The 57671-nt window shown below is 57.0% G+C and carries 48 protein-coding genes and 1 pseudogene (1 of these 49 running past the window's edge); 26 read left to right on the top strand and 23 right to left on the bottom strand.

The genetic code is table 11. The features are described 5' to 3' along the window. The 4 genes in view from Q0915_RS27565 to Q0915_RS27550 are tightly spaced (at most 49 nt apart) and all read left to right on the top strand, a layout consistent with a single transcriptional unit that may run on beyond the window. Positions 1–781, top strand: partial view of an MFS transporter gene (locus Q0915_RS27565; protein ID WP_299483296.1) — the 3' portion only. It extends 560 nt beyond the left edge of the window; only the last 781 of its 1341 coding nucleotides appear in the window; its start codon lies off the left edge, out of view; its stop codon occupies positions 779–781. A 49-nt stretch (positions 782–830) separates the two neighbouring features. Beyond that, positions 831–1184, top strand: coding sequence for a metalloregulator ArsR/SmtB family transcription factor (locus Q0915_RS27560; RefSeq protein ID WP_299483299.1), 354 nt, complete (start codon positions 831–833; stop codon positions 1182–1184). 29 nt (positions 1185–1213) lie between these two features. Beyond that, on the top strand, positions 1214–1702 hold the full coding sequence (locus tag Q0915_RS27555; RefSeq protein WP_299483302.1) for an arsenate reductase ArsC: 489 nt from the start codon (positions 1214–1216) through the stop codon (positions 1700–1702). A 14-nt stretch (positions 1703–1716) separates the two neighbouring features. Further along, entirely contained in the window at positions 1717–2391 is a 675-nt protein-coding gene (locus tag Q0915_RS27550) for an MIP/aquaporin family protein (RefSeq protein ID WP_299483304.1), read from the top strand. Between the two features lie 18 nt (positions 2392–2409). Here the strand turns inward: Q0915_RS27550 and Q0915_RS27545 are convergent, their stop codons facing one another. After that, the gene (locus Q0915_RS27545) at positions 2410–2847 is read right to left on the bottom strand and encodes a GNAT family N-acetyltransferase (RefSeq protein WP_299483307.1); all 438 of its coding nucleotides are present in this window, start codon (positions 2845–2847) and stop codon (positions 2410–2412) included. 761 nt (positions 2848–3608) lie between these two features. Then, positions 3609–4295: a DUF2270 domain-containing protein gene (locus Q0915_RS27540; RefSeq protein WP_299483310.1), complete on the bottom strand. Its 687-nt coding sequence runs from the start codon at positions 4293–4295 to the stop codon at positions 3609–3611. 259 nt (positions 4296–4554) lie between these two features. On the opposite strand from Q0915_RS27540, the gene Q0915_RS27535 reads away from it, so the two are divergent. The 3 genes from Q0915_RS27535 to Q0915_RS27525 all read left to right on the top strand — a co-directional run bounded on the left by Q0915_RS27535 (position 4555) and on the right by Q0915_RS27525 (position 7011). Then, entirely contained in the window at positions 4555–5217 is a 663-nt protein-coding gene (locus Q0915_RS27535; RefSeq protein ID WP_299483313.1) for a hypothetical protein, read from the top strand. A gap of 99 nt (positions 5218–5316) precedes the next feature. Continuing rightward, positions 5317–6084: a hypothetical protein gene (locus tag Q0915_RS27530; protein ID WP_299483316.1), complete on the top strand. Its 768-nt coding sequence runs from the start codon at positions 5317–5319 to the stop codon at positions 6082–6084. A gap of 165 nt (positions 6085–6249) precedes the next feature. Continuing rightward, complete coding sequence (locus tag Q0915_RS27525; protein WP_299483319.1) at positions 6250–7011, top strand: hypothetical protein; 762 nt, start codon at positions 6250–6252, stop codon at positions 7009–7011. Positions 7012–7015: 4 nt separating this feature from the next. On the opposite strand, the gene Q0915_RS27520 is transcribed toward Q0915_RS27525, so the two are convergent. Beyond that, a complete protein-coding gene (locus Q0915_RS27520; RefSeq protein ID WP_299483322.1) occupies positions 7016–9475 on the bottom strand; it encodes a Tex family protein in 2460 nt (819 codons plus the stop codon). Between the two features lie 567 nt (positions 9476–10042). Here Q0915_RS27520 and Q0915_RS27515 point away from each other — a divergent pair. After that, entirely contained in the window at positions 10043–10693 is a 651-nt protein-coding gene (locus Q0915_RS27515) for a TetR/AcrR family transcriptional regulator (RefSeq protein WP_299483325.1), read from the top strand. Here the strand turns inward: Q0915_RS27515 and Q0915_RS27510 are convergent. Beyond that, positions 10677–11798, bottom strand: a complete 1122-nt coding sequence (locus Q0915_RS27510) for an ATP-dependent RecD-like DNA helicase (protein ID WP_299483327.1) — start codon at positions 11796–11798, stop codon at positions 10677–10679. The genes Q0915_RS27515 and Q0915_RS27510 overlap by 17 nt on opposite strands. Before the next feature lie 361 nt (positions 11799–12159). After that, the gene (locus tag Q0915_RS27505; protein ID WP_299483330.1) at positions 12160–13491 is read right to left on the bottom strand and encodes an FAD-dependent oxidoreductase; all 1332 of its coding nucleotides are present in this window, start codon (positions 13489–13491) and stop codon (positions 12160–12162) included. A 379-nt stretch (positions 13492–13870) separates the two neighbouring features. Here Q0915_RS27505 and Q0915_RS27500 point away from each other — a divergent pair, with 379 nt between their 5' ends. Both Q0915_RS27500 and Q0915_RS27495 read left to right on the top strand, forming a co-directional pair. Beyond that, a complete protein-coding gene (locus Q0915_RS27500; protein ID WP_299483333.1) occupies positions 13871–14788 on the top strand; it encodes a fatty acid desaturase in 918 nt (305 codons plus the stop codon). Further along, positions 14785–15612 (top strand): PhnD/SsuA/transferrin family substrate-binding protein, encoded by an 828-nt coding sequence (locus Q0915_RS27495; RefSeq protein ID WP_299483335.1) that lies wholly within the window; start codon positions 14785–14787, stop codon positions 15610–15612. The genes Q0915_RS27500 and Q0915_RS27495 overlap by 4 nt, the downstream gene beginning before the upstream one ends. A 14-nt stretch (positions 15613–15626) precedes the next feature. On the opposite strand, the gene Q0915_RS27490 is transcribed toward Q0915_RS27495, so the two are convergent. Next, complete coding sequence (locus tag Q0915_RS27490) at positions 15627–16508, bottom strand: LysR family transcriptional regulator (protein WP_299483338.1); 882 nt, start codon at positions 16506–16508, stop codon at positions 15627–15629. 150 nt (positions 16509–16658) lie between these two features. Here Q0915_RS27490 and Q0915_RS27485 point away from each other — a divergent pair, with 150 nt between their 5' ends. From Q0915_RS27485 to Q0915_RS27475, 3 genes are all read left to right on the top strand, one after another. Continuing rightward, positions 16659–17696: a haloalkane dehalogenase gene (locus tag Q0915_RS27485; RefSeq protein WP_299483341.1), complete on the top strand. Its 1038-nt coding sequence runs from the start codon at positions 16659–16661 to the stop codon at positions 17694–17696. A gap of 25 nt (positions 17697–17721) precedes the next feature. Then, a complete protein-coding gene (locus tag Q0915_RS27480; RefSeq protein WP_299483343.1) occupies positions 17722–18198 on the top strand; it encodes an SRPBCC family protein in 477 nt (158 codons plus the stop codon). Between the two features lie 147 nt (positions 18199–18345). Continuing rightward, positions 18346–18651 (top strand): hypothetical protein, encoded by a 306-nt coding sequence (locus Q0915_RS27475; protein ID WP_299483346.1) that lies wholly within the window; start codon positions 18346–18348, stop codon positions 18649–18651. A 19-nt stretch (positions 18652–18670) separates the two neighbouring features. Here Q0915_RS27475 and Q0915_RS27470 read toward each other — a convergent pair whose 3' ends face one another. From Q0915_RS27470 to Q0915_RS27460, 3 genes are read right to left on the bottom strand one after another with little or no spacing between them, the layout of a single operon-like run. Continuing rightward, the gene (locus Q0915_RS27470) at positions 18671–20047 is read right to left on the bottom strand and encodes a Xaa-Pro peptidase family protein (RefSeq protein ID WP_299483349.1); all 1377 of its coding nucleotides are present in this window, start codon (positions 20045–20047) and stop codon (positions 18671–18673) included. 46 nt (positions 20048–20093) lie between these two features. After that, the gene (locus tag Q0915_RS27465) at positions 20094–22529 is read right to left on the bottom strand and encodes an FAD-dependent oxidoreductase (protein WP_299483352.1); all 2436 of its coding nucleotides are present in this window, start codon (positions 22527–22529) and stop codon (positions 20094–20096) included. A 51-nt stretch (positions 22530–22580) separates the two neighbouring features. Beyond that, positions 22581–24161: a trimethylamine methyltransferase family protein gene (locus Q0915_RS27460; RefSeq protein WP_299483355.1), complete on the bottom strand. Its 1581-nt coding sequence runs from the start codon at positions 24159–24161 to the stop codon at positions 22581–22583. A gap of 260 nt (positions 24162–24421) precedes the next feature. On the opposite strand from Q0915_RS27460, the gene Q0915_RS27455 reads away from it, so the two are divergent. After that, entirely contained in the window at positions 24422–25339 is a 918-nt protein-coding gene (locus tag Q0915_RS27455) for a phosphotransferase (protein WP_299483358.1), read from the top strand. Positions 25340–25396: 57 nt separating this feature from the next. Further along, positions 25397–26443 (top strand): ABC transporter ATP-binding protein, encoded by a 1047-nt coding sequence (locus Q0915_RS27450; RefSeq protein ID WP_299483361.1) that lies wholly within the window; start codon positions 25397–25399, stop codon positions 26441–26443. A gap of 46 nt (positions 26444–26489) precedes the next feature. Here the strand turns inward: Q0915_RS27450 and Q0915_RS27445 are convergent, their stop codons facing one another. Both Q0915_RS27445 and Q0915_RS27440 read right to left on the bottom strand, forming a co-directional pair. Then, entirely contained in the window at positions 26490–28190 is a 1701-nt protein-coding gene (locus tag Q0915_RS27445) for an iron ABC transporter permease (RefSeq protein ID WP_299483363.1), read from the bottom strand. Between the two features lie 78 nt (positions 28191–28268). Beyond that, entirely contained in the window at positions 28269–29249 is a 981-nt protein-coding gene (locus tag Q0915_RS27440; RefSeq protein ID WP_299483365.1) for an ABC transporter substrate-binding protein, read from the bottom strand. A gap of 259 nt (positions 29250–29508) precedes the next feature. On the opposite strand from Q0915_RS27440, the gene gndA reads away from it, so the two are divergent. Beyond that, a complete protein-coding gene (gene gndA / locus Q0915_RS27435) occupies positions 29509–30933 on the top strand; it encodes an NADP-dependent phosphogluconate dehydrogenase (RefSeq protein ID WP_299483367.1) in 1425 nt (474 codons plus the stop codon). 61 nt (positions 30934–30994) lie between these two features. Here the strand turns inward: gndA and Q0915_RS27430 are convergent, their stop codons facing one another. From Q0915_RS27430 to Q0915_RS27410, 5 genes are all read right to left on the bottom strand, one after another. Then, positions 30995–31417: a thioredoxin family protein gene (locus tag Q0915_RS27430; RefSeq protein ID WP_299483368.1), complete on the bottom strand. Its 423-nt coding sequence runs from the start codon at positions 31415–31417 to the stop codon at positions 30995–30997. A gap of 21 nt (positions 31418–31438) precedes the next feature. After that, positions 31439–32155, bottom strand: a complete 717-nt coding sequence (locus Q0915_RS27425) for a cytochrome c biogenesis CcdA family protein (protein ID WP_299483369.1) — start codon at positions 32153–32155, stop codon at positions 31439–31441. A 148-nt stretch (positions 32156–32303) separates the two neighbouring features. Then, positions 32304–33122 (bottom strand): TIM barrel protein, encoded by an 819-nt coding sequence (locus Q0915_RS27420; RefSeq protein ID WP_299483371.1) that lies wholly within the window; start codon positions 33120–33122, stop codon positions 32304–32306. A gap of 82 nt (positions 33123–33204) precedes the next feature. Beyond that, positions 33205–34152, bottom strand: coding sequence for a glyoxylate/hydroxypyruvate reductase A (locus Q0915_RS27415; protein ID WP_299483372.1), 948 nt, complete (start codon positions 34150–34152; stop codon positions 33205–33207). Between the two features lie 120 nt (positions 34153–34272). Further along, entirely contained in the window at positions 34273–35877 is a 1605-nt protein-coding gene (locus Q0915_RS27410; protein ID WP_299483374.1) for a TolC family outer membrane protein, read from the bottom strand. A gap of 767 nt (positions 35878–36644) precedes the next feature. Here Q0915_RS27410 and Q0915_RS27405 point away from each other — a divergent pair. Further along, positions 36645–37316, top strand: a complete 672-nt coding sequence (locus Q0915_RS27405; protein ID WP_299483376.1) for a GntR family transcriptional regulator — start codon at positions 36645–36647, stop codon at positions 37314–37316. Positions 37317–37364: 48 nt separating this feature from the next. Here the strand turns inward: Q0915_RS27405 and Q0915_RS27400 are convergent, their stop codons facing one another. Beyond that, positions 37365–38402 (bottom strand): substrate-binding domain-containing protein, encoded by a 1038-nt coding sequence (locus Q0915_RS27400; RefSeq protein WP_299483378.1) that lies wholly within the window; start codon positions 38400–38402, stop codon positions 37365–37367. 249 nt (positions 38403–38651) lie between these two features. Here Q0915_RS27400 and Q0915_RS27395 point away from each other — a divergent pair, with 249 nt between their 5' ends. The 6 genes from Q0915_RS27395 (at position 38652) to Q0915_RS27370 (ending at position 46145) form a co-directional block, all read left to right on the top strand. Beyond that, positions 38652–40019 (top strand): ABC transporter substrate-binding protein, encoded by a 1368-nt coding sequence (locus tag Q0915_RS27395; RefSeq protein WP_299483380.1) that lies wholly within the window; start codon positions 38652–38654, stop codon positions 40017–40019. 141 nt (positions 40020–40160) lie between these two features. Beyond that, positions 40161–41402, top strand: coding sequence for a sugar ABC transporter permease (locus tag Q0915_RS27390; protein ID WP_299483382.1), 1242 nt, complete (start codon positions 40161–40163; stop codon positions 41400–41402). Further along, on the top strand, positions 41402–42550 hold the full coding sequence (locus Q0915_RS27385; RefSeq protein WP_299483384.1) for a carbohydrate ABC transporter permease: 1149 nt from the start codon (positions 41402–41404) through the stop codon (positions 42548–42550). The genes Q0915_RS27390 and Q0915_RS27385 overlap by 1 nt, the downstream gene beginning before the upstream one ends. Positions 42551–42583: 33 nt before the next feature. Beyond that, entirely contained in the window at positions 42584–43675 is a 1092-nt protein-coding gene (gene ugpC / locus Q0915_RS27380) for a sn-glycerol-3-phosphate ABC transporter ATP-binding protein UgpC (protein ID WP_299483386.1), read from the top strand. Between the two features lie 492 nt (positions 43676–44167). Continuing rightward, positions 44168–44956, top strand: a complete 789-nt coding sequence (locus tag Q0915_RS27375) for a DeoR/GlpR family DNA-binding transcription regulator (protein WP_299483387.1) — start codon at positions 44168–44170, stop codon at positions 44954–44956. Between the two features lie 280 nt (positions 44957–45236). Then, positions 45237–46145, top strand: coding sequence for a sugar kinase (locus Q0915_RS27370; protein WP_299483388.1), 909 nt, complete (start codon positions 45237–45239; stop codon positions 46143–46145). Between the two features lie 7 nt (positions 46146–46152). Here the strand turns inward: Q0915_RS27370 and Q0915_RS27365 are convergent, their stop codons facing one another. Then, complete coding sequence (locus Q0915_RS27365; RefSeq protein WP_299483389.1) at positions 46153–46644, bottom strand: Lrp/AsnC family transcriptional regulator; 492 nt, start codon at positions 46642–46644, stop codon at positions 46153–46155. 140 nt (positions 46645–46784) lie between these two features. Between Q0915_RS27365 and Q0915_RS27360 the strand changes: the two genes are divergently transcribed. From Q0915_RS27360 to Q0915_RS27350, 3 genes are all read left to right on the top strand, one after another. Beyond that, entirely contained in the window at positions 46785–47219 is a 435-nt protein-coding gene (locus tag Q0915_RS27360) for a universal stress protein (protein WP_299483391.1), read from the top strand. 20 nt (positions 47220–47239) lie between these two features. After that, positions 47240–48781: an alanine/glycine:cation symporter family protein gene (locus Q0915_RS27355; protein WP_299483393.1), complete on the top strand. Its 1542-nt coding sequence runs from the start codon at positions 47240–47242 to the stop codon at positions 48779–48781. 713 nt (positions 48782–49494) lie between these two features. Continuing rightward, on the top strand, positions 49495–51684 hold the full coding sequence (locus Q0915_RS27350; protein WP_299483395.1) for a methyl-accepting chemotaxis protein: 2190 nt from the start codon (positions 49495–49497) through the stop codon (positions 51682–51684). 111 nt (positions 51685–51795) lie between these two features. On the opposite strand, the gene iolB is transcribed toward Q0915_RS27350, so the two are convergent. The 5 genes and pseudogenes from iolB to Q0915_RS27325 form a co-directional block, all read right to left on the bottom strand. Beyond that, positions 51796–52614 carry a 5-deoxy-glucuronate isomerase gene (gene iolB / locus Q0915_RS27345; protein WP_299483397.1) on the bottom strand — a complete coding sequence of 273 codons (819 nt, stop codon included), beginning with the start codon at positions 52612–52614 and terminating at the stop codon, positions 51796–51798. Then, positions 52611–53507 carry a myo-inosose-2 dehydratase gene (gene iolE, locus Q0915_RS27340; RefSeq protein ID WP_299483399.1) on the bottom strand — a complete coding sequence of 299 codons (897 nt, stop codon included), beginning with the start codon at positions 53505–53507 and terminating at the stop codon, positions 52611–52613. The genes iolB and iolE overlap by 4 nt, the downstream gene beginning before the upstream one ends. Positions 53508–53702: 195 nt before the next feature. Next, a complete protein-coding gene (gene iolD / locus Q0915_RS27335) occupies positions 53703–55544 on the bottom strand; it encodes a 3D-(3,5/4)-trihydroxycyclohexane-1,2-dione acylhydrolase (decyclizing) (protein ID WP_299483401.1) in 1842 nt (613 codons plus the stop codon). Next, entirely contained in the window at positions 55541–57487 is a 1947-nt protein-coding gene (iolC, locus tag Q0915_RS27330) for a 5-dehydro-2-deoxygluconokinase (RefSeq protein ID WP_299483404.1), read from the bottom strand. Before iolC ends, iolD begins: the two co-directional genes overlap by 4 nt. A gap of 28 nt (positions 57488–57515) precedes the next feature. Next, a pseudogene (locus tag Q0915_RS27325) lies at positions 57516–57671 on the bottom strand (sugar ABC transporter ATP-binding protein); the annotation flags it as partial.

Below are 57671 nucleotides of genomic sequence, written 5' to 3'. Positions count from 1 at the left end.
GCGCGACGTGAAACGGCCGCCGGCCGGCAGGATCGACTGGCTCGGTCTGGTGCTTCTTGCGGCCGGCATGTTCAGTGCGATTTTCGCGCTGATGGAAGCCGACAGTCTGGGTTGGAGCAGTCTGTTGATCTGGGCACTGATTGCGGTCGGATTGCTCTTGCTCGCGCTGTTCAGCTGGTTCGAAACAACAGTCGAGACGCCGCTCATTGAAGTCGATCTATTCAAGGAACCGGTTTTTGCCGGCAGCGCTTTGACGATATTCCTGGCCCAATATGCAAAGATGCCGGTATTCGTTTTTGTTGCGCTCTACGCTCAGACCGACCTGAAACTGAGCGCGTTTCTGGCCGGGCTGGTCGTCATGATCGGACCTGCCGTGCAGCCCGCTACGGCAGCATTGTGCGGGCGCCTTGCTGACAAGACGCCAAAACGGCAAATGGTCCTGTTCGGCCTGGCGAGCATCTTCATCGGATATGTCTGGCTCGTGCTGACGGCGCCCCTGAACAGCGTCGTCTGGATCGCGCCCGGGCTGCTCTTTGTGGGTTTGTCCTTTCCATTCCTGTTTACACCCACACGAGCGGCCATATCGGAAGCCCTGCCGGAGCACAAACACGGTCAGGGAGGCGGCATTGCCATGTCGTCGCAAATGATCGGGGGTACATTGGGTCTGGCGGCGTCCAGCGCCGCCTTTGCGGTCGGTGGCTATGAACTGGTATTCGGCGTCACGGCCCTGATCATCGCGCTGGTTTTTGTTCACGCGTTTTTCGCGTTTCGCGGCAAATAGCGGGTCGGCTCAGCCTTGCATTATTCGTTAATTCGAGTATTCTCGAATTATGGAAAAAGAAGACGCCTTGAACGCTTTGGCAGCCTTGGGTCAGGAAACACGCCTCGACGTCTTTCGCTTGCTGGTGAAAGCGGGAAAAGAAGGTATGAGTGCCGGTGCCATCGCAGATGCTCTCAATGTGCGCCCGAACACCCTGTCGACCCACTTGGGCGCTCTGTCGCGGTCCGGACTTGTGCAGGCCGAACGTGACGGGCGCTCCATTCATTACCGTGCGGATCTGACGACGATGCAATATCTGGTCACCTACCTTCTGCAGGACTGTTGTGGGGGTAACCCGGAGCTTTGCGCACCGATCGCCAGTCTCGCCGTTTCAAACACCTGCTCAGAGCCCGAGAAGCTCTGATCACACCATCTAGGTGGGGCAATCCGATAATGCGTAACGCTTTGATTTTATGCACCGCAAACTCCGCGCGCTCGGTTCTGGGTGAAGCATTGCTTCGTCATCTGGGACAGGGCAAATTCTCCACCTTTTCCGCCGGGTCGACACCCCGGGGAACCGTCAATCCGGACGCGCTGACGTGTCTGGAACGCCACGGGCTGCCGTCCGACGGTTTCCGGTCCAAGAGCTGGGAAGAGTTTGCAGGCTCTGACGCCCCGAAAATGGATCTCATCATCACAGTTTGCGACAACGCCGCCGGCGAGGCCTGCCCCGTCTGGCCCGGGCACCCGATGGTCGTGCACTGGGGCATACCGGACCCTGCTTCCGTCGAAGGTGACGAAGCGGCACGCGGTGCGGCCTTTGATCTGGCCTACAAGCGGCTGGAGAGGCGGATCAACGACATGCTCGCACTCGGTGACGATGTATTCGGTGCCGAAAACGGAAGAACACGGCTGGCGGCCATTGGCGCTAGCGCCGACTAATCAGGAAAATTTTCATGTCAGAATTCAGCCTGTCGAGGCGCTTGACCGCCGAAGCGCTTGGAACCGCCATGCTTGTGGGAACCGTCGTTGGTTCCGGTATCATGGCCGATAAACTTTCGGATGATGTCGCCGTTTCATTGCTCGGAAACACGATCCCCACCGGCGCGATCCTGGTGGTTCTGATCACCATCCTTGGACCAATCTCGGGCGCACATTTCAATCCGGCGGTGACGTTCGTGTTCTGGATGAAACGGCAGTTGAGCGTATCCGAGGGGATCAGCTACATCGTCGCTCAGATCCTTGGAGGCATTTGCGGCTCCCTGATCGCCCACGTCATGTTCGAATTGCCGATCCTGCAGGCCTCGACAACCGTGCGCACCGGCGGCGGTCAATGGGTGGCTGAAGTGGTTGCGACGTTCGGACTGCTTGCAAGCATCCTGGCCGGTATCCGCTTTCGCGAAGCAGCGGTTCCCTGGCTGGTCGGGCTCTATATCACCGCCGCCTACTGGTTTACCGCGTCGACATCCTTCGCTAATCCGGCGGTTGCGATTTCGCGCGCCTTTACGGACACGTTTGCCGGCATCCGGCCGATTGATCTTCCTGGCTTTATCTTCGCCGAGTTCATCGGCGCTGCCTTGGCACTCGCCCTCTTTTCCTGGCTGCTAACATCTGAAAAATCGACAGATTGAGGGGGTACTGCCGTCTGGTCACAGATCCTTTTTCATGAACCAGCGCCGGTGGGAAGACAGGCGCCGGTTCGGCGGGTTGGCCAAAACACCGAAGTCTTCGTAGCCAAGGCCAAGATAGAACCTGTGCGCCGCTTCGTTGGAGGTATCCAGCCAGGCGGCGTTGCACCCGAGCCGCTGTGCTTCGTGCTCGGCGAGTTGAACCAGCCTGCGCCCCAGGCCCGCGCCACGTACCTTGTCGTCCACCCACAAGAGTTTGATCAAGAGCCAGTCATAGGACGTGCTTGCGCTCAACCCGCCGAGAATTTTACCCGTCTCGTCAGTCGCCTTCAGCACGAAGCTTTCATTGTTCGACTGCTCGTTTTCTTCCGCAAGCGCGTGAAGCAGACGGTCCTCGATGGTTGCGGTGACAGCCTTGGCGTCCGCCTCTTCGACAAACGAGATTTCAACGTAAGCCATCTCTGTTCCGCATGCTAACCGGGTTGCTGCAGCATCAACCCGTCGGCAAAGCCGCGTCAAGACCATTGCGGGAACGCTTGTTACCTCGGACCGCTCAAGAGCGCCGTCGCCTGTCTGCGCTGATTTCGGTCTTTTCAATCTCTTTGCATAAGCACCAGAGCGACGAGCTTCCAGTACACCATAGAATGCATCTTGTGAGTGTAGTCTAATTGCATTAGAGCTGGTCGCATTCAATTTTGTGTTGTGGGGAAAATCTTGAAAACTCGCGCTTTGGGTGTGCTTGCCGCAATCTGTCTTGGTTCCTGTCAAACATCGAGTGAACCGCTTTCCTTTGCCGGTCAAACAGTCGCCTACTTTGGCGGTGGCCACGGCATCCAGGTTGAGTATTACGCTCGCAGCGGCCGTTCTCATCTTTGGTATCCAGGAAATTCCCGGTCCGTTCCAGGGCGATGGAAAACAGAAAAGGATGGAGCCGAGATTTGCTTCAAGTACGCTTCCAACGTCTACAATCCTGTTGCAAACAGGTACCTGGGTGAATGGGATTGCAAGTCGGCAAACAGGAACAGTCTCGGCGTCCAGTTCACTTGTGCAGGTGATCCATTCAAGCTTGCGGGGGGGAATGTCCCGTTTGTGCTTGATAAGGGTCGGGGACAGCTCAGCCAACTAAAGCAAAGCTGCAGCTGATTTGGATTTCGGTTTGGCGATTGAAAGCAGACTTCGCGTACTTTTGTCGCGACAAGAGACCATCAAAAATCAAACGCTCAAATCGCCTGCATCGGTGACTTGCGTTTCTTGCGGTAGCTTTTGTCGAGGCGCAGCGTGACGACAGCGAAGACAATCCAGCTGGTGTGAAAAACAACACCGGCCAGAAATACAAGGTACCCCGGCACCGGTCCGATGGCAGCGCGCTCGAACGCTTCTGAGAGCTCCGTGAGCGGAACAGGGTGAATGGCCAACTTGCCGAAATAGGCAACCGCCTGGATTGCCAGGATCCAGGAGTAGTTGCTGCGCAGCCTGCGCCCGGCGGCCCGGACGAGGCTGATGTGATAGTGCGGCGTTTCGTAGTCGTCTGCGAGCATCTTGGCCCATCTGCCGTCCCACGGAACCTTTTTTCCGTAGAGGATCGGCGCGTAGAAATCAGACTCCATCAACCGCGCCCGGGCCCGGAACATGTTGTAGTAGCGATAGCGCCTTGCCTCGAAAATCAGGAACACCGTGACCAGCAGGCCGACAAGCACCATCGGCAGGGGAGAAGCTTCCGTGTTGGCGAATGTCGCGGAAAGAGCAATGCCCGTCGTCACGACCGCCCAGTTGGTCGTGTTGTCGAGCCGGGTGCGCCAATGGGTGCTGCGGAAGACTTCGGCCCGGTAAAGGTGAGCGAGCGCGCCAATGGTGCCGGACTCAATGTCCTGCTTCGGCCACTCCTCGTCGGACTTTTCCTCCGCCATTTACCAGACCTCGCGTCACTCAAGACCAGCTTAGGGCGAAAAGGTTACGCGGTCGAGTTTGCGTTTCCTTACAGTCCGGCCTTGCAGAAGAGAGATAGAGCCGGGCCAGTTCCGAAGAAGCGGGAACGGAAAACGCAGCGAGGATCATGTCTTGCCTCGCACGGCTCGCCAAACTTGCTCTTTTGCAGCAGGCAACTGCGTTTTTACAGGTACTGCCCTGCTTGCGCTTCTAAGGCTGCCTCTCTACTTGAATGCTATTATGCGTTTTTCGAATTTCTTCTGGTTAGCAGCCTTGTTGTCAGCCATCTGGAATGGCTGGATGTTTTTCAATTACAGCCTGAATGCCGCCTATTTCCCAATGGTTGCAAAAGGCGATGCGCTGCGTCTGGTCAAGGAGGCCGCGCTCCTCGCGCCGATCCCGATCGCGCTGGTGATGTTTCTATTTTGGCTGTGGCGCAGGCCGCTCAACAACAGGCCGTATATCGTTGGTCTTGTTCTGATCGGTTTCGCAACGCTTCTGCCGTTGCTTCCGCGTATTGAGGGCAATTATCGGGAGACTTATTGGCTGGCTGAAACGCAGCATGAAATCCCCTGGCAATACGCACCTTACAGCGGCAGTCCTGAGCCCGGCGGCAAGTATTTCTGGGTGAGCGTTTCGTTTCCGGGTCTTGAGCCGCGGCACAAAACCCGAGACCGCTTGATCACAGTTGGCAAGGCCGTGGATTTCAACAGCGGCAAGGGTGGTGCCGCGCCCAAAGAGATTTGTACGGAGCACCAGACCTACACCACGTGCGAATGGAAACGCGGCGAGTTCGTCTACATGGTGAGCACGATCCCGGAGCGCTTTCCGTCCGACATTTCGGCTTTCATGGTCGAGGTCGCGGATCTGCTGGACGGATTTGAGGTGACAAAGACCGACTGACCTTGAACTGCCGGGCCTTGTTTCAACGTGCATCGTCGCTGGCTTGTTTCAGATTTCAATTCCAGTGAACTTTTCAACTAAGTGTAAAGACGACGGTGCGTGACGATGGACGAGATTCAGAAAAGAGATTTTTTCTCAGAAACCTACGAAACGTTGTTTTCGCTGCTTTGGCTCGTGCTGGCGTTTCTTGTGATGGATTACGCCCTTTCGATTTTGGATATGAGGTTTGAAGACACCTGGTATTTTATGTTGTTGTTCGCGCCCGGCGGCATGGTTTTCTGGTATTTTTTCTATTTCAAACTGTTGGAAGCGCATAAGCCGCATAGAGGATTAATAGAGTTTGCATGGTTCGCATTCTGGGTATTTTTGTTGATCCATCTGATCCCAGTCGGCGGGTCGGAGCTTGTTGCGATCCTCTTTGAGACGGCGTCTTCCGAAACGCAGGATCAAAGTTATTGGTGGATCGGTTACGACATGTCCGCGATGTTCGTATTCTATTTTCCCTATTATTTATTTGCCACGCTGTTTCCGGCAAAGCTTTTAGGTAGATCCGATAGTCTTCGAAGGACATTGCAGAGAGTGTTTCGGCAAACCCGATATCTGCTGCCCAGATTTTTTGGAGTTTTTTTGCCCATATCGTTTTTGAGCACTTCCTTGTATACGGACGCGCAAATATCTGGATCTTACATCCCGCAGATCACTTATTCCGGGGAGCCTGACTCATTCAGTATGTTGCTGATGGTGACTTCCGGCGCTTTGTATGTTTTGGGCGAAGCGGTTTTCATGGTCATTTCAAAAAACGCTTACCTGCGGGACCTACAGGAATATGGAGACCATCCAGAACACGATGCCGAAGTATTTGCGTAACTCGCTTTGACCAATGCGTCTGCTGACTGCGGGCAGCGTTGTGCTGCAACAGGTTGTGCCGAACCAACCTTCGAGCTTGCTGAATTGTGCCTATCCCGCGCCAGTGTTGAAAGTAAGCGCGATCTGTGGCTAACACAGTTTCGTCTTGCAATTTAGAGGTGTGTCTTGAATTCTGAGCTGAACATTTTCTCACAAGCTTTCGCGGCAATTGTTGCGTGCTGGAAGTATTTTTTCGGAATGATTGCTGCGATCTACGTTCTTGAAGCTGCCAGCGTTGTTTACGATCTCGGAAGCGGATTGACGGTTGCACGTGCTTTTGTGGAGTCCGCAATCGTCTTTTACATTTGCGCGACCTTGCTGGGCCTGGATCTTAAATCGAAAGACACGGGCAAGAAATACACCGGCTTCATGCTGCGGTATATCCTGCTTCTTTACCTGCCGGTCTTTATCGTCGCGATGGTCGTCGTATTCGGAGCCATGTCTGCAGTCCCGAACAGTTCGCAAAGTCAGGACATATTCCTTGGCGTGACACTGCTCTCCAGTGGCGTCGTCGCATTTGTCGCCATGTTCCTGTTCGGGACCGCTTTTCCCGCACACCTGATCGGGGTCAGCACCGGTATCGGTGCAGCGGTCAGCAGATCGTTCCGGCAGGCAGGGTACCTACTCCCCCGGATCCTGCTCGGCGCCGGTTCCTTCGCCGCGCTGGCGTTTGTGCTGCTGATCCTTTTCGAAAACACCGGTATCGGATCCGATCCGATCACACCTCAGGGAACGCCCAACATAGCCGGCGGAATTGTCCTGCTGATCGTCAAGCTGGTGGCCGGCTACAGCTTTGCGGTGTTTTCAGTTGTCGTTTGCCGCGCTTATCTCAAAGATCTGGAAGAGCGCGGCGAACTGCCTGTCGCCGAGGCGGACGTCTTCGCCTAGGCGTTTATTTGCGTTTCTTGTTCATGGCGGCGGCCAGGGCCGCTGCCATGGCATTGTTGCCACCGCCACCGCCACCGCCACCATCACCTGACCCTTTCGGTGCGCCGCCTTTCCCACCTCCGCGCGGAGCATTGCCGCCGGGTCCACGACCACCCGGGCCACGCTGGCCCTGGTTCCTGCCACTAGGTCCAGAGCGGTCTTTGTCTGACCTTTCGCGCTGACCCTGATAGTCGGCCTGGGACTTCATGGTCATGGAGATGCGTTTGCGCGGCACGTCAACGTCCAGAATGGTGACTTTGACGATGTCGCCCGCTTTCACCACCTGGTGCGGGTCGTCGACGAAACGGTCAGCGAGCTGGGAGACGTGGACGAGACCGTCCTGGTGCACACCGACATCGACGAAGGCACCAAAGTTGGTGACGTTGGTCACCGTGCCTTCCAGCTTCATGCCGGGTTTCAGGTCCGAAATTTCTTCGACACCGTCCTGAAGCGAAGCGGTCTTGAACTCCGGACGCGGATCGCGGCCGGGTTTTTCGAGTTCCGACAAGATATCCCTGACCGTCGGCAGCCCGAATTTCTCGTCGGTGAATTCGGCCGGGTCGAGGGCCTTCAGAACCGATCCGTCGCCCATCAGCTGACGCACATCGCGGCCACAGGCTTTCACGATGCGCTTGGCAAGCGGGTAAGCTTCCGGGTGGACGGAGGAGGCATCCAATGGCTCCTTGCCGTCATTGATACGCAGGAAACCGGCACAAAGTTCGAACGCCTTTGCCCCCAGTCTTGGTACGTCCTTCAACTGGGTTCGTTTCTCGAAACGGCCGATCGAATCGCGGTGTTCGACAACGGCCTTCGCCAGACTGTCGGACAGGCCTGAGATCCTGGAAAGGAGGGCAGGGGACGCGGTGTTGAGATCGACGCCAACGGCGTTCACGGCATCTTCCACGACGGCGTCAAGCGCACGCGCGAGCCGGGTCTGGTTGACGTCGTGCTGATACTGGCCGACGCCGATGGATTTCGGTTCGATCTTGACGAGTTCGGCCAGCGGGTCCTGCAGGCGGCGCGCGATGGAAGCAGCGCCGCGCAGGGAAACATCCACGTCCGGCATTTCCTTCGCAGCCAGCTCCGAGGCGGAGTAGACCGAAGCGCCGGCTTCGTTGACGATCACCTTGACCGGGCGTTGTGATGAGGGAATGTCGGAAAGCACGTCACCGGCCAGCTTGTCCGTTTCGCGGCTTGCTGTGCCGTTGCCGATGGCGATCAGGCCGACCTTGTGTTTTGCGATCAGTGCCAAAAGGGCCGCGCGGCTGCCGGAGATATCGTTGCGCGGCTGAAAGGGATAGATGGTCGCGGTGTCAACCAGTTTGCCGGTATCGTCGACCACGGCGACCTTCACGCCGGTGCGAATGCCGGGATCAAGACCAAGCGTCGATCTCGCACCGGCAGGAGCCGCCAGCAACAGGTCCTTCAGGTTTTTCGCAAAGACCTGGATCGCCTCTTCTTCCGCCTTTTCCCGCAAGACCCCCATCAGGTCGAGCTCCAGATGCAGCGCCAGTTTCACCTTCCAGGCAAAGCGCGCCACATCCATCAGCCACTTGTCCGCGGGGCGGCCCTGATCGGCGATGGCATACGTATCTGCCACCATTTTGACTGCAGGCAAAACGGGAGAAACGTCGTCTGCGTCAACAGTCAGATCGACGGAAAGCACACCTTCATTCCGGCCCCGGAAAAGGGCCAGCGCGCGGTGGCTCGGGATCTTGGACCACTTTTCAAAATAGTCGAAATAGTCGGCGAACTTCGCGCCTTTCTCAGCCATGCCGTCGATCAGCTTCGATTGCACAACGCCGCGCTCTTCGACATGGCGCCGCAGCCGGCCGACAAGTTGGGCATTTTCAGCAAACCGCTCCATCAGAATCTGCCGTGCACCATCAAGTGCCGCCTTGGTGTCGGCGATGCCCTTGCCTTCGTCCACGAATGCGGCCGCCTCCGTTTCCGGTGTCTTGGCCGGGTCGTTCAGAAGGAGATCTGCAAGTGGTTCCAGGCCCGCCTCGCGCGCAATCTGTGCCTTCGTCCGCCGTTTTTTCTTGAACGGAAGGTAGATGTCTTCCAGCTGCGATTTGGTTTCGGCAGCCTGTATGCCGGCGCTCAACTGCTCGGTGAGCTTGCCCTGTTCCTCGATGGACTTTGTGATCGTAGCGCGGCGGTCTTCCAGTTCGCGCAGGTAGATCAGACGTTCCTCCAGCTTGCGCAGCTGGCCGTCATCCAGGCCACCGGTGGCTTCCTTCCGGTAGCGGGCGATAAACGGGACTGTCGATCCTTCATCGAGCATTTGGACGGTGGCATTCACCTGACCTGCCTTGCAGCCGATTTCATCTGCGATCCTGTTCGCAATCCGTAACGCGATTTCCCCTGACGGGGCGGCCTTGGGCGTCGAACTCGTCATGTCTGGAGCGGAAGGGCTGGTCATAAGAAATTGAACTCTCGGGGTTAAAAGGGCCGGCTACCGGTGACGTTTATCAGTTGTGGCGTCAGTCATCACTTGCCGAATGTCCGTTGTGCGACCTTCATCTGCTAATTCGGTGCGATTATCCGGTCAAGTTGAACTCAGCATGATCCCACGAATTCGCGCGAGCGGTTTCATCCCGAAACGATTTCATATCTCATTGACAGTGTACCTGGTGGCGATATGAAAGCGGTATTGATTGAGTGGACTTAAATGGTTGCCATTGATAGCATTCGCAGGGGTTAAGTCACCGATGGGCAAGTAGCTATGCGGGCAATTCTGTTTCGTTTGCGAAATGATGTAGAAAAAGCGGCAATCATTATACACTTCATGATTGATATTTGGTCATATCTTGAACGGACTGCAAAGTTTTACGTATTCTATATTAGATCGTTGACGCTATCCTTTTGCCAAATTGTCATGATCGAGTTGCGTGGAACGCGACGTATAAGCGTGCAATGGATGCAGGACGCGGTATGGAAGTGCTGTGATGACGGCCTGCGCCGGGCTTGTTAAAGGGAGAGCGCACCGATGGCACGCGGACGGCCAAGGAAAGTGGAAGCTAAAGACGCACTGCAGTCTGTCATGGTCGCGTTTTGGCAAAACGGATATTCCGGCACGTCGATGAACGATCTTTCCGAGGCATCCGGCATGGCAAAGCCGGGTCTCTATGCCGCGTTCGGCGACAAAGAAGCGCTATTTGAGAAGGCCTTGCTGCATTATTTCGAAACCTATGGCGGGCCCGTGTTTTCCAGGCTGCAGGAAGCCCAGAAACATTTCATAGTGGACTTCCGGGATTTCCTGGGTGCCGTAGCCGACCTGACGCTCGACCAAAACACGCCGTCGGGTTGTTTTCTCGTCAATGCGATCGTTGACTGTACCTATGGCGCCGAGCGTCATCAGGAAGTGGTGGCCGGACTACGCGAATCCCGGTACGCCGCGATCAAGGAAAGACTGATCAAAGCCGCTGCTGCAGGCGAGATGCCGGACGACGCGGATATCGGCAGCGCGGCCACATTCCTGGATGGCCAGTTTTCCGCCATCGCCATGCTTGGCCGCAGCGGTATCAGCGAACCTGATTTGAAGACATTTATTGAAACCGGTCTTCGGGCCCTGCCGGTCAGCGACCGCGACAGTTTCTTTGAAAGCAATGTCGTGAGAACGCCTACTTTACGACAGTGATGCGTTCCGCTGCGCGTGTGACAGCGGTGTATAGCCAGCGGCTCTTGTGCTCCCGGAAAGCCCAGCTTTCGTCGAAGAGAATGACGTCATCCCATTGCGAGCCCTGTGCCTTGTGCACAGTCAGGGCGTAACCGTAGTCGAATTCATCGGCCTTGCGCCGGATTGCGTAAGGGATGCTCTCCGCTCCGTCCTCGAACATCGCCGGCAACACCTTCACCTTCACCGTGGTTCGCGCGATGTCCTCTTCCGATACCACATCGAAACGGAGAGTATTGCCGCGTGGTCGACGAAGGCGCTTCACGGTCCAAAGACCGCCGTTCAAGAGGCCTTTGGTCTTGTCGTTGCGCAGACAGACCAGCTTGTCGCCGACGGCCGGCATCGGTGTCGAAAAATCCTTGAGTTCACGAATGCGCCCATTGTAGAGACGCCGCGTCTTGTTGGTGCCGACGAGCACCTGATCGGTCGACAGGATCTGCTCCTTGTCGATTTCGCGGCGCCGGATCACCTTGCTTTCGCCGAATATTCCGTGTTCCAACTGCCCGCCGTCCCGGATCGTCATGGACATGCGCACGATCGGATTGTCCTGTGCCTGACGATGCACCTCTGTCAGCATCACATCCGGCTCGGATTCGGTGAAGTAACCACCGCCCTTGACGGGGGGAAGTTGAGCCGGGTCGCCGAGGACCAGCACCGGCGTACCGAAAGAAAGAAGATCCTTTCCCAACTCCTCGTCCACCATGGAGCATTCGTCAATGACGATCAGCTTTGCCGTTGCAGCTGCACTGTCCCGTTTGATCGCGAATTGAGGACCCGTGTCCTCTTCGTCGTCATCAAGGTCCTCTTCTTCCTTGGCCGATCGCGGCCGGTAAATCAGGGAGTGGATTGTGCCTGCGTCTTCGCACCCTTTCTGGCGCAGCACATGGGCGGCCTTGCCCGTAAACGCGCCAAAACACACATCGCCGTCGATATCTTCTGCAAGGTGACGCGCCAGCGTGGTCTTTCCTGTGCCGGCATATCCGAACAGACGGAAAACCTGCCGGTCGCCGCGTTTGAGCCAGGCGGCAGCCTCCTTCAAGGCGTCATCTTGTTGTGGAGACCAGGCCACCGGATAGCTCCCGAGAGTTGAGGGGACCCGGTTGCTTACCCTGATTTGCCTGATTCCGCCAAGGGCGAATTCTGCAGGCCCCTGGTGCGACCACGTCTTATACCAAGCTTAAGAAATAAGAACCGATCTGACCGGGTTTGAAGGCTGTTCGGCAAGAAGCAGGTTGCAGGGCGATATGGTTTATCGTCCAAAACCTGCGACGCGGCAGAACAGCCTTCAAAATTGGCCTTTGGTGGCCTGTTCCGGCTCTCCGGACGGCGTTGCCTTGTTTGAACGGCCAACCAGGCCGTCCTGCACAAAGCGCCTTGCCGGCAAACCCGAACAGCGCCATCAGATGGGTCCTTATTTCTTAAGCTTGGTATTAGCCGAGCACCGAGAAGGAACTTTCCTGCGTCAGATCCCGCTTTCGGGAAAAGGTTGCCGTATTGAGCGTGTGGTCAACATGGTTCAGATTGAATTGCAGTGGCTCGTTGTCATGATCCTTGCCGCTCTCGCAATATTCGATCAGCTGGCACATCAGGCGTCCTGCGACAGGCGCATTCTTGAACTGATTTCCGCTGGTGCCGATGGCGAGATAATAACCATCGACATCGCTGCGATCATAGATCGGCAGCCAGTCGTCTGTTGCATCGTAAAGATCGGCGATGCCGACGGGATGCTGTGAAACACCCAGTTCCGGCAAACGCTGGGAATAACGGTATGCATAGGCAAGAGACCTGTCGGTCAGGTCGCGGTGAAATGTATCGGGATCTTCTTCGATATGCTTGTCGCAAGCCGGGTTCAGACTGCCGATCATTAGCTGCCCACCGCTTCCTGGCTTGACATAGACACCCACATCGTTGTCGGCAACAAGCAGTCCCTTGCGCGAATATCCTAGCGTTTCCGGTGGTTTAACCTGCACGACTTCCTGACGCAGCGGACGATGGCGGATCCGGACGCCCGCATCCCTTTCCAGGAGAGCGTTGACCTTGCCCGAATGAGGACCGGCAGCGTTGAGAACGACATTCGACTGAATGATGCTTCCGTCATCGCAGGTCACGCCTGTTACCCGATTTTTCTCGACCGGTATCGATACGACCTTGGTGTTGAATCGGAATTCGGCTCCAAGTCGACTTGCTGCATCCTTCAGGTTTCTCGCCGCAATCTGGGGATCGTCGACATATCCGCCCGCATGAAAATATATTCCACCGTCCAGATGTCCTCCGGTCGGCGTACCGAAAGCGTCGTCATCCATCGTCTTGACAGGGGCGAAACATTCAAGATTGTACCCCGGCAATCGCTCCATGATTTGCTCTGCGGACCAGTGTTCATAAACAATGCCCAACGTGTCGGAATGTTCCTGAACCCGTTCAAGTGTGTCGGTGGCGGTCTTCATCACAAGCGTGCCGGTTTCGATAAATTGCGCAAGCCCGTCGTCCGTTTCTGCGCCCAGGGTTTCCGGCCAGTTCTTCCAGTCGTGATAACCTTCATAGGCCATGGCGGTGCCGTCCAGCGTGGAATAATAGGTTCGGATCACAGCTGCGGAACTGGAAGTCGATCCATACCCGGCCGCCGGCAAGGCATCGACATTGAGTGTTTTCAACCCGTTTTTGGCAAGATTATAGGCAATCGCGCAGCCGATGACGCCTGCGCCGATGATGATCACGTCGTAGTCGGTTGGAGCGCCTTTCTGATGCGATGGCGTGGTGTTCATGTCGATTCTTCCTTTGAAGCCTTTCGGGTCGGGAATGCGAGCGTCTTCCCACAGTCTGTATGATCAGCTTCCCAAAAGCCGGCCGTTTCCGTCCGGATACCAGATCCTAGCGAGTGTTCTGTCCAGATCAGGCGAGCGGACTCAAATTGTACAGAAATAAATCCGCCATCCTGTGTCCTGAAACGGCCAAGAGTGGTGAGAAAATCCAGCTTTTTTATGATAAAATGAAACAAAGTTCTTAAAAATCAACAATATGATGATTTTGCTAAATTTTGCTGATTTTGTCCTATACTCTCAAATTGAAATCTTGGCGATCTGAATGCATCCTGATTTTGGGGTTGCCGGATTTCCCGGTTCTTTCAACAATTTGGAGTAAAGTGTGACGCGCATTGATTTACGCGAATGGCCGACGCTTGCCTTGATAATGGCTGCAGCGGCAATCTGGATGCTTTTGGTCGGAAATTATGCCTCGCTTGGAGGATGGCTGGTCTGCCCGCTTGCTGTTGTTGTCGTCACTTTGCAATCCTCCCTTCAACATGAAGTCCTGCACGGACACCCGACCCGGCATCCCGGCGTCAACGAGGCACTGGTCTATTGCTCGCTTGGTCTGTTCGTTCCGTATCGGCGGTTCAAGTCCCTCCACCTGCGCCACCATAACAACGACCGTCTGACGGATCCCTATGACGATCCGGAAACATTCTATCTTGCTTGGGCGGACTGGCAGAAGCTGCCCAAATTCCTGCAGTTTGTTCTGACGATCAACAACACGCTCTTCGGCAGATTGCTGATTGGCCCGCTCGTTTCGATGATCGGCTTTCTCGGTTCTGAAATCAGAATGGTCCTGGCCGGGGACATGGCTGTCCTGCGCGCATGGATGCATCATTTTGCCGGTGCCGCTCCCGTCGTCCTTTTCATAACTCTCGTAGGCGGCATGCCCTTGTGGCTATATGCACTGTGTGTTTCTTATCCTGCCATGAGCTTGCTGATGTTGCGCACTTATGCCGAACACCGCGCACATGAAAGCGCTGAAGCCCGGTCGATCATCGTCGAGTTCTGTCCGATTTTCTCGCTGCTTTTCCTGAACAACAACCTTCATGTCGTGCACCACGCTCATCCGAGGGCAGCATGGTACGAGCTGCCGGCAATGTACCAAGCCGCAAAAAGCGACTGGCAGCGCAGGAACGCCGGTTACGTTTTCAAAAGCTATGTGCACCTTGCCAGAAGCTATCTCTTCAGGGTGAAAGAGCCGGTTGCGCATCCGATCAGGCGCCGTTCGCACGATGGACGCGCCTCTTGATCGGTCGTCTCTGTCATCCTGTGAACCTGCCGATGTACGACTGGCCCGAATTCCGATCGGCAACAAGGGAACTTGAAACCGCGCTGCAATCGGCCCTTCTTGAAGCGCTGGGTCTTGATCCAACCAATTCTGCCGAATGGCCGGCCGATATGGGCCTGCACCATCGCTGGGAACATCCGGGTCTGCTGCTTGGTCAAACCTGCGGCTATCCTTTGACGCATGCGCTCAGCGGCAAGGTCCATGTGGTGGGGGCTCCGCATTACAGGGCAGACGGCTGTAGCGGGCCACACTACTGTTCGCATCTGATCGTTTCAAAGGAGAGTGCACACGAAACGCTTTCGGATCTGCGCGGGCTACGCGCCGTTTTCAACGCGAGCGACAGCCAGTCAGGCATGAACGCCTTCCGCCACGAAGTCGCACAACTCGCCGATGGCGCCCCGTTTTTTTCAGGCGTGGCACAAAGCGGGAGCCACTTGCAGTCGATGGTGTCGGTGGCGGACGGTCAAGCCGATATTGCAAGCATCGATGCCGTGTGCTGGTCACTCGCGCTCAGGGAGTTGCCTGACCTGACCGGAAAGCTGCGATCCATCGGACACACGATCAAAGCGCCGGGGCTGCCTTACATCACAAGTGCCGCGTGGTCGCCCACGGACACTGATATCATTTGCCGGACTGTCCAATCGGTTCTGTCAGACGCAGCAATATCGGTTTCCCGCGAGCGCCTTCTGATCGACGGCTTTTCCGTACTTTCGGAGAGTGACTATGAGCCGCTCCTGAAGATGGAACGGAGCGCCGCTGAAAAAGGCTACCCGGAACTTTTATAGACTTCGTCGCTGCCTTAGTGCGTGAACCGCCGCTCGTTGCGGGCAAAGAAGCTTGTTGTAAAATCAACGAAAGCCCGGACCCTTGCTACGCGCCGCAAATCGCGGTGGTAGAGCAGCCAGACCGGATAGCCGGATTGGATCGGGACAGCGGGCACGCGAACAATACGCGGATCCACATCGCCGATAAAGGCCGGGATCTTGATGAGGCCGAGATGTTTCGCGGCCGCCTCGATCTGCATGGAGACTTCCGGCAGAACATGGCGGACCTGAGCCTTGGGGAACGGACTGCCTGCGACCCAATCCTGGAGACTGCTCCAAGCGATCCAGTTTGCTCCTTCACCCTCATTCTCAAGCAGTTGAGGGTACATCTTCAGATAGTCGGGAGAGGCATAAACGGCCTGAACGAAGGTAACCAGTTTGCGCCCAAGCACGTCCTCGTCGACGTTGCGCGCGACGCGCAGCGAAATATCCGTTTCGAGCTTCTGCAAGTCCGACACACGGTTGGTCGATATCGTGTGCACCGAAATATCCGGGTAAAGCTCCGTAAACTCAAAGAGCATGTCCGCTAAAAGCCCGTGGGACAAGGCCGGCGGCAGACTGAGGCGAATCGAGCCCGACGGTGCGAGATCCAGTCCGGAAATCCTGCGGGTAATCGCGCTTGCCTGGGACTCCATTTCCTCTGCCGGCTCAACCAGTGCTTCGCCCGACTGGGTCAGTTGCAGCCCGCTGGTCGTGCGGTCGAAGACACGCGTGCCAAGGTCTCTTTCAAGGGCTGAAATCGCCCGGTGCACCGTGCCGTGGTTCACGCCCAGCTTTTCCGCCGCCTGGCGGAAGCTGCCCGTGCGTACCGCCACCAAAAAGGTGCGCAGATGATCCCAGTCCAGCTCCCGCTTCACTTGATTCCTACACGTTCGTTTCTCGCTTGTGGATCGTTTTTTATCCACATTGGTCAATTTGGGCATATTCATTTCAAAAATCAATCCACCAGATTTCAGCTCATCTCGCGTTCAACGCGAGTTCGGCCTTGAAAGAACGTGGAGGACTTTATGAGTGGCAAGTTGAGATTTGAGACAACCCGGCGAAGGTTGTTGGCCGGGGCGGCCGCGGGAGGTGCAGCGCTTGCTCTGCCAGTAGCCGGCAATGCAATAGCGCAGGAAGGGAGCAAAACGCTTGGTTCGGATCCGGCCGCTCCTTATGGGATCCCGATCAGCGCGGAGTTTCCATTCAAAAAGAAGGAAATGTCCGTGCTGGATTCCTCCCTTGCCTATGTTGATGAGGGAGAAGGGCAGCCCGTTGTGTTTTTGCATGGCAACCCGACTTCGTCCTATCTGTGGCGCAATATCATACCGCATGTATCGGAGAGCCACCGTGCCATTGCGCCCGACCTGATCGGCATGGGCGATAGCGGCAAACCTGACGGTGACTACCGCTTTGCCGATCATGCGCGATATCTGGACACTTTTCTCGATCAACTGGACCTGAACAACGCGATCCTGGTGGTCCACGACTGGGGTTCTGCGCTCGGCATGCGCTATGCGCGCTTGAACCCGGACCGCGTGTCCGGGCTGGTCTTCCTGGAAGCCATCGTGCCGCCTGTGCTCCCGGTCGCGTCATTTGACGACATGCCCGGGCCGCTTGCCGATTTCTTCCGTCTGATGCACAGCGAAAAGGGCGCCGACATGGTGCTCAACCAGAACTTCTTCGTGGAATTCGTGCTGCCGCAAATGGGTGTCGTGCGCGCCATGTCCGAAGCGGAAATGGATCACTATCGCAGACCCTTTCCGACGCCTGACAGCCGCAAACCGGTGCTGGCATGGCCGCGCGAAGTGCCTATCGAGGGCAAGCCTGCCGACGTTGTCGAAGAGGTCCGGCTGAACGGCGAATGGCTGCTGTCGAGCCAGATTCCCAAGCTGATGTTCTATGCGGAGCCGGGCGCGCTGATGCCCAAGCCAGTTGCGGACTACCTGACCGCGAACGTGCCCAACATCGAAGCGCGTTTCGTCGGGGCCGGATCGCATTTTCTCCAGGAGGATCATCCACACGTCATCGGCCAGGGCGTTGCCGACTGGCTGCGCCGTATCTGAGTGAGCCGTAACGAAGGAGATCAAGATGGCGGAAGTTGTTGTTACGCAGCTTGTAAATGCCCCGTTGGCCGACCTGTGGCACAGCTGGGACAGCTATGACGAAATCTACAGGTTCAATCCGGTGATAAACCAGTCGCCGCTCCTGCCCGAAAGTGCGCCGACAGGATTGGGCGCGGAGCGGATCTGCAGACATGTCGATGGCAAGACCTATCTTAAGGAACGCATCATCGGCTATCAGCCGCAGGAGCATATTGTCGTCGATATTTTCGATGCCAATCTGCCGCTCAAGAAGGCAATTGTGACACTTGATTTTGTGTCCCTTGCGCAAACGCAGAGCCGCGTAACAATGCGGATAAGTTTCACGCCGAAGTTCGGCCCGCTTGGGTGGTTGATGACGCCGATCATGAAAACGCAATTCCGCAAAGGCCTGTCGGATCTGCTGATCGCAAATGCCAACTTCGTGGAAAAGGGAGTTGAGACGCACCCCAAGGTGGCTGCGTAAGAATTGATGTGTGTCATTTTAAGACATTCGTTAACGATGTTCTTGCTTGGTGACGCACATTCCTGGTGAATTCGGCGGAAATGCTGGCGCAAATGTTAACGAAGGGTTACGATTCTCGGTAAATCATTCGTTAACAGTGAGCGCGTTATGAAAACGATACTAAAATCAGCCCTCGCCACCGCAGGATTGCTTGCGGTTATCGCCACCGCCGCAAACGCTGAAAGCGGAACGACCCGCATCGTTCATGATGAGCCCTATGGTGCGATCGTGACCAAGGAAGCCGGTGTCCTGGTGTTCCGCGGGCTTCCGCCGACACGCAGGGTCATTGTCAACCCGGAAGGAAAAACACCGCTTGACCTGAAGATGACCGAGGTTCGCGAGACCAATGTCGTTGTCTTCACGCAAGACGACTACATTCGTGGTCTCGGATCCAAGATCCTGCGCGTAAGATAAGCCGCTTGATATCGGGCCGTCACATCTGACGGCCCAGCAAGCGTTCGTCGTAGGGGTATGTGCTGAGACGCTCATACCCTTGCCCGGTGATCAGCAGCTGTTCTTCCAGTTTTACTCCTTCATGGCCGCCATGCCGGCCAACGTAGCTTTCCACGCAAACCACCATTCCTGGCTCCAGGACACCATCGTAGCCACCGCTTTCCCAATCTGACGGATAGGGAACGGCCGGGTATTCGTCGCACAGGCCCACGCCGTGAAAGAGTACGGAGTAGCGGTTTGCGAGATATTCCTCCGGCAGGCTGCTTGCATCATGAGAGAGTTCGCGGAAAGTTCGTCCGGGTGCGAGCATTTCGATGTTCGCTTCGATCTGATCGAACGCCATCCGGTAAAGTGACTGCTGTTCTCGCGTCGGTGCATCGTTCCCGCAGAGCCAGGTCCGCGAGATGTCACAGCACATGCCGTAGGGGCCGACCAGATCAGTATCGAATGCGACAAGATCACCGGCTTCGATCACACGGGCCGATGCCTCCTGGAACCAGGGGTTTGTGCGCGGGCCGGAGGCGAGCAACTGGGTTTCGACCCATTCGCCACCCCGTCTGATGTTGCCTGCGTGCAGGAGGGACCATAGCTCCCACTCCGTCATGCCCGGTACGAGTGCGGTTTCCATTTCCTGCATGGCAGCTTCGCACGAGGCAATCGATCTGCGCATCGCCCTGATTTCGTCGGGGCACTTGATGGCTCGTGCAAGTTCCATGACTTCCTCACCATCATGAAATGACAAGCCGTGCGCTTCCAGCACAGCAACGCCTTCGCGGCGTGCCTTGTCCAGGGCAATGCGGTGGTTGCCGCCGCCATACGTCTTGACTAGGTCCGCCAGTTCGTCAGCCCATTTCAGCGCGAGCTCCTGCGAGCGGGGGCCGGCTTCAAAATAGAACCAGGGGATTCCATGCCGCATTTCATCGACCTGGGAGTTATGCGCAGACAAGTGTTCGCAATTGTGGAAGTCGAAAGCGACGACTGGGCCTTCCAGGGCGACAAAGGTATAGCGGACAGCGTTGTGAGCCGACCAGATTTGCATGTTGGTTGCGTCGGTCGCATAGCGAACGTTCAGCGGATCGCACAGGATCGCGGCGCTCAAGTCGAATCTTTCGAGCTGCTGGCGAATGCGGTCAAGCCGGTATTTGCGAACAACTTCAAGATCGGGGGCGTCCAGTCCGAGCACCGCCCACTCGTTTTCCACGAAAGCGCCGTAACCGAGCATGTGACGGTTCAGGAGCGTCGCCTTTTCGAAGGCATAGGCCGAAAGCGCTTCATAACCTGCCTGATCTCCCGGATGCATCAGCGGGCTTTCCGGCAGTATTTTCCGCCGGTGACGGCCAAAATGTTCCGTATTCATATATGGCTACGCCTCCTCCCGCGTTGGCCTGATCTATTCTGCAGCGTTACATGCGCATGCGCTCTGCTTTTGGGTCGAAGGGTGGATCGGGCAGGATGGTCGCCTTGCACATTTCACCCAGAATTTCGACTTCAAACGCGCCCTTGTCGGTGGCGCTGGCGAGGTCGGCGGGGATGTATCCCTGAGCTAGCGACTTTTGCACCCAATGGGCATAGCCACCCGACGTGATCCAGCCGATGACCTTGCCGTCATGCCAGACCGGTTCATCGCCCATGACGTCGGCGTCGGACGCTTCGACCTCGAAACTGACGCGCAGGCGCTTCGGCCCGTCCTCGAATTCTTTCCGGGCCGCGTCTTGGCCGATGAAGCGGTTTTTCGACAATTTCACGAAACGCCCGAGATCGGCCTCGTAGGGCCCATAGATCGGCCGGAACTCCCGAAACCAGGTGCCGAAGTTTTTCTCAAGGCGCAGGGACAAGAGGGCGCGCATGCCGAAGTCGCGGATGCCGAACTCAGCGCCGGCCTCCAGGATGGCGTCATAAACCTGGCGCTCGTATTCCGGCGTCATCCAGATCTCGTAGCCAAGGTCGCCGGAATAGGTGATGCGATTGACCTTGCACGGAGCATTGGCAACGTCCATCTCGCGGAAATCCATGAAGCGGAAAGCTTCGTTCGAGACGTCATCGCCCGTGATTTTCTGCAATACCTTGCGCGAATTCGGCCCGGCAATCGAAAGCCCGACCCAGCCGAGGTTGATCGCCTTCAAGCTCACGGAGCCATCTTCCGGCAGGTGCTTTTCGAACCAGCGCATGTGATAGATTTCGGCCTGCGACGAACCGAACATGTAGAATTTTTCGTCATATACGCGCGCGATCGTGAAGTCGCCGATCAGTTTGCCGTTTTCATTCAGCATCGGGGTCAGGACGATGCGGCCTGTCCTCGGCATCGTGTTCGTCATCAGCAAGGACAGATAGTCTTCCGCACCGGGTCCGCTGATCTCGTATTTCGCAAAGTTCGCGATTTCCGTGACGCCGACGCTCTCGCGCACAGCCCGGCATTCAGCGCCGATGTGATCGAAATCGTTGGACCGGCGGAACGAGACTATGTCCTTCGCCTCAACACCTTCGTGCGCAAACCAGAGCGGTGTTTCCAGGCCCCAGCTGTCGCCCATCACAGCACCCTTGGCGAGCATCCGGTCGTATAACGGCGTGGTCTGATGCGGCCGGCCGGCCGGAAGTTCCTCGTTCGGGAACCGTATCCGGAACCTGCGGCGATAGTTTTCCTGCACCTTTGCATTGGTGTAGGAGAGCGTAGCCCAGTCACCGTATCGGGCAACATCCATCCCCCAGATGTCATAGCCAGGATCCCCGTTGATCATCCAGTTGGCAAGCGTCAGGCCGACGCCGCCACCCTGGCTGAACCCGGCCATGACGCCGCAGGCGACCCAGTAGTTCTGAAGGCCTCTGACCGGACCGACCAGCGGATTGCCGTCCGGTGCAAACGTGAAGGGTCCGTTGATGATCTGCTTGATGCCTGCCGTCTGAAGCGCCGGGAAGTGCTCGAAACCAACCTCCAGTTCCGGTGCAATCCGGTCGAGATCGGGCGCCAGAAGCTCATGGCCGAAATCCCATGGGGTCTCGCGCGGGCTCCACGGGCGGCAATTCTGCTCGTAGGTCCCGAGCAGCATGCCCTTGCCTTCCTGCCGCGTATAGATCTCGCCGCCGAAGTCGAGAATGCCGATCAGTTCCTTGCCCGTTGCCTCGTTGTGGGCAACCACCTCCGGCATTTCGTCCGTGAGCAGATACATGTGCTCCATGGCAAGTATGGGAAGTTCGAGGCCGACCATGCGGCCGCATTCCCTGGCCCAGAGCCCACCTGCATTGACGACATGCTCTGCCCGGATCGTGCCCTCGTTGGTGATCACATCCCAGGTCCCGTCAGGCGTTTGAACCAGCTCCTCAACCTTGGTGTGACGATAGACCGTGGCACCGTTCAAACGCGCTGCCTTTGCATAGGCATGTGTGGTGCCGGAAGGATCCAGGTGCCCTTCGATCGGATCCCAGAGCGCGCCGATGAAGTGCTTTTCGTCGAGCATCGGGAACATGGTCTTGGCTTCGGCGACGGAGATCAGTTCCAGTTCCATGCCGAGATAACGGCCTTTTGCCTGTGCAAGGCGCAGAAAGTCCATGCGTTCAGGTGTGTCTGCGAGCATGACACCACCCGTCAGGTGAAGGCTGCAGGATTGACCGGATATTTCCTCAAGCTCTTTGTAGAGGTCGACGGTGTAACTCTGCAGCTGGGCAACGTTCGGGTCGCCGTTCAAAGTGTGAAAGCCGCCGGCAGCGTGCCATGAAGAGCCGGAAGTCAACTCGTCCCGCTCAACGAGAACGACATCCTTCCAGCCGAGTTTGGTCAGGTGATAAAGAACACTGCAGCCGACGACGCCACCACCAATGACTACGACCTGAGTGTGAGTTTTCATGCGTATGCTCCGGAATGCCAGCTTGGTTTTGGCGAGGAATTAATGCGTTGATCAGAAGTCGGTCGGAACCCCGCCTTCGGCTTTGCGCCTGTCGACAAAGGCTGTGATTTCCTCGTCGATAGCCGGATCGAGTGCCGGTTGCTCGTAGGCTTCGAGCGCCTTTTTGTAGAGCATGTTGGCCTTGTCATAGGCGGTTGGACTTCCGGCCTCCGCCCAGGTCTCGTAATTGCGCCAGTCGGAGACGATGGGCGGATAGAACGCGTCCTTGTAGCGTGCTTGCGTGTGCTCCGTGCCGAAGAAGTGCCCGGCCGGTCCGACATCGCGGATTGCGTCAATGGCAAGCGATGCTTCGGACACGTCGAGCGGTGTCAGGTACTCGGCGATTTTCTGAAGGAGATCGATATCGGCGATGAATTTCTCAAATCCTGCACTCAGCCCGCCTTCCAGCCAGCCGGCGGCATGTTTGATCAGATTGCCGCCGCCGTTGATCGCGCCCCACTCGGACAAGGTCGTTTCAAGGGCGGCCTGGTAGTCCACGGTGTTGGCCGCGCAGACACCGGAGGATCTGAACGGCAAGTTGTATCGTCTTGCCAGCTGGCCACTGACCAGAGCGGCTTTCATGTATTCAGGCGTGCCGAAGGCAGGCGCGCCGGACTTCATGTCGACGTTCGAGGTGAAACCGCCATAGACCACCGGTGCGCCCGGCCGGACGAGCTGCGCGAAGGCGATCCCGGCAAGTGCTTCGGCATTCTGCAAGGTCAGTGCGCCGGCCATGGTGACCGGAGCCATCGCCCCTGCAAGTGTGAACGGGGTGACGACCGAGACCTGTCCGGCCTTAGCCATCTCGATCAAGCCTTGCAGCATCGGTGTGTCGAGGCGCAGCGGCGAAGATGTGTTGATCACCGTCAGCGTACAAGGCGTATCAACGAGCTCTTCAGCCGTCAGCCCATTGGCAATGCGGGCAAGCTCGATGCCATCGTGATTGCGTTCCTTGCCGAGCGAATAAAGATGCAGCGTCTTGTCTGTCAGACGGATGGCGTCTGCGATGCAATCCAGGTGGCGGATCGATGCGTGCAAGTCGACCGGTTCGACCGGATAGCCGAGCGGGGCATGAATGATGTTGAAGAACTGGCCGAGTTTCAGAAGCTTCTGGAAATCTTCACGGTTGCCCGGACGGCGGCCGCCGTCGCGGTCAACCACATTCGGCGTGCTGGCGACACAGGAAAAGACAATGGCGTCGCCGCCGATCCTGAGGTCGTGGTTGCGGTTGCGCGCCCTCAACATAAATTCAGGCGGTGCCTTTGCGATAAGCTCTTCGACCATGGCGCGGTCCATGCGCACACGATCTTCGCCAGGTGACACGTCAGCGCCCGCCGCCTTCAGCATCGCCTTGGCTTCCTCGTGGAGGAAGTCCATGCCGATCTCCTCCAGAACGCGCATTGAGGCATCATGGATGGCTTCCAGTTCGTCGGCCGAGATCGCCTCGATCGGCTTGAATATGTGCTGCGGCTGCTTGAAGGGCTTTTGCGGAAACAGGTCCGGACCGGCTTTTTCTCCGCCGCCTCTGCGGCGTCGTCCACGTCGTGCGGGTGCCGTTTCACTCACGGAAGCTGATCCGGTTTCCTCTGTCATTATGATCCGCCATGGTTTTCAAGAAGGTGGCGCGCAGAATGGCCACCGTCAGCTGCCGCGCCTCGGGCGGTCTCAGCATGAAGACTGTAGCTGAGAGGGACGATTTTCCGTGCAGTCTGAGAGCGACGGTCTGTGCTTCAACTCCGACATGACGCTAAGGCAATGCGTGTCACGGACCCGCGTCTTTAAAAGTTCGACTTGACGAAACGGACCTGCGCAGCGATCAGAGGATTATTGAAATAGCTATGGACCCTTGTGGCGTGCGTGAACGGCTGTCCGATTCAGATCTTCTGACTTTCCTGAGGGATCTCCTGCCGGCAAGGGACTGGAGCACCGCGCGCCTGCGGCCACTGCCCGTCAACTATACCAGCCGTTTCTGGCGCCTCGACACGCCGGATCGTATCTATGTCGTAAAGGAGTTCTTTCCCGGCGCGGAAGACAATCCGCTCTATCCGACATTGCCGGACCAGGAAGCCGAGGCGCTGACGTTTCTTGCGCAATATGATCTTGCGCCGGAACTGGAAATTTATTCGCTCAGCCCTGTAGGAACCCCTTTGCTGGTTTACGGATACGGGCCGCCGAAGACCGATGAAATCGATGTCGGTGAAGCAGCTGATCTGATCGGCCGTATCGCAAATCTGATGGAACCGGTTCCTGGCCACCAGACGGTTCCGGCAGGCTTTCATGAAGTGCTCGAGCGGGGTGACGCCATGCTGGCCGCCATTCCGGAGAGCCGGAAGGCGGTTAACCTGAAACGGCTGCGGCCGAATGACGATGCCGTCAAGAAGCGGACCGTCGAACGAACTCTTGTCCATCGAAGCTTTTGCCTTGGGACCATTCAGTCCACAGCGGACGGAGCGCGAATGATCGACTGGCAGTTCGCCGGTTACGGCGACCCTGTGGAAGACATTGCCGGTTTCGTTTCCCCCGGGCTGTTAAAGCTTTACGGGCTTCATCCGCTGGTCGCTTATGCCGAAGAAATGTTTTTGAAGCACTACCCGAACCAGCAGATTGTCGAACGCTTTCAGGAGGAACGCCGCGCTTATCACTGGCGGCTTGCCGCCTATTGCCTCTATCGGCACGAAACGCTCGGAACAACCAACGCTCCCGCAGCGCGTGCTTATGGACGTGCTTTGGAAGAAGAAGTGGATCTGTTGCTCAGGCTTCGGTCCAAATAGCGGTTGGTGTTCTACCCCGTGTAATTTCTCTGTCACAGAGAGAAGTTAACCGGAGCCATGTCCATCACCCTATCCGGCGTCTCAAAGTCTTTCGGAACGCACAAAGCCCTGAACACCGTTTCCCTTGCAATCGAAGAAGGATCTTTCTTTGTTGTCCTGGGGCCTTCAGGGTGCGGGAAATCGACATTGCTTCGCGCGATAGCCGGTCTGGAGCCTATAGATACGGGCGAAATTTCACTGGGTTCTCGATTGGTCGCTCGGGACGGTTTTCATATGGCGCCGGAAGAACGTCGCGCCGGTGTCGTTTTTCAGTCCTACGCGCTGTGGCCGCATATGAGCGTTTCGGGAAACGTCGCATTTCCCCTAGAGACGACTGGCAAGAGCCGCTCTGAAACCAATGCGCGTGTTGCCGAATGCCTGGAAACAGTTGCGTTGACTTCGTTCGCGCGGCGCAAACCTGCTGAACTGTCCGGCGGCCAGCGGCAAAGGGTTGCGCTGGCAAGGTGCCTGGCGCAGGGAGCGCAAACGGTCCTGATGGACGAACCGCTTGCCAATCTCGATCCGCACTTGCGCGGCGTCATGGAGGAAGAACTGGCAGCTTTCCACAAGACCAGCGGCGCGACTTCGATGTTCATTACGCATGACCAGCGTGAAGCGATGGCTCTGGCCGATAAGGTCGCAGTCATGTGGGACGGTGAAATACTGCAGGTAGATGAACCGGACGTAATCTATCGCCAGCCCAACTCAAGGCGCGTGGCCGGCTTTATCGGGCGCAGCAGTCTTGTCCCTGTGCACGTGGAGCAGGTCGAAGGGGAGGAGGCACGTGTCTCGATCGGCGCGTTTGCTTTCGATGCGGAGTGTCCGGCAGGCACCAGAGGCGGTCCGTCGACGCTGCTGTTGCGTCCTGAACATCTGGTCCTGTCTACGGGTGGTCGAGGCTTTGCGGCGACGGTGGTTCGGACAGTCTATCGGGGCGGCTATTGGGACGTCTTTGTGAAAGCCGACTGTGCCGACGATCCATTGATGATGACGCTGTACCGAAAGGCGGATCCCGGAGAGACCTTGCAGTTGGACATTCTGCGCGGCTGGGTCTTACCGGATTAGGCAAAACGCAGGATTGCGCCTCTTGGGCCTCCTTGTTTCTCTTTCTTCAATCCCGCCAGGGGATCGTCCCGGACGGGACGCGCCGGGCAAGAAAATTCATGGCAAGCATGATCACCATTGTCGCGGCCACGACGACGACGGACATTGCAGCGGCAAGGGTTGTGTAGCCGCCGTCCTCGTAGTTGAAGATCGTTGTTCCGATCGTCTCGTTGCCGGTCGACCACAACAGCGCGGAGACCGTGACTTCGTTATAGGCCGTCAGGAAAACAAGGATCGCGCCGGAGGCTGCAGAAGGTGCCGCGAGCGGCGCAAAGATGCGGCACATGCGGCGGAAAAACCCAGCGCCGGATACGCGTGCGGCGTCTTCGAGGGAGCCATCCATCTGAAGAAATGCGGCGGTGACCGGCTTCAGGCCGACCGCCAGGAAAACAGAGACATAAGCGATCAGGATGATCCACAAGGTGCCGTAAAGCGAGACGTTGACGATCGGCAAAGGCCGGATGAAGGCCAGGATGAATGCAATTGACATAACGAGCCCCGGAACGGCGAATGCGATCTCTGACTGGCTCAAGGCAAAGCTTGCTATCCTTCTGTGGGTCTTGTGTCTGTGTGCCAGAAAGTATCCCAGCAGCAGGCTTACTGCCGCGATGACCAAAGCGGCGATGCCGGCGATGACCGTCGAGTTTGCGAATGCTCTCAAGGTTACGCTTTGACGCCACAAAACTTCGGTGAAGTTATCCAATGTCAGCGTCTCGCCCGACAGCGGCAATCCATAGGTTTTAACGAGCGATGTCGCCAGCAGGGATGCGGCCGGCAAAAGGAGAACTCCGGCGACAAACACCCACACCACCGCTTCAACAAATGGCCGCTTGCGGCCGAGTGAAATCGCCAGCGGATCCTGAGGAAGGCCGATCAGGCTGGAGCGCATGCGTCGCTGAAGAAGGCTTTGAAGGAGGATTGCAGCCAGGGCGACAAAAGCGAGAATGACGGAAATCACGGCAACATTCGGTAGAATATCCGGTCCGAAGCTTGCGAGCCGCCGCCAGACCAGAACAGGCAACGTGGTGTAGCGTGCAGGGATCCCGATCAGGGCATTGATGCCGAAATTGCCGAGCGCCGCCACAAAGGCGAGCGCGAAGCCTGCCAGGAGCGAGGGGCCCAGAAGCGGCAGCGTGATCCTGCGCAACAGGGTCCAGGTTCCCGCGCCGGATATTCTGGCTGCATCCGAAAGCTCGCGCGGGAATGACCTGAGCGCTGCGCGCACCAGCAAAAAGACGAGTGGACTGTGTTGCAACGTCAGGAGGAGGACGAGCCCTTCGCGCGAATAAAGCGGATGGGTTGAGCCCAGTTCCGGCGCGATCCCGAGCCATCGCAGGACGGGGCTTGCCGGTCCGAGTGCCTGGATCCAGGCGATCGCAGTCACATGAGGTGGGATCATCATTGGCAAGAGCAGCAGGAAAACGAGAATGCCCTTTGCGCGGATATCGGTCAGGCCGACAAGCAATGCGAGCGCCGTTCCAAGCAGTGTTGCGGCGAGCGCCGAGCAAAGGCTGCTTTCGACCGAATTCCAGAGCGCGCGCTGAACGGAGCGGCTTTGGACGGCTTCAATCAATGGGCCGAGGTCAAACCCCGCAACGGTTGTCAGGCCCGTCTTGAAAAGCAACAGAAGCGGCAGTCCGCAAATAGCCGTTGCACCGATAACCAGTGCGATCAGTGTTGTCTTTTCTGAAGTTGAGGACGTATGCACGTAGCCGGAAAGGTTTGAATGAAAGGGAAAGCGGTGTCAGCACAAGATGAACTGACACCGTCCAAGCGGGTTCAGCCGTTATCCGCCGAAGATCTCGGTAAACTTGATCTTGTTGGCCTGGTCTTGCTCAAGCGCCTTGGCGGGATCGAAATCCATCAGCTTGATTGCGTCGCGTGCCGGAAACCCTTCAGGAGCTGCCACGGTGGGGTGGGCCGGCAGGTAGCCCTGCGAGGAGGCAAGCTTTTGGCCTTCTTCGGAAATCAGGAAGTCCACAAACGCCTTGGCGGCATCGGGGTTTTGAGCCGTGGACAGGATTGCGACCGGTTCGGTCACGGCCGAGACACCTTCTTCCGGGAATACAAACTCGACTGGCGCACCTTTGAGTTTTTCACGGATCGGCAGGAAATCGACGACGAAGCCGTAGAGTTTTTCACCACCGGCGATCGCCTTGTAGGTGCCGCCATTGCCGCCCTTCGGGTTCGCTCCCTGGTCCGCCAGACCTTCGTAAAAGGCCCAACCCAGATCCGGATTTGATGTCAGTGCCGCCATGTGGATCGTTGCCGCACCCGATGTCAGCGGAGAGGGCATGGCCAGCTTGTCCTTGGCCTCGTCTTTCAGGAGATCCTTGTAGGAAGACGGCTTCATAGAAGCGTTCGTGTTGTAGACGATGCCGCTGGTGATCAGTTTGGTGGAAAAGTAAGTCTTGTCGTCATCCATGATCGCAGGGTCGTAGGCGGAGATGTCGGCACCTTCGTGTGCCATAAGACGACCTTCCTGCTTCAGTCCTTCCATGGTCACCATGTCGGCGATCAGAAGAACGTCCGGCTTGGGAGCACCCGCCTCGAATTCAGCGCGCAGTTTCGCCATCATCTTGGTGGTGCCGTCACGCACCCACTCGACGTCCACACCAGGGTGTTTTGCAGTGAAGGCATCAACAGTTGCCTGGGCATCTGCGTTCGGCTGGGAGGTATAGAGCACGAGCTTGCCGGTAATATCTTCGGCATAAGCGGCAGCGGAAGCCGCAACCAGAAGGCCGGCTGCAATCAGTACATTCTTCATCAGACAAATCCTTTGAGCGAAGCCGCGGGAGAGTGCGGATGGAATGTGGTTAGCAGGCTTATGTGACAGTATTTTTCGAACACTTGGTATTATTGCCGCCGCACAGAAACTTCTGAATTGAAAGCTCAGGCATAGTCCGTGGCCGGCAACCAAATGCTGCCGGTTCGGTGTCTGGAAGCCTCAGGGCATTGCCGATGCGTGACAGGTCGGCTATCACCGCGGGACCGGACAATAAATCGATTTGAGAAAGGCTCCCTTTATGAGTTCACACGGTGCTGTAGCGGAAATCGGCCTGATCGGCCTGGGCACAATGGGCGGGAACCTTGCTCTCAACATTGCTGAAAACGGATTTCAAATTGCGGTCTACAACCGGACGACGGAAAAGACCGATCAGTTCATAACAAAAGCCGGAGATCTTGCCGCGAAACTGGTGCCGTCTAAAACGCTTGAAGACTTCGTAGCGTCTATCAAGACACCGCGTGCGGTCATCCTGATGGTGCCGGCCGGTGAGGCGGTCGATGCGCAGATTGAAGCGCTGCGTCCTCTGCTCGATCCGCAGGACCTGATCATCGATGCGGGCAACGCCAACTACCACGACACCAACCGCCGCGCCAAGGAGGCCGATGAAAAAGGTCCGCGATTCCTGGGAATTGGCGTATCCGGCGGCGAAGAAGGCGCACGTTTTGGCCCATCGATCATGGGCGGCGGCGCGAATGACGCCTGGGACCAGGTCGGTCACATTCTGGAAGCCATCTCCGCAAAATATGAAGGCGAACCCTGCGCAGCCCATCTGGGAGAGGCGGGGGCAGGGCACCTTGTGAAGACCGTTCACAACGGCATTGAATATGCCGACATGCAGATGATCGCGGAAGTTTACGGCGTCATGCGGGACGGCTTCGGGATGTCCGCACAAGAGATCGGCGCCGTATTCGAAGACTGGAATGGCGGGATCCTCCAGTCCTACCTGATCGAAATATCGGGCAAGGTCGCCAAGACCGCCGATCCGGAGAGCGGCGCGCCAATGCTCGACATCATTCTGGATCGCGCAGGGCAGAAGGGGACCGGCCGCTGGACGGCGATCGAAGCCCTGATGCTTGGAACGCCGGCGAGCACAATTGAAGCTGCCGTCGCCGTGCGCAATATGTCGTCCAGGCTCGACGAACGTAAGACGGGTCAGGCGGCCTTCGGTGCGGCTCCGCAGGTCATGGACCGCAGTTTGGTCGGCATAGACGCTCTTGAAGCTGCGCTGGTTGCGGGAAAGATCGTCTGCTATGCGCAGGGTTTCGATCTTATTCTGGAAGCTGCAAAACAATATGGTTGGGCAATGCCGCTGCCGAAGATTGCAAAGATCTGGAGAAACGGCTGCATCATCCGGTCGGCAATGCTCAACGATATGTCGGCAGCGCTTACCGATGATGACGCACGTAATCTGATGCTGGCGCCATTCTTCTCAGCAAAACTGAAAGAGACCGAAAGCAGCCTGCGTCAGGTCGTTGCCCAGGCAGCGCTTCATGGACTGCCGGTGCCGGCCTTGTCGGCAGCGCTTTCCTATTTTGACATCATGCGCACGGCGCGCTCGACCGCGAATATGCTTCAGGGGCAGCGCGATTTCTTCGGAGCGCACGGGTTTGAAAGAACCGACAAGGACGGTGGCGGTTTTCACGGCCCCTGGGCAATGGGCTGACACAAAAGGCCTCCGCAGCGTGCTGCGGAGGCCTTTCTTTTGGCGAAACGCATGGGTTTCGTCAGCTGGCAGCCTGCAATCCTGCGTCCATCAGTGCCTTGATCTGCTGTTCGCTCGTGCCCGCAACAAGGCGGCCGAGTTCCTGGTTGCCTTTCAAGACAAGCAAAGTGGACCGCCGGGGGATCTTGCGTGACGTGGTGACTTCATGGCGCCTGTAATTGTCCCAGTCTACGCGCACGAAGACGATTGCGTCGTCATAGGCCGGGTTGGCCTGCCTGAGAGCGGAGATAACGCGCTCCTGGCGGGCGCAGGTTCCGCACCACGACGCGGAATAGTCCACGAAAACGATCTTGCCGCTGGCAAGGTGCTTTTGAATGAGGCCTGGCGAGTAGTCGACCATCGAACCTGCGAATGCCGGGGCCGAGAGAGTGGCTGTAGCGAGCGCTGCGCTCGCGGTTGTTAGGAGAAAGTGACGGCGGTTCATAGTTTTCCTTTCCCGATACGATCAAAACCGGACTGATAGATCCTGAAGCCAGATCGGCATGACACTCATGGCCCATGCATCAATGATGTGGTGCACGTTCATGAGGAGCAACACGCCTACCGTGATGAATACGAATCCCATGATGGGTTTGGATTTCTCCGCGATACCGCGAAGTTTGTCTGTTCTCCGGCGCAGGGTTTCTCCCGCACCAAAACCGAGCCCGACAATCAGCGTCGAAACGCCGAGTGCAAAAAAGCACATGATCAGTGCGGCCCATAGCAGGCTTTCACCTTGCGAGGCGAGTGCGATTGCACCGCCCAATGTCGGGCCGATACAGGGAGACCACACAGCCCCTAGCAGTACACCACCCAGGAACTGGCCTCGCAGGCCACTGGTATCCGTGTTGTGCAGTTTCTGGTCCGCAGAACCGGCCAGACCGGCGGCGGCAAGCTCAAACCTCTGACTAAACGCAGGGACCAGCAGCACAAGGCCGAACACAATCATCAGCGTAGCACCGGCCTTTGCCATGACGTCTTCGGTCAGTCCGATTGCGTATCCAAAAGTCGATACCAGCATGCCGAATGTCACGAAGGAAAAGCTCATGCCTGCGGCAAGGGCGAGCGGCGCGCGCCTGTCCGCATTGAGCGCCGAGGCAAGCACAATCGGCAGGACCGGCAGCACGCAGGGGTTTATCAGCGTCAACAGGCCGGCAAGATACGCCAGCGGAAGTTCGAGCATGTCGTCAATTTACCTTTGCCGGGACCGAAACCAGGGTCTTGCCGAGAGTTGCAGAACACTGGCGCATTAGTTAGGCAAAGGGATCTTAACTGTCCTCTAAACCCTCATCACAAATTTGTGGGTCGCTTTCGCTGAGCCAGTGTTTGTCCTACTGAGCGAGACCGAGCGCCGCCATGTTGGAGATGGATGCCGGGAGGCCGTCGTGGTCCCGGAGTTCGACAATAAGACGCGGGTCACTCTCGAGTTTTGACAGTGCACCGAAGACCGAGTGCCAGTTGATCGTACCTTCGCCTAGAACCCAGTGGCGGTCGGCATAGCCGTCCGCATCCTGCAGGTGAATGTGGCGCAAAGCATTACCGGCAGCCTTGACATAATAGTCTACCGGTGGCGCGCCGGTGGAGCCATGGGCATAATGCGCATGCCCGGTATCGACTGAAACCTTTACCGACTTTGAGGCGAAGCTTTCCGCCAGCTCAATACGTGCGTGGGGGTCCTTGTCTTCGATATTCTCAAGCACCAGCTCGCAGCCGATATCCTCAGCGCGCTTGACCGCATCCTTCATGGTCAGATGGCAGAGCTCGATCTTTTGCGCACGGGCGTTTTCGTAATTGTCGAGATTGTTGTGATCCCAGGTCGAGTAGGGGCTGTGAACCACCATATGGGTGCCGCCAAGCGCCTCGCAGACTTCAAGCCCCTGAAGCAGGCGTTTTCTGACGACTTCGCGGACATCCACATCGACCGTGTCGATTGTGAAGCCCCAGAAGGGGCCATGGATTCCGACGCGGCCTTCATGCCCGTCCAAAAGGGTTTTTGCGCGCTCAACGAGCGGCATCCAGTCGCCGTTCAAGGTTTCGCTCAGGCAAAAGTCCTGCAGTTCCAGGTCGCGCGGCTTGTCGAGCATCAGCTTGCGATGGGTTTCAAGTGCGTTGACGTTGAGTGCCGCGCCAAGGATCGGGAGGTCTGACATGAGATACCTGCTGAATTAGAAAATGCCAGTGCTTGATAAGGCGGTTTCCTTAACACTATTGCGACGCAGGCCGCACGAGCAATCAGTATCCACGATTTCGGTCGACATGGTGCGGTATCGCGCCTTCGGTGAGGTATTGGTGAATGTGGTCGGCAACGATTTTCGAGGCCGTGCTTGTAATTGTCGGCGCGGAAATGTGCGGCAGTACCGTGATCTTGTCATGGTGCCAGAGGGGGCTCTGCGTAGGGAGCGGTTCTTCATCGAAAACGTCCAGAACAGCATGCGACAGGTGACCCTGATCGAGCGCTGCCAGCAGCGCGCCCGTATCGACGATGGGACCGCGTGCAAAATTGATGAGTGCTGCGCCGCGCTTGCACTTTTGAAATGCCGCCGCCCCCAGCATGCCGCGGGTTTCTGTGGTCAGCGGGGTTAAAACAACAAGGATGTCTGACTGCTCAAGCACGCGGGTCAGCCCTTCCGGCCCGCCGAAGCACTCGATGCCATCCAGATTTTTTTCGCTGCGGCTCCAGCCAAGGACCTTGAACCCGTTCGCGACAAGGCGCTGGGCCGACGCGCTTCCGAGATTTCCAAGACCCAGCACGCCAATGGTGCGTTCGGCCGGGGTCTTCAGGAAATGCTCCTGCCAAACCGCCTGCCGCTGCTGCATCATGTAACGCGGCATATCCCGATGGAGATAAAGCGTCCAGGCCACCACTGCCTCTGACATCGTTTCGGCCATTTGCGGATCGGCAAGGCGAACGATAAGCGGTCCACCGGCCGGCAATTCAGTCATGAGCCGTTCGACACCGGCCCACAAGCTCTGGACCCAGACCAGATTGGGAAGTGCGGCGACATCCGCCGGGTTCGGATTGGCCACGATGGCAACTTTGGCATTGAGGCGATCTTCGTCAGTCAGGTCGCTGACATGTTTGACATGTGCGAATGCTTCCAGCGCTTTGGCGAGGTCACGCTGCCAGACTTCCTGTTCGTGGGAGTTCGCTTCGGGCACGAAAGGAATGACCGGCTTCATTCTGATGTGTCTCCTGAAAGATCGGCAGCCTTAGCCTGCCTGCCGGTCATTGGTGGAAAAGTGTCCGGAAAGACTTATGGCATGAATTGCAGCACGCACAAGCAAGGCGGCGCGGTGCCCTCAGAACTGGTGCAGGCCAAGGGTTGCAAGTGCGCCCCAGAGTTTTCGCGTTCTGTTATCTGGTTCAGCCGCGTCCGGATTGTCTTGGCCACCGGTCCGATAGGGCCATTCGACCCAGTTGATGGAAGGGGATGGTTTTGCTAGATAGCCGAGCGAGGCCGTCTCTTTCGGGTTTGCGACGTCCAGCTGAACCGTGTCGTTTTCCGTTGGCGCCAGTCGGAGGTCCCAGGAGTTGAACTCGGGGACGATCCGGGCAACCGGTTCAGGTCGGTCCTCGATGATCGAAAAGTGCCGTGGTGCCAGGCGACCTATGTTGGCCAGCAGAAAGAAATCGGCGACCCGGGCTTCATAACGGGCACGGACAAAGTCCACCTGGCTCAACAGCAGCTCGCGCTCCCCATCCAGGACATCGAGGAGGGACCGCTGACCGCTGTCGAACTCCACCTGGAGACCTTTGACGGCCCGTTTGTTGGCCGCGATCGCGCGTTTTTCCGCCGCTGCCCGTCGCTGCGATGCGGCGCGTTGTCTGATGGCCCTAATGACATTTTCCCGGATGATCTGTTGTGTGTCGTCCAGTTCGTACTCTTCCTGTGCGGCGGTGAATTTCGCGCGCCGGACGGCGGCGACGTTGCGACCGCCGGTGAACAAGGGTGCCGTCACACGCAGACCGAGCCGAAACTCTTCATCGTTCTGGTCGGACAGGTCGTCCTGATAACCGTTCTCCCATGCGCTTTCGACTGCAACCCGCGGCAACATATCCCCGACTGACGCTCTGGCAGCATACCTGGCGGCACGGGCGTCTGCGGTTGCAGCGCGGATGGAAGGGTTGTTCTGCAGCGCGATCGAAACGGCGTCGTCTTCGCCTGCAGGAAGAATTGACTTCGGAACGGCTGGCCATCCGAGTTTGGCGGGCTTTTGACCGGTCAGCCGCTCGAACAGGGCTTCGGATGCCTCAAGATCGCCAACGGCCTGGTCGCTGTTACCCTGTGCCTCAGCCAGCCGGGCAAGAGCCTGCTCGATATCGGTTCTGGTCGCATCACCCGACTTGTAGCGCACACGGGCCGCATTCACTTCCCGCTGGACGACGGCGGTGTACGCCTTGAGGCGGCTCAGGATTTCCCGGTCCCGAACGACGCGAAGATAAGCGTCCGCCGTGTTGAGCATTAGTGTCTGTTCAACGCCGATCAGTTGGCTGCGACCCGAGGCCGCTTGTTCATATGCCTGGTTCAGCCGGTTCACGCCAGCCAGTCCCTGAAACAAGGTTTGAGAGACCGTCAGGTTAAGTTCGTGGGTGAACTCGCGGTCGCGGCTATTGGTACTCTCCAAGCTGTAGGCATTGTGTTCTGCAAGGTAGGAGCCCGTGACTGTCGGCAAAAACTCCGAACGGGCTGTCCACACACCCTGATTGGTTGCCTGATAACGCGATCTTTCTGCTTTGAGACGCGGATTGACCGCGTAAGCAGAGGACATGGCCTCTTCAAGCGATTGAGCCACAGCGAGCGCCGGTGCGAGAGACAGCATGACCAGAGATAGTCCTGCAATCGTAATTGCCGGACAGATCCTGATCCCTCGCAGGAGCTCCTGAGGGTCGAAGAAGAAAGTCATTGCAGCGCCATTTTTGTTATCTGCCGCAAAAGTAAATTTACATGGTTAACCAATCGTAAGTGCGCCACCAGAATTTCTGGTGAAATTCATGTAAATTCATCCGTAGTAAAAATACCCACGATTGAATAAAATTCTAAATTTGCAGATTTTCTTCCTTGAAAATAGTATATCTGTTCATCTTTGAGTTGAAGTGAAATAAAAATCTAGAAGTATTGCTGAATTAATCGATGTGAATCAGAATTTCAGCTCTATTTGAGGTCTGGTTTTGAGCGGTTTAATTCAATGAAATCAGGAGGTCAGGCTCGATGAGTGATTGAACTCCTGTCATTGGGGGATTTCAGTACTCATCGAATTGCAGCCTAAATGTATTCGATCTTTCCGTGGGAAATTGCAAAATGCAACGCCGGTTCCGAAGCCTATTTTCAGGAAGTGGGCTGCGCCGGCAAAAGTGTAAAGGCGAGACCTCAGGCACCTGCGCGCAATGGCATGAATGGACGATTTTTTCAGAGAAAAGATCAGTATTTTTTACGGTGCAGTTGTAAAGGGAGAAACCTGTTTCCTCTTATTTTTCAATATCTAAGCCCTGAAGAGAAGGTGCGTCATTGAAAACTTTTTCGAAACCGCTCAGGTTTTCCTAAAATTTTATCGTTATTATTATCAATGCTGAATTGATTTTTTTGCAAAACATACCGGCCCGGGCGATGCACTCGCGCTGTCCGGCCGATGCTTATGTGATTTCTGTCATTAGGTACTGAAAGCCTCAGGCAATGTTAGCGAAAATCAAATTTACGCAGGTCGATAGCGCCTATGGTCGGCTGAAAAACGAGATTCTGCAGGGTGTTTTACCGCCCGGCTATCAGGCACCGGAACCGGATATAGCAAATCGCCTGGGAATGAGCAGAACACCGGTTCGGGAAGCGCTGATCCGTCTTGAAGCGGAAGGTCTCGTCGATCTTGTACCGCGGCGCGGTGCGCGCGTGGTCGCTATTTCCAGAAAAGATATCTGCGAGATTTTTGAGATACTTGCAGCGCTCGAAGCGCTTGCGGCTGGAGCGGCGGCTGGTGTTGAAGCAGAACAACTGCCGCTGGATGATATCGGCCGCGTGCTATCGGAAAGTGGCTCAGCCCTCGCTTCCAGTGATATCGGAGCGTGGGCAAACCTGGACGATGCGTTTCACAGGCTGATCGCAGGGCTTTGCGGCAACGATAGGCTGGAAGCGGAAATCGCCGGGTTCCTCGACCAGGTCTACCGTGCCAATACGGTCTTGCTGCGTCTGAACAAGGCACCTGCTGCCAACGTGGATGATCACCGGAAAATCGTCGAAGCCATTGCACGAGGTGATGATGAAGCTGCGTCCGAACGTGCCCGTCAGCATCGTTTAAGTGGCCTGAACACCATGAAGGTCCTTTTGCAGACCAGCGGTCTTTCGCAGGTCTAGTCCGGGATCTTTTGCCGCTCGCGAAACGCAGCGGCGTCCGGCCCGTTCTTACCGTCCCGGCGCGGGTCCGGTCGATTGACCCACGATGAGTTCGGCATCGAGGTGGAGCGACGATGAAGGCCGCTTCGGATCAGCGACAATGTCGAGGAGCAGCTCAGCAGCCCTTTGACCGGCATATCTCACTGAAGAGCGGGTACACGTGAAGATCGGAACTTCGCCACTGTTGGGCAGGAACGACAGGGCATCGTCATGGGTGATGATAGATATGTCCTTGCCTGTCACCAGCCCGCATTGACCAATTGCGCGGGCAACGCCGATCGCCGAAATCATCGAAGACACCAAAAACGCGGTCGGCGGATGCTCGGATTTCAGCATCTCCATCGCGTTGTCACAGCCGTAAGGCTCGGTCATGTCGGAACTGCGCATGATGGATGTGTCGGGTTCCAGGCCGCGGGCCGAAAGTGCGTCTTCAAAACCCTTGCGCCGCCGCCGGGCGAAATCCATATGCTCCAGGCCGTTGAGAAGCGCGATCCGTTTATGTCCGAGATCGAGAAGAAGATTGGTTGCCCGCTCGAAAGCGCGGCGATTGTTCATGTCGACCCAGGAAGTCTCCTGTTCTGCCCCGGGTATCCGGCCATGCACGACAAAAGGCAGATTGATTGCCTGCAGCAGTTCATGGCGGCTTTCATTGGCCGCCGGGCCGTGAATGATCACGCCATCAGCTTTTTTTCGGGTTGCTATCTGGCGGTAGGCGTCCTCTTCGTGATCGTCTTCTACCACGGAAATGATCATGTCGTAGCCGTGTTTGGAGTATGTTTCTCCTGCTCCGGCAATGAATTCCAGAAAGATCGGGTTCATCATTTCGTGGATCGATCTGGGGATGACGTGTCCGATCGCCATTGAGCGTCCGGTCGCCAGACGCCGTGCCTGACTGTTGGGAGCATAGCCAAGCTTGTCGGCCATTTCCGCGACCCGGCGACGGGTCTCGGCGCTGACCTCGGGATATCCGTTCAAGGCACGGCTGACGGTCGTCTGTGAAAGATTCAGCCGATTTGATAATTCCTTGAGATTTACACCCTTGCTCATTCTGGCCCAAAACGCTTTGAAAGCGCCCTCCCTTCAGGCTGTTATTGAAATGCAACATTAATTCGTGAGTTGTTCGCTTGACAAGAGCGAAGTGTGCAGACATCTTTAGGATCAAATCCAAAGCGGTTTGGATGCCGGGTTCCGGTTGGTTTACGGCACGGAGGAGGAGCCTCGGTATTGCTGCCGGTAGGTGAGGTGTGCCACTTTAAAGGGAATGTCCCACGAAAGGGACAATCTGGGAGGACTGACATGAAATCACGTTTGATGGCCTGCGCCGCAGGCTTGGCGCTAAGCGTTTCGCTGGGTTTTGGAGCTGCGAGCGCCGCTGACCTGAAATTTGCCCCCGGCGAAGGGCCTTTCGATTGGGACAGCTACAATGCCTGGGCTGAAAGTGCGCCTGATCTCAAAGGTCAGACCGTTACTATCGCCGGTCCGTGGCTGCAGCCTGAAGACGGCTACTTCCGAAACGTTCTTGCCTATTTCGCGGAAGCGACCGGGGCAGAGGTCATCTACACCGGATCCGACTCTTTCGAACAGCAGATCGTCATTGACGCGGAAGCCGGTGCGGCTCCGAACATCGCTGTCTTCCCGCAGCCCGGCCTTGCCTCCGATATGGCCTCGCGGGGCCTGTTGCAGCCGCTGCCTGAGGGTATGGCAAGCTGGGTCGGCGACAACTATGGCGCCGGTGAAAGCTGGGTCAATCTTGGAACCTACAAGGATGCCGATGGCAACGATCAGCTCTTCGGCTTCTTCTACAACGTCAATGTGAAAAGCCTCGTCTGGTACGTTCCGGAAAACTTTGAAGATGCCGGATACGAAGTGCCGGAATCGATGGAAGATCTCAAGGCGCTGACAGAACAGATCGTTGCCGATGGTGAAACACCGTGGTGCATCGGTCTGGGTTCGGGCGCTGCCACAGGGTGGCCGGCCACTGACTGGGTAGAAGACATGATGCTGCGGACCCAGCCGGCAGATGTCTATGACCAGTGGGTGACCAATGAAATTCCGTTCGACGACGAGCGGGTCGTTGCCGCCATCGAGGAGTTCGGCTGGTTCGCACGCGACGACGACAAGGTTGCCGGAGGCGCTGACGCGGTCGCATCGACCGACTTCCGCGACAGCCCCAAGGGTCTCTTCTCCTCACCGCCGCAATGCTACCTGCACCGGCAGGCCTCATTTGTGCCGGCTTTCTTCCCAGACGGCGTCGAATTCGGCGCAGATGTCGATTTCTTCTATTTGCCTGCCTATGCCGGCAAGGATCTCGGCAATCCGGTTCTGGGCGGTGGCACGCTGATGGCGGTCACCAAGCCGTCCGACGCGACGACGGAGCTGATGAAGTTCTTCCAGCTGCCGCTGTCGCACGAAGTGATGATGGCTCAAACCGGCTTTCTGACACCGCACAAGGGTGTAAATCCGGAAGCCTATCTGAACGACACGTTGCGCGGTCAGGGCGAAATCCTCGTCAACGCCACAACCTTCCGCTTTGACGGATCCGACCTGATGCCAGGCGGTGTCGGTGCAGGAACATTCTGGACCGGTATGGTCGACTACACCGGTGGCAAGGACGCCAAGGCGGTCGCCGGTGAAATCCAGAATAGCTGGGACGCTCTCAAGTGATCTTGCAGTGGCCGGACCCTGCAACAGGTCCGGCCACTGCCGACTGATACGAAAGCGCATTTAACGCTCCTTTTTCCCCAAGACAGGTTTTGCCCGGACATGCCGGGAGCGATCTGCAATGACTAAAGGGATGGATCGGCCATGTTTTCGGATAACCCGGCGCTCTACGGGCTGACGGTAATTGTAATTGGTGTCGGCGGCTGCCTCGGATACTTCTTTTTGTCGAACCTGTTCATCGACAAGGTTCTTTTTCCAGCCTCTGGCCCGAATGCCGGACGGAACATCAATCGTGCGAACATGATCCGCCCCTGGCTGTTCCTGTTCCCCGCTCTGTTCGCGCTGGTCGTCTATCTTGCCTACCCCGTCTTTGAAACCTTGCGTCTTTCGCTGACGGACAGGGACCAGGGCGGCGCGTTTGTCGGGTTCGCCAACTACAACCAGATGATGGCGGAGCCGAAGTTCTGGGAAGCGGTCCGGAACAACATGCTCTGGCTGATCGTCGTTCCCGCCGTTTCGACAGCGTTTGGTCTGCTCGTTGCCCAGCTGACGGACAGGATCAAGTGGGGCAATCTGGCCAAGTCTCTTATATTCATGCCGATGGCAATTTCGTTTGTCGGCGCTTCGGTGATCTTCAAACTGATTTACGACACGCGTCCTGAAGACCAGAACCAGATCGGCATCTTGAATGCGGTCTGGCTAAAGTTTGACGGCGGCATCGGGTCGGTACTGCTCCTGCAGGTACTGCCGTCCATGCTGCTGCTTGGTTTCGTGGTGATCGTCGCTTCCGTTGCCTGGTCCTTTGTCCGGGCAATCGTTGCCAAGGGCGAAGATCATTCAGGTTGGCTGTTGCCATTGCGTCTTCTGGTGGCGGTTGGTGCCCTGTGGCTGATCTGGGTGTCGCTCAGTTCGCTGGCGGGCATTTGGATCGGTGGGCTACCTTATGGCGAAGCTCAAACCTGGTTGACGGTTCCGTTATGGAACAATTTCTTCCTGATGGTGGTCCTGATCTGGATTCAGACCGGTTTCGCCATGGTGATCCTGTCTGCCGCCCTGCGGGGCATTCCGGAAGAGACGATCGAAGCGGCTATCATCGACGGGGCAAATCCTTTCCAGATCTTTTTCAAGATCAAGGTTCCGCAGATTATGGGAACCATTGTGGTCGTTTGGACCACGATCACACTGACCGTTTTGAAAGTCTTCGACATCGTCTTTGCGATGACCAATGGCCAGTGGGAAACCCAGGTTCTGGCAAACTACATGTACGACAAGCTGTTTCGTGCGAATGACTGGGGCGTCGGTTCAGCGAGCGCGATCGTTATCATGCTGTTGGTCACGCCTATCCTGGTCTGGAACGTCTACAACGCCCGGAAGGAGATGAAGTGATGGCCAGCATTGCCGGTAAAAAATCCGGACTGGTTTGGGCAGTCCACATCTCCGTCGCTTTGCTTGTGCTGCTCTGGCTGTTTCCGACGATCGGTCTGTTCGTATCGTCATTCCGGACCGCGGATCAGATTTCGAGCTCCGGATGGTGGGCCGCGCTGTTTCCAGCGGAACAGAACGAAGTCTATCGGGCCGCCGATCCGGATGACAACAGGGTGGCAGACGGCGACATGTTCGTCGTTGAAGGCAATATTTTTGAAGGCAGTCCGCGGGATATCCGGTCCTGGGGTGTCTCCTCGCGCGATGTCTCGGCCTATCAGCCCGGCGATACCGCCGAAATGAAAGACGGGGAAAGCGTGACCCTCCAGGCTGACGGAAGCTATGTCTGGCGCGGTAATGACAAGCAACTCTCCGGCCGCGGGCAGCGGATTTTCATCACGGCAACGGTGCCGCCTGAGTTCACGCTCGACAACTACACCACGATCCTCTTTTCGGGGTCGGGCCAGGACAATATGGCCAAGGCGTTCTTCAACACACTCACGGTGACGATACCGGCAACGATCATTCCGATCGTAGTGGCGGCCTTTGCCGCCTATGCCCTTGCCTGGATGGAGTTTCCGGGCCGCGCGATCCTGATCGCGGCAGTGGTTGGAATGCTGGTCGTCCCGCTTCAGCTGGCGCTCATTCCGCTGTTGAGACTGCATCTCGGTATCGGGATCGGGAAAGGGTATCTCGGTGTCTGGCTGGCGCATACCGCCTTTGGCATGCCGCTCGCGGTCTATCTGCTGCGAAACTACATGGTTGGCCTGCCGCGGGACATCATCGAGAATGCGAAGGTGGATGGTGCGACCGATTTCCAGATCTTTACCCGGATCATCCTTCCACTCAGTTTTCCGGCACTGGCGTCCTTTGCGATCTTCCAGTTCCTGTGGACCTGGAACGATCTTCTGGTGGCAAAGGTGTTCCTGATCGACGCGACGGGTTCGACAACGGTGATGACGAACCAGATCGTCGAGTTGCTCGGAACCAGAGGCGGCAACTGGGAGATCCTTGCAACAGCTGCCTTCGTGTCCATTGCGGTACCGCTTGGGGTTTTCTTTGCGATGCAACGGTATCTGGTACGCGGCCTGCTCGCAGGATCGGTCAAGTAACATGAACAAGAAACACATTGGGGAGCAGCCGGCATGACCTCCTTGTCCTTGAAAGATGTCAGCAAATCTTATGGCGAAGTCGAAGTTTTGCGGGATATCAACCTGGAAATCGAACAGGGTGAACTGATCGTATTCGTCGGCCCCTCGGGGTGCGGTAAATCGACATTGCTCCGCATGATCGCCGGCCTTGAGAAAATCACTGGGGGAACGCTCGAAATCGACGATGTCGTCGTCAACGACGTGCCCCCGGCGCAGCGCGGCATTGCGATGGTGTTCCAGTCATATGCGCTTTATCCGCACATGACCGTTTACGACAATATGGCGTTTGCCCTGAAGCTTGCGCACAAATCCAAGGAAGAGATCGACCAGGCGGTCAAAAGCGCCGCCGAGACGCTTCAGCTCACGCAATACCTCGATCGCCTGCCGAAGGCGCTTTCAGGCGGGCAGCGTCAGCGCGTTGCCATCGGAAGGTCGATTGTGCGTGATCCGAAAGTGTTCCTTTTCGATGAGCCTCTTTCCAATCTGGACGCCGCGCTGCGGGTCGCGACCAGGATCGAGATCGCCCAGCTGAAGGAAAGCATGCCGGAAAGCACGATGATCTATGTGACGCATGATCAGGTCGAAGCGATGACACTTGCAAGCCGGATCGTGGTGTTGCATGGCGGTGACGTGGAGCAGTTCGGCGCGCCGTTGGACCTCTATGAGCGCCCTGCGAACACGTTTGTCGCCCAGTTTATCGGGTCGCCCGCGATGAATCTCATCGAGGCAAAAGTCACCGCTACCGGCGACACCACTTCAGTTCAAATGTCCGATGGCGGGCATGCTGATGCACCCATTGCGTCGCGTGACAGTGACCTGGGGAATGTCGTCAAGCTCGGTGTCCGGCCGGAAGACCTGACAGTCACCGAAAGCGATGACTACCTGGTGTCGGCGGAGGTTGAAATTGTCGAAGCACTCGGAGAGACGACAGTGCTTTATTTCAAGCCGCAGAACGGGGGGGAGTCCCTCATTGCAAAGCTCCCCGGAATTCACAAGATCGACAAGGGCACAACAATCCGGCTCACTGCCGTGCAGGACAAACTGCATCTGTTCGACAGTGATGGCAGATCCTTTTTGTATCGCTAGGGCTGCGTTCTTCAGGTGACGGCCACAAAACAATAGAAAGTTCCTCCCAGCCCCTGTTCCCCCGTTAAGGGGGGCAGGGTGCTGGCCGATCCCAGCCGGAAACACCCGGGTCACACCGTGTTGTGCCGGGTGTCTCACGAAAGACCTGCCGGCGCTGCCGGGCGTACGTGGTCTGGCCGTAGCACACTCTTTCACAGATCGAATTTCTGAGACGCAAGCAGCCAGGCCTGGTGGCACGTCTATCCTTCCCATCCTCCCGTTTCGTCAGTGGCCGGCACCGAACCGGCTGTAAAGCACCGTCTGGACCGTGTGCAGGTTCACGTGGCAGCGCAAGTGTCATATCATTTTCATATGAACGTCGAATAAGGTTCATATGAAAATGATTTTTCATGCTTTGAATTTGAACGATTGGAGTTCAAGTCAAAGCGCTTGCAAACCAATCCGCTTAGCGAAGCCGCTGGCGTGGAAAAACAGGTATCAGGTCGGAAGCAAATGCTTGGTGAGGTTGATATTTCGAAACGACAGGCCGAAATCGCCGATCTCGTGCAAAAGGCAGGGTTTGCCTCGGTCGAAGAGCTTGCCGAACGGTTTGATGTGACAACTCAGACAATCCGAAGGGATGTGAACGGGTTGTGCGAACTGGGTGTCCTACGCCGTACTCACGGAGGTGTGGAGCCTCCAGCGCCGGCCTCCAACATTCATTATTCGACACGGCAAATTCTGAACCTGCCTGAAAAGATGCTCATTGCAAAACTGGTGGGCGAGAAGATCGAGAACAATCAATCCGTTGCTTTTTCGATCGGAACGACGCCGGAAATCGTCATGCAGGCACTCACCGGTCACGAAAAGCTCGCCGTCTTCACGAACAATCTGAACGTTGCCTTCACCGCCTCGAGCAATCCGTCCTTCCAGGTTACGATCGCGGGCGGGCGTCTTCGCCATGGCGACCGGGACATTCTCGGCTCGGCGGCACAGGCTTTCTTTTCGAACTACAAGGTGGATGTCGGCATCTTCGGCGTCGCTGGCGTTGATGAAGACGGGACGCTCCTGGATTTCCACGAGGATGAAGTCGCCGCACGCCAATCGATTCTCGCCAATTGCCGAAAATCCTATCTCGTGCTGGACCACAGCAAGTTTGGCCGGACGGCTCATGTGCGCGGCGGCCAACTGAAAGATGTTGATGCCGTATTCTGTGACAGGGCCATCCCTGATGCGTTTTTGGAAAGTCTGCGAGGTTCAAAGACCGAGGTCCATACCGCGCTTGACCAGAATTCCGTCTGACGGCGGCATTGCCCTTCAAACTGCGGCAAACCAATTGTTCCCGAATGTAACTGGTGTCTTAGGGCAACTCGTTCAATATTTCATGGGAACCGGCAGACGGCACCCGGATGTGAATTCGAGGAGACCTTCATCACGACACCTTTCTAAAGTCTGACGGTGAAGACGATTGACGCCGTCGCCATTCGTGTTATTAACTTAAGCCGAATTTAAATGGATTTAAATCGCAGAAAACAGCGATTTCTGCGTGGTCAGTTCTGAGATGATTCCTGGGGAGGAACGTGTGTCCAAGACATTTTTGGCCGTTGGCGAGTGCATGGTGGAGATGGCTCCAACCGGCCAGGGCACTTTTGCGATGGGGTTTGCCGGGGACACCCTGAACACAGCCTGGTATGCGCGCAAGAGCCTGCCGGACGGGTGGACGGTCGGCTATCTTACCGCTGTCGGCCGCGATCAGGTGTCCGAAGAAATGCTCGACTTCCTGCGCTCTTCTGACGTGGATGTCAGCGCAGTACGCAAACTGGACGATCGGACCGTTGGCCTTTACATGATCCAGCTGAAGGACGGGGAGCGCAGCTTTGCTTATTGGCGTTCACAGTCCGCCGCGCGCCAACTGGCCGCAGATGCTGGCCATCTTCGTACCTACCTGTCGAATGCCAATCTCATTTATTTCAGCGGCATCACGCTGGCGATCCTTCCGGAGAAGGACAGACAGGTCTTTTTTGAGGCCTTGGCGACGGCGCGAAAAGCAGGTGCGAAAACGGCATTTGATCCAAATCTTCGTCCGCGTCTTTGGGAAAGCGAAGATGTTATGCGCAAGAGTGTTACGCAGGCTGCCGGGCTGTGCGACTTTGTCATGCCGTCCTTTGAGGATGAGCTGGCACATTTCGGCGATGCGACCGCCGAAGTGAGCGCCGATAGATACCTGTCGGCGGGCGCCGGCATGGTCGTCGTCAAAAATGGACCTGAAGAAGTCATCTGTGCGACCGCGCAAGAAAAACACGCGTTTCAGCCTTCACCTGTGCAAAATATTGTCGATACCACGGCAGCTGGTGACAGCTACAACGCGGCATTCCTGGCAGAATATCTATCCAGCGGAAGCATCAAGGCCAGCGTTGATGCGGGCGCGCGGCTTGCCGGGACCGTCATTCAGCACCGCGGTGCCCTGGTGGATTGTTTCGAGCCGGCCTGAGCACTTTTCAGGCTGTCAGACTGTCGTTCTTGCCTCCGGTCGCGTCTTCCAGGTTTAACCCTTCGAATTCCTTGACCGTGCTCAGGCTAAGGAGCGTTTTCATCTGGGCGACCGATGGTATTTGCGAAAGGCGTCCCCGGTATATTCTCTCATAGTCGGCCGTGTTTTTCGTCATCAGCCGGATAAGATAGTCGAACTCACCGGATATCAGGTGGCATTCCAGAACCTCTGGCATTCGAGCGATTTCGTCCTCGAAGGCCAGCGCATCTTCCCTGCGCGGACTGGTCAGTTTCACTTCGATGAAAACCTGCATTTCGAGATTGAGAGACGCCCGGTCCAGACGGACCGTGTAGGCCTCTATGACCCCGCTCGCTTCCAGCATTTTGACACGCCGATGGCATGCCGACAGGGAAAGTCCGACCTGATCTGACAGTCTTGCCATCGAAATGCGACTGTTTTTCTGCAAAATCGAAAGTATTTTTCTATCAAGGCTATCCATCGTAATAATTCCGAAAATTTTATGATTTTTCGATAATTATTGAGAAAATTTTTGAATTCAATTGAAAAATGAGAACCTTTCCCCCACGACTTCGAATATGGTTTCCTCTACGGCATGGGGCCGTTAAGAAGGGGAACTAAATGAAGAAGAAAATAGTCGTCGGGTACGATGGCAGCAGCGCATCGGGGAATGCACTCGATTTTGCTGTCAACTTGGCGAAAGCCAGTCAATCGGGGCTCGTGGTGGCCCATATTCTGGAATGGTCGCCATACACTTTTTTGACACCTACCGAACTTGAGGAACGGCATGCACGCCGGACAGAGGAACTCGAGCGTGCGAAATCGGCCGTGCTCGATCCGGTCATGCAAAAACTCTCTGACAGCGGGATCGAAGCAGCGTCAGAACTTCGCTACGGCCACATTGCCGAGACCTTGATCAAGGTTGCCGAAGCAGATGACGTGGAACAGCTGGTGATCGGCCGGACCGGCCACTCGCAGCTTTCATCGCGCATATTCGGGTCGGTCGCCGGAAGCCTGGCACAAGCTTCGCCAGTGCCCGTCACCATCGTTCCTTAAGCTTTCAGAGGTTCACAAAAATGAAAAAAACCTATGCTGCGGCTCTTGCCGCAACCATTGTCCTTGCCTGCACGCTGCCGGCAATGGCGCAATCAATCGACGAACAGGTCAATACGCTGTTCGCGAATTCAACGGGCTGGTTTGTCAGTTTCATTTTCAGCCCGTTTCCAGGAACGTCCTTTCCGTGGATCGTAGGCTGGCTCGTCGTAGCGGCAACCGTCTTTACGCTCTATTTCGGCTTTATCCAGTTCCGCGCTTTTCCGCACTCGATCGCACTGGTGCGCGGGGACTATTCGGACCCTAACGATGCCGGCGAGGTCAGCCACTTTCAGGCGCTGGCGACAGCCCTTTCAGGCACCGTCGGGCTCGGCAACATTGCGGGTGTCGCGGTTGCCGTGGGCATCGGCGGACCGGGCGCGACGTTCTGGATGATCCTTGCCGGGCTCATGGGCATGGCTTCAAAGTTCACCGAGTGTACCCTCGGCGTGAAATACCGGAATGAATACCCTGATGGTACGGTTTCCGGCGGACCGATGTACTACATGACCAAGGGCTTTGAAGAGCGCGGGCTGCCTGCCGGCAAGATCCTTGCCGTGATGTTCGCCATCTTCTGCATTTTGGGCGCGTTCGGCGGCGGGAACATGTTCCAGGCCAACCAGGCGCATGCGCAGATTGCCAACGTGGTCGGCGACTACCCCGGCTGGATAACCGGGGTCATTTTTGCCGCGATCGTATTTGCGGTCATCGTGGGTGGCCTCAAGTCGATCGCATCGGTCACGGAAAAGGTCGTCCCGTTCATGGGCGTGCTCTACGTGCTGACAGCTCTGGTTATACTGCTGATGAATGCAGACAAGATCGGTTGGGCATTCGGGCAGATCTTCGAAGGCGCCTTCACCGGTCTCGGCGTTGCAGGCGGCTTTGTGGGGGCGCTTATCCAGGGCTTCAAACGGGCGGCATTCTCCAACGAGGCCGGCGTCGGTTCTGCCGCCATCGCGCACTCTGCGGTACGGACCAAGGAACCGATCACCGAAGGTTTCGTTTCGCTTCTGGAGCCGTTCATCGACACTGTCGTGATCTGCACCATGACCGCGCTGGTCATCATCATCACAGGGCAGCTCGTTTCCGATCCGGAAACCGGTCTTTACCTGCTTAACGAGGGCGGTTCCGCGATCCAGACCGTCGACGGGAATACAGGTGTCGCTCTGACATCTGCGGCCTTCTCGTCATCGTTCGGATGGTTCCAGTACGTGCTGGCGGTAGCCGTTGTGCTGTTTGCCTTCTCGACCATGATCAGCTGGTCCTATTACGGTCTGAAGGCCTGGACCTTCCTGTTCGGCGAGGGCAAGACCAAGGAACTTGTCTTCAAGGTCATCTTCTGCATCTTCGTCGTGATCGGCGCGGCTGCCAGCCTTGGCCCGGTGATAGACTTCTCCGATGCGGCGATCTTTGCCATGGCAGTTGTCAACATCGTAGCGCTTTACGCGCTCATGCCAATCGTCAAGCGTGAGTTGGAAAGCTACCTGGCGCGGCTGAAGAGCAACGAAATCAAGAAGTTCACCTGATTTCGCCCCGGCCTTGAACGCAGAAAACAAAAGCGTGCAAAGGCTGGACCAGAGAACCAGCCCGGCCTTCGGGCTGGTTCACCCTATTTGCCGCTATGGCTCTCCAAGCCTGCGCCCCCCGCTCATTGATGTAGAAATTCCCGGGTGTTTCGTGCCGGTGTCAAGACAACGGACGGAAACGGCGGCTCCTTACCTTTTGCAGCCCAAAGCGCCCGGGTGAGCATTGACCGTGTCAGGCCGCCGGCGCTGAAATGGTTTTCGTCAAGAGCAGGCCAGTAGAGTTCATTTAATCCTTACGGAAAACAGGCAGGCCTTTCAGCCGAATTCATTCTGTTTATCGCGGACACAAGTGCGGTGGGAGACAGCTTTTACGCGGCATTTTCGGCAGGGTGTCTGAATAGCGGCGACTTCGCGTTGAGCGTCGATGCTGACGCAAGCTTTGCTGGTGAAGTGATTCGGCATCGGGGTGCACTCATGGCCTGTCTCGAGATCGCATAAGACCCAAGCCGGCGAAGGAGTTTCGGGGCCTTTTGCACAATTCCTGTCGCGTTTGGTCGGTTTCGCGAAACCAATGTCCATGTTCGTTAACAAATCCTTTCGAAATTACCGAAAAAATTAAATTTAGACGGTCATGTTAAGAATTCATTGGAATTTTCTACTCATCGTTTGGTAACTCGCGTGAGTGCCTTTGCTCGCGCAATTAGGAGGTTTGGATGTTCTCCAAGTTGCGATTGTCGAAAAAGATTCCGGCGCTAGTAGTCGGTGCTGCAGCAATTGTCGGCATCGGTATTGGTGCAGCCAGCTACATGGCCTCAGTCTCCAGTCTCGAGCAGTTGACCAAGCAGCGGCTTCTTGCTGCAGCCGAGATCGGGACCGATGAAATACATATGTATCTCGAGGCAATCGAACACCAGCTTGTTCTGATCGCCGAACATCCGGGCACGGCGACTGCGATCCAGGAATTCGCAAATGTCTGGGATGAGATGTCCGCTGAGGGTGTCGACATAAAAGCTGCACTCCAAGAGGCCTACATCACCGAAAATCCACATCCGACCGGCGAAAAAGACAAGCTATACGAAGCGAGCACCGGTACGGCCTACGATGCCGTGCATGCGAAGTATCATCCCTGGTTCCACAAGCTTCAGCAGGACGAAGGCTATTACGATGTGTTCCTGTTCGATACCCAGGGCAATCTGGTCTACTCGGTGTTCAAGGAGCTTGACTATGCGACAAACTTCAACGCCGATGGCGGCGAATGGGCCGGTTCGGACCTTGGTGAGGTCTATCGCAATGCGATGAAAATAACAGAGCACAGCGACGTGGCGTTTGAAGATTTCGCGCCTTACGGCCCGAGCAACGATGCTCCGGCAAGTTTCATGGCGCATCCGATCGTCGACAGCAATCAAAAGACGATTGGCGTGTTAGCTTTTCAGATGCCGGTTGACAAGATTAACGAACTGATGCGGCACGAGCTAGGGCTTGGCGAGACGGGCGAACTGGCCATGATTGGCGCCGACGGCCTGATGCGCAACGACACCAAATACACGCCTGATGTTAATGATATCCTAGCAACAAAAATAGAATCGACGGTGATCGACGAAGCCAAGGCAAACGGAAATGCATTCGGCTTTGCCGAGCTGTACCGCGGCGAGCTGATGGATATTGAAGCGCTCAAGTTTGAGTACCAAGGCAACAACTACGTCCTTTTGGCCATGCAATCTCACGCGGAAGCAACAGCGCCGGTGGTTGCAATGCGGAATCAGATGCTGGTCGTCGGATTTGGGCTGCTCGCTATTGTCGCTATTGCCGGTTTATTTGCCGCTCGCACCATCACGCAACCAGTCAGCCGACTCGTCGATGCAATGAGCCGGTTGGCTGCAGGCGATCTTGAAGTGGATGTCAAAGATGCCGACCGGAGTGACGAGATCGGCGACATGAGCAAGGCTGTGTCCGTCTTCCGGGAAAATGCAATCCAGCGGGCAAAACTGGAAGAAAATGCCCGCGGTGAGCGGGAACGGGACCAGCAGCGTCAGACATTCTTGAACGGACTGATCGACGAATTCAAAACGAAGATGTCAAATCGCATGGCGACCGTATCAGAACAAATGGTGCAGATGCGCCAGGCGGCAACCACACTGGACGGCTTGGCAAACAATGCGACCGCGGAAACAAATGCCGCTGGCGGTGCTTCAAAAAGCGCTTCTGAAAGCGTCGCTGCTGTGGCGGCCGCCACGGAAGAAATGACTGCAACCGTTCAGGAAATCGCCAATCAGACGGAAGCGACCACACGGATCGTCGCCGAAACTGTTGATGCCGCGGAAGCCTCCAATCAGAATGTTCAAACGCTTTCGGAGGCTGCGGAGCACATCGGCAGCGTCGTCAACCTGATCCGGGACATCGCCGAACAAACAAACCTTCTTGCCCTCAATGCGACCATCGAGGCGGCTCGGGCAGGAGAGGCAGGCCGGGGCTTTGCCGTGGTCGCTTCTGAAGTCAAGCAGTTGGCGGAACAGACCTCAAAGGCAACTGATGAGATTTCCGGTCAGATTTCCGGTATCCAGACATCGGTGAAGGACGCTGCGGGAGCGATCGGCAACATCTCCGTCAAGGTCTCGGAGATCAAGGATCTCACGAATTCGGTCGCAGATGCGATCGAGGAACAGCGCGCAGCGAATGAGGAAATTGCCCGTTCCGCAAAATCCGCCAGCGACAGCACAGGCGAAGCGGAAAACAGCATGAGCACGGTCTCAGGGGTTGTTCTGCAGACGTCTGAAGAAGCAGGATCAGTGAATTCTGCTTCCGATCTTGTCTCCGAGGCGAGCGCAAAACTGACCGAGGAAGTCGAAAAGTTCCTGCTTGACGTGGCCAGGGACACTGATGACCGGCATACGGATGCAGCCTAATCGGCCGGTACAAACTTCAAGATCGCACGCCTTGGTGTGGTCATCCTCTGTCTGCCCGAACGGTGCCCGCCGGAGTTTAGCTCCGGCGCTGGCTAATTAAAGACGTCCTACCTACGCATCCCTCTGCGCGATCCAGTCGTGGTCCGGATGGTTTTTGAAACGCCACTTGCGCATCGGTCCGGCCATGACGTTGAGGTAGTACATCTCGTAGCCGTAGGGTGCGCCGCAGGGATGATGACCCTTTGGAACAAGCACCACATCGTGGCTGTTCATCGAAATCGTCTCGTCAAGAGCATCGTCTTCAGTGAAGACGCGCTGGTGACCATAGCCCTGATCCGGATTGAGCCGGTGGTAGTAGGTCTCCTCCAGGTAGGTCATGTCGGGGAAGTTGTCCTCGTCATGGCGGTGTGGCGGATAGGATGACCAGTTGCCCTGGGGCGTGAAGACCTCTGTAACCAAAAGACTGTCGGCGACGTCGGATTCCTCCATGGCAATCGGGAAAATATAACGGGTGTTGGCCCCCTTGCCGCGCGTAACCTTTTCCGGGATCGGAAGAACGCGTGCCCTGTGGCCGCCTTTTCCCGGGGCCGTACAGACGCCGATGGTGCAGTCGGTCGTTGCCGTTGCAGACCAGTCGGTGCCATTGGGGACATAGACGCTGTGCGGTGGCAGCTGTTCGAACACGTTCATGCGCTCGCCCTGCTCGCCGAAGTTCTCGCCGCCGGCAGAGATCGACGCCTTGCCTTCCACCATGACCAGGATGACTTCCAGATCGCCGGTTGTTTCCGATACGCTTTCTCCGGCGCGCAACCGGTAGAGACCAAAACCGACATAGTCCCAGTTCGGCGATTTCGGGCCTTTCGCGGTATCGATCGTGATGTCGTGAACCTTGCCGGAGGTCCCTGTTGGTTTGCGCAGAAGGTCGCTCATTTCAGATCCAACTCGTTTGCAATTGCCTTGAGAGTGCCGAGCCCAAGGCTCTGGTATTTGAACGGATTGTGGACTTCGGGATCTTGCTCGGCTTCGATGACGATCCAGCCCTGATAACCGGCTTCCTTCAGGATCCGAAGAAGCGGCGTGAAATCAATTCCGCCTTCCTCGTCACCCGGAACGGTAAAGACACCGGCCCGGACTCCGTCCATGAACGACCTGCCGTTGTTCCGAATATCTTTCATAACGGCCGGGCGTACGTTCTTGGCATGAAAATGCCCGACCCTGCCGATGTACTTCTCAAGAACCGGTGCCGGGTCTTCGCCCCTGCTGCCGAAGTAGCAGTGGCCGGCATCGAATAGCAGTTTCGTGGCAGGACCTGTTGCGGCCATGAAGGCGTCGATTTCTGCAAGCGTCTCCACGACCGTGCCCATGTGGTGATGATAGACGAGGTCGATGCCCTGGCCGGCGCAGAAGACAGCGAGTTCCTCGACCTTTGCGCCAAAAGCCTTCATTTCCTCATCGCTCAGGACAGGGCTTGTCGACACATCGACGTCCGATCCCTGGATCGTGTTGGACGTCTCACAGGCAATGCAGACTTTGCAGCCGTTGTGTTTCAGTTTGTCCAGGTGCGGCTGGATCGCTGTCTTTTCGTCCTCGACCGACTGGGCCAGCAGGTTAAGCGAATACCAGCCGGAAATGAACTTCAGACCATGAGTGCCGAGGAGTTGCTTCAGGTCTTCCGGATCATCCGGCCAGCGGTGGCCGTTCTCGATGCCATCGAAGCCGATCTCAGAAGCTTCGGAGAGGATCTGTTCCGTTGGAATATGTGCACCGAGGCTCTGGTCGTCGTCATTGGCCCAGGCGATCGGGTTGGCACCGAATAGGATCATGCTGTTCGTCCTGTGACGTTCTATCGTTCGGTTTTCTCGAGGACCTCATCCTGAGGAAGCGCTTCAGCGCTGTCTCGAAGGATGGGCCAACTGTTTCAGAGTGTTCCGCCATCCTTCGAGACGGGTCTGGTGACCCTGCTCAGGATGAGGCGGTGAGGAGGCGGCGCCGAAGCGTTTGGGTGTTTCTTGTCTCCCTCAATCCACGAGGCTCTGGTGCTGCAGCGCTGCCACATAGTCTTCGCGCGCCTTGTTGACGTCCTGTTGCGCAGAGACCTCGGGAACGGCGACGTCCCACCAGTGTCCGCCACCATTCTCACCCGGACCGTGCATCGGATCGGTTTCGATGACGATTACCGTCGGGATGGCATGATCGCGTGAGGCGAGGATCTGGGCTTCGAGATCCGCGATGTCCTTCGCCTTGAACGCATGGGCGCCCATCGATGCTGCATGGGCAACGAAGTCGATGTCCGGCTGAACCTCGACGTTGCAGTCCTTGTAGAGATTGTTGAATTGCTGACCTCCCGTTCCCATCTGCAGCCGGTTGATGCAGCCGTAGCCGCGATTGTCGGTGAGCACCACGGTGAAGGGGACCTGCCGCATGACCGCGGTGGCCAGTTCGGAATTGGCCATCATGTAGGAGCCGTCTCCGATGAAACAAATGACATCCCGGTCCGGCTGGGCAAGCTTGACACCCATCGCACCGGCTATCTCGTAGCCCATGCAGGAATAGCCGTATTCTATGTGATAGCCGCCCTGCGGCGCCTGCCACAGGAGCTTCAATGCACCAGGCATGGTCCCGGCCGCGCACATGGCAATCGTTCTGTCCGTCGCGGTGCGCTGAACGGCACCGATGACTTCGGCGTCGAGCGGAAGATAATCATCCGGGACACCGGTGCGTGCGCTGCAATGCGCATCGACCTTTGCCAGCCAGTTCAGTCGGGAGTGTGGGTCAAATGCATTCGCCCGGTGATCACCGAGCGCTGCCGAGATCTCTTCAAGTGACACCTTTGCATCGCCGACGACGCCAACCGCTCCGTGTTTTGAGGCGTCATAGGTTTGCACGTTGATGGCAACGAGCTTCCGGCCTGGTTCCTTGAAAAGGGCCCAGGACCCGGTGGTGAAATCCTGGAAACGGGTGCCGGCACCGATCACGAGGTCGGCGGACTCAGCAAGCCAGTTCGCACTTTCCGCTCCGTCGACACCGGCTGCCCCGAAATTCATTGGATGCGATTGAGCAAGGGCAGATTTGCCTGCCTGGGTCTCGATAACAGGAATGCCGTGGCGGGCCGCGAAGTCACCGAGCGTTTCTTCCGCTTGCGAATAGACAACGCCGCCGCCGCAAACAAGAACGGGACGCGCGGCGGACCTGATCAACGCCGCGACGTCCGCAACATCCCGGCTGTCGGGCTCCGGTCGGCGAATACGCCAGACTGTCGGTTCAAAGAAACTTTCCGGATAGTCGAAGGCCTCTGTCTGGGTGTCCTGGCAAAAGGACAGGGTGACGGGGCCGCAATTGGCCGGGTCGGTCATGACCTGGAAGGCGCGGGGCAAAGCGGTCAAGAGATGTTCGGGGCGGCTGATCCGGTCAAAATAGCGCGACACCGGGCGGAAGCAGTCATTGGCCGAGACGGTGCCGTCGTCGAAGTTTTCGATCTGCTGCAGGACGGGATCGGGAGCCCGATTGGCAAAGACGTCTCCGGGAATGAGGAGAATCGGCAGGCGGTTGACGTGTGCAAGCGCTGCCGCTGTGACCAGATTTGTGGCACCAGGCCCGATCGATGATGTGACCGCCATGGCGCGCGTTCGCTTCTTCGCCTTGGCATAGGCGATTGCCGTATGGGCCATCGTCTGCTCGTTCTGGCCGCGCCAGGTCGGCAGCTGATTGCCGGCCTGCTCCAGAGCCTCGCCGAGACCGGCCACGTTGCCGTGACCGAAAATGGCCCAGATACCGTCGATGAACCGTTCGCCGTCTTCGGTCATTTGTGCTGCGATGTATCGAACCATTGCCTGGGCGGCGGTCAGACGGATGGTACTCATGCAAGCGCTCCATCCGGCGCATTGAGGCGCGCTTGATCGCGGGCAGCGTCCCAGATCTGGCACAGGCGCTCAAATCGGGCCGACATATCGGCAACGGCCTCTTCGTTCGTAATCTTGCCTGCAAGCCATTTGCGCGCTGCATCGGCGAAAATCGTCCGTCCGACCGCGAAGCCCTTGACCAGGTCAAACTGAGCCGCCGTCGCGAAGCTGGCGGCAAGCTGGTCTTCCGGAGCGTCGAGGCCCAAAACCACAATACCCCGCGTATAAGGATCGTTGTCGGTTATCGCTGAGCAGGCACTTGCCCAGGCCTTTGTTGATGTCATGGGTTCGAGTTTCCACCAGTCGGGGTATATGCCGATTTCGTACATGCGGCGGATGATTGCCGCGGTGGTTTCGTCATCGATCGGGCCGACTTTGGACGGAATGACCTCGAGCAGCATCTCAAGACGGTTTCGCCGGCAGGCGGCGAACAGACGTTTCAGAACATCCTCTTGCTCGGTCCGCATCACTTCATCATCGTCGGGATGATAAAAACACAGTACCTTGACCACATGTTCCGCCGGCCATTCGGCGAGACCGCCGAAGTCCGGTCCGATTTCCGGTTCCAGCGTGAGCGGCCGCGAAGCGGGCCACTCCACGGGGTGGCCGATCCAAAGGCCGGTTCCCGCAGCCCGGTAGAGGGCCTCACGGCCCAGGCGGCTGTCGCTGAGAATGCCATAGCCGGGTCTGCCATCAGCGACCTTGAGCGCCGCATCGAGGCAAAGGTTCTTGAAAAAACCGATATGCTCGTGGGTCACGCCCGCTTCATCCGCCATTTGCTCGATCTGAATTCGATGATCGAATGCAAAAACGCGCATCGTCGACCAGTCGCCACCGTGGGAAAAATGCCTGATGGTCGACCAGTGGATCTGTTCCAGTTCCGGATCCTTGCGCAGTGCCTTGGTTTTCACGCCGCGTTTGAGAAAGAACTGGAGTTCCTCCCAACTCGGATAGGCGGGTGTGCAGCCGTGCCGGGAGACGGCGAAAGCGCCGCAGGCGTTGGCATAGGTCAGGCTGGTGACCCAGTCTTCTCCCGTGATCCAGCCTTTCAAGAGGCCGGACATGAAGCCGTCGCCCGCACCCAGAACGTTGAAGACTTCGATTGGGAACCCGGGTCCGGAGATACCGTCGTCGAGACTACCGGGTATGTCGCCTTCAAAGGCTGCCGCGCCCATGGGTCCCCGCTTGCAGACAAGCGTTGCATTTGAGACTTTGCGGACGTTTCTCAGGGCCTCGACCGTATCGGTCGAACCGCCTGCGATGTGAAACTCTTCCTCGGTGCCGACGATCAGGTCGAACAGATGCAGGGTCGATTGAAGTTTTTCCGTGACCTTGGCCGACGCAATGAAGCGGTTTTCACCGTCACCGTGTCCCGAAAGTCCCCACAGATTGGGCCGGTAGTCGATATCGAGCGCGGTGCGGTCGCCGTTTTCGCGGGCCAGACGCAGGGCCTTGAGGACGGCTGCTTCCGTCTGCGGGTGGCTCAGGTGAGTGCCGGTGGCGACGACAGCTTTCGCGGAAGCGATGAACTCCGGATCGATATCGTCCTCGCACAGCGCCATGTCCGCGCAGTTTTCACGGTAGAAGATCAGCGGAAACTGTTCCTGATCCCGTATGCCGAGCAGGACAAGCGCGGTCAGCCGCGTGGCATCGGTTATGACGCCGCGGGTCTCGACGCCGTGCCGGACCAGTTCTTCACGGATGTAGCGCCCCATATGTTCATCACCGACACGGGTGATCAGGCCTGATTTCAGTCCAAGCCGAGCCGTGCCCGCCGCCATGTTGGTCGGTGAGCCGCCGATATATTTGTTGAAGGACGCCATATCCTCCAGGCGGCCGCCGACCTGAGCGCCGTAGAGATCGACGGAGGAGCGGCCGATCGTAATGACATCGAGTTCTTTCACGGCTTTGTCCCGTCTGTGTCAGGATCCCTCATACCGTTCCTCCGAGTGATCCTTCGAGTTGAGCGAGTTCCTGTCCGCCTGCCATGAGTTCCTGGAGTTCTTCGGCTTTGATGTTTCCGCGTTCGGCTGTTCCGAGTGTTTTTCCTCGGTTGAGGACGGTGAAGCGGTCTCCGACGGCCATGGC

Origin of the sequence: uncultured Roseibium sp. (genome assembly GCF_947494555.1) — a bacterium.
Classification (GTDB): Bacteria; Pseudomonadota; Alphaproteobacteria; order Rhizobiales; family Stappiaceae; genus Roseibium.
This window is presented reverse-complemented; position numbering and strand designations above follow the sequence as displayed.

Bases quoted from the DNA above. Each gene is read 5' to 3' on its own strand.
- Q0915_RS27560 (WP_299483299.1), top strand. From the start codon at position 831: ATGGAAAAAGAAGACGCCTTGAACGCTTTGGCAGCCTTGGGTCAGGAA.
- Q0915_RS27555 (WP_299483302.1), top strand. From the start codon at position 1,214: ATGCGTAACGCTTTGATTTTATGCACCGCAAACTCCGCGCGCTCGGTT.
- Q0915_RS27550 (WP_299483304.1), top strand. From the start codon at position 1,717: ATGTCAGAATTCAGCCTGTCGAGGCGCTTGACCGCCGAAGCGCTTGGA.
- Q0915_RS27545 (WP_299483307.1), bottom strand. From the start codon at position 2,847: ATGGCTTACGTTGAAATCTCGTTTGTCGAAGAGGCGGACGCCAAGGCT.
- Q0915_RS27540 (WP_299483310.1), bottom strand. From the start codon at position 4,295: ATGGCGGAGGAAAAGTCCGACGAGGAGTGGCCGAAGCAGGACATTGAG.
- Q0915_RS27535 (WP_299483313.1), top strand. From the start codon at position 4,555: ATGCGTTTTTCGAATTTCTTCTGGTTAGCAGCCTTGTTGTCAGCCATC.
- Q0915_RS27520 (WP_299483322.1), bottom strand. From the start codon at position 9,475: ATGACCAGCCCTTCCGCTCCAGACATGACGAGTTCGACGCCCAAGGCC.
- Q0915_RS27515 (WP_299483325.1), top strand. From the start codon at position 10,043: ATGGCACGCGGACGGCCAAGGAAAGTGGAAGCTAAAGACGCACTGCAG.
- Q0915_RS27505 (WP_299483330.1), bottom strand. From the start codon at position 13,491: ATGAACACCACGCCATCGCATCAGAAAGGCGCTCCAACCGACTACGAC.
- Q0915_RS27485 (WP_299483341.1), top strand. From the start codon at position 16,659: ATGAGTGGCAAGTTGAGATTTGAGACAACCCGGCGAAGGTTGTTGGCC.
- Q0915_RS27480 (WP_299483343.1), top strand. From the start codon at position 17,722: ATGGCGGAAGTTGTTGTTACGCAGCTTGTAAATGCCCCGTTGGCCGAC.
- Q0915_RS27475 (WP_299483346.1), top strand. From the start codon at position 18,346: ATGAAAACGATACTAAAATCAGCCCTCGCCACCGCAGGATTGCTTGCG.
- Q0915_RS27470 (WP_299483349.1), bottom strand. From the start codon at position 20,047: ATGAATACGGAACATTTTGGCCGTCACCGGCGGAAAATACTGCCGGAA.
- Q0915_RS27465 (WP_299483352.1), bottom strand. From the start codon at position 22,529: ATGAAAACTCACACTCAGGTCGTAGTCATTGGTGGTGGCGTCGTCGGC.
- Q0915_RS27460 (WP_299483355.1), bottom strand. From the start codon at position 24,161: ATGACAGAGGAAACCGGATCAGCTTCCGTGAGTGAAACGGCACCCGCA.
- Q0915_RS27450 (WP_299483361.1), top strand. From the start codon at position 25,397: ATGTCCATCACCCTATCCGGCGTCTCAAAGTCTTTCGGAACGCACAAA.
- Q0915_RS27440 (WP_299483365.1), bottom strand. From the start codon at position 29,249: ATGAAGAATGTACTGATTGCAGCCGGCCTTCTGGTTGCGGCTTCCGCT.
- gndA (WP_299483367.1), top strand. From the start codon at position 29,509: ATGAGTTCACACGGTGCTGTAGCGGAAATCGGCCTGATCGGCCTGGGC.
- Q0915_RS27430 (WP_299483368.1), bottom strand. From the start codon at position 31,417: ATGAACCGCCGTCACTTTCTCCTAACAACCGCGAGCGCAGCGCTCGCT.
- Q0915_RS27425 (WP_299483369.1), bottom strand. From the start codon at position 32,155: ATGCTCGAACTTCCGCTGGCGTATCTTGCCGGCCTGTTGACGCTGATA.
- Q0915_RS27420 (WP_299483371.1), bottom strand. From the start codon at position 33,122: ATGTCAGACCTCCCGATCCTTGGCGCGGCACTCAACGTCAACGCACTT.
- Q0915_RS27415 (WP_299483372.1), bottom strand. From the start codon at position 34,152: ATGAAGCCGGTCATTCCTTTCGTGCCCGAAGCGAACTCCCACGAACAG.
- Q0915_RS27410 (WP_299483374.1), bottom strand. From the start codon at position 35,877: ATGACTTTCTTCTTCGACCCTCAGGAGCTCCTGCGAGGGATCAGGATC.
- Q0915_RS27405 (WP_299483376.1), top strand. From the start codon at position 36,645: ATGTTAGCGAAAATCAAATTTACGCAGGTCGATAGCGCCTATGGTCGG.
- Q0915_RS27400 (WP_299483378.1), bottom strand. From the start codon at position 38,402: ATGAGCAAGGGTGTAAATCTCAAGGAATTATCAAATCGGCTGAATCTT.
- Q0915_RS27395 (WP_299483380.1), top strand. From the start codon at position 38,652: ATGAAATCACGTTTGATGGCCTGCGCCGCAGGCTTGGCGCTAAGCGTT.
- Q0915_RS27390 (WP_299483382.1), top strand. From the start codon at position 40,161: ATGTTTTCGGATAACCCGGCGCTCTACGGGCTGACGGTAATTGTAATT.
- Q0915_RS27385 (WP_299483384.1), top strand. From the start codon at position 41,402: ATGGCCAGCATTGCCGGTAAAAAATCCGGACTGGTTTGGGCAGTCCAC.
- ugpC (WP_299483386.1), top strand. From the start codon at position 42,584: ATGACCTCCTTGTCCTTGAAAGATGTCAGCAAATCTTATGGCGAAGTC.
- Q0915_RS27375 (WP_299483387.1), top strand. From the start codon at position 44,168: ATGCTTGGTGAGGTTGATATTTCGAAACGACAGGCCGAAATCGCCGAT.
- Q0915_RS27365 (WP_299483389.1), bottom strand. From the start codon at position 46,644: ATGGATAGCCTTGATAGAAAAATACTTTCGATTTTGCAGAAAAACAGT.
- Q0915_RS27360 (WP_299483391.1), top strand. From the start codon at position 46,785: ATGAAGAAGAAAATAGTCGTCGGGTACGATGGCAGCAGCGCATCGGGG.
- Q0915_RS27355 (WP_299483393.1), top strand. From the start codon at position 47,240: ATGAAAAAAACCTATGCTGCGGCTCTTGCCGCAACCATTGTCCTTGCC.
- Q0915_RS27350 (WP_299483395.1), top strand. From the start codon at position 49,495: ATGTTCTCCAAGTTGCGATTGTCGAAAAAGATTCCGGCGCTAGTAGTC.
- iolB (WP_299483397.1), bottom strand. From the start codon at position 52,614: ATGAGCGACCTTCTGCGCAAACCAACAGGGACCTCCGGCAAGGTTCAC.
- iolE (WP_299483399.1), bottom strand. From the start codon at position 53,507: ATGATCCTATTCGGTGCCAACCCGATCGCCTGGGCCAATGACGACGAC.
- iolD (WP_299483401.1), bottom strand. From the start codon at position 55,544: ATGAGTACCATCCGTCTGACCGCCGCCCAGGCAATGGTTCGATACATC.